This window comes from Candidatus Nitrosopumilus sp. bin_68KS (assembly GCF_054095825.1).
Map to the genome: position 1 here is coordinate 1 of NZ_JBSWSP010000005.1, position 57,671 is coordinate 57,671.

Genomic DNA, 57,671 nt, shown 5'->3' on the forward strand with positions numbered 1-57,671 from the left:
ATCGCTTGCTAGAGAATCAGATGTAGTTATTGGGATGAATTGTGGACCAGAAATAGGAGTTGCAGCAACAAAGAGTTTCACATCACAACTTGTAATAATTTACAAAATAGTAGAGAAACTAAGTAATAATGAAATAAAGATTGATTTTAACAAGATTTCTGAATCAGTTTCAAAAACATTGGATAAACCCATTAGAATTCAGATAGTAGCACAAAAATTAAAAAATATTTCAGACATCTATGTTCTGGGAAGAGGAGTACATTATCCAATTGCCAAAGAAGCAGCCTTGAAATTAAAAGAGCTTACGTACATTCATGCAGAAGGAATTCCTGGAGGGGAATTAAAACATGGACCACTTGCATTGATGGATGAAAGTGTGTTTGTCTTAATCATCAATCCCAATGATTCAACATATTCAGATACTCTAACTAGCGCAAGGGAAATTAAAGCTAGAGGAGCAAAAATTATTGGAATTTCAGATGTAGAAAGTGACGTATATGATTATTGGATAGAGATTTCCAAAGTAGAAGAATCAATGTATCCAATTTCAGAGATAATTCCAATTCAGCTATTATCATATTATGCAGCACTCGAAAAAGATACAGATCCGGATTATCCTAGAAATTTGGCAAAATCAGTTACAGTGAAGTAAATAATCGATGATATTCTTTTTCTGCCAAATCCAAATACTTTGCAGAATCATTTCCGGTTTTAATCATGGATGAGATTATACTCCCACCAGCTCCAACACCTTCTTTTGCAAAGCCTTCTGAAAATGCCTTTAGACCAGAATACCTAGAATTTTCTAAACCAGGATTAACAGAAATTGCAGGAATGTTTGCAATTTTTTCAACTAGACTGGTAAAATTTGCACTTTCATCATTTGTAATGTATGATGTGGTCCCAATTACAGTACTTTCTTCACTGAATCCAATTTTTGATGCAAATGCCAAAACTGCCAACATCTGAGTTCCACCTGCAAGCATAACCTTTGAAACATCAGATGCAGAGCTTAACATTCCAGCAACAAAAGGAATCATTGGATCACCTACTTTTGCCACAATACTATAAGGATGATCAGAATCTATCCTTTCAAGTGCAGAATTGACAATTTGATTTTTCAAATCTACAGGATTATTTGGTATGCTGGAGCTTACTTTAGCATCAAAACCTAATCCTCTTAATACTGCCATTGCAGTTGTAGTTCCACCTGGTATACTCTCACCAATCACAAGACAATCTGAAAGCGATGCCAAACTCCTTCCAACTATTCTCCCATAATCAACAGCATGAGATACTTGAGAATCAGTCATTGCATCATTTATGGAAATATTTTTTCCAAAGGTTAAGCCAGATTCAATAAATGGTAATTGTGGTAAAACCTTACTTCCAGCATTAATTGTCAAATGTGGAATACTAGAAGATTCTAAGGCAGTTTTTGTAAGTAATCCAGGAGTAGGTTTTCCATCAGGAGTCATTGGGATTTTATCTATCGTTTTACAATAACCATAATGAAGATATTCAGCATCAGCTGGTGGAGTGAATTGAATAGAGTTCATATCGGAACCTGCAAAAGTAATTCCTGGAATTTCACAAGTTTCAGTATAAGACATAACAAATGAAAAAAGGAATCTGCCTGATTTCATAGTGTCAATGAAATTATTGGCTTGATCTATATTCCCGTGCAGTTCAAAATTTTCCAAGAAATCACTATCCCATCATTTCGACAAATTGTTGTTCTGTTCTTTTTTGCATCACATGATTTGTAATCTTTTCTTGTCCAAGAGTAGATACTTCAGAAGGACCGTAATTATGACCAGAATATATTACCAAATTATCATCTAATGAATACAAAACATCAAACAGACTATGATATAGATCCTTTGCACTGCCACCCGGTAAATCAATTCTACCACAATTCCCAACAAATAACGTATCACCTGAAAAAATTTTGCCGTCACCAACAAGACAAATACTATCTTTAGAATGGCCAGGTGTGTGAAGTACTTTTAATTTTGAATTTCCAAATTCTACAAAATCGCCATCTTTTACAGTAATGTCATGCTTTAATTCAGAATATTCATGTTGAATTATTGGAGCTTTAGTTGATTCAGATATCGCTTCATTTCCCAAAGTATGATCAAAATGATGATGAGTGTTTACAATGTATTTTATTTTTAGATTATTTTTTTTTATGATCATTTCTAACTCCATTAGTTCCCAAGACGGATCAATGATTATCGCCTCACTTGTATCTTCATCTTCAACAATGTAAGTGAAATTTTGCATATTTCCAACTTGAATTTGATGTACTTTCATAAGATACCCTCTTCAGCTTCTGGAGGAATCCCAATTTTTTCTGCAAACAATTCACCAGTCAAATCTTTTCTCTTTGGAATCCCTTGTTTCATTTTATGAAATGTAACTGTCATGTTACATTTTGTACAAATGTTTGCAGTTTCACCTGTTTGAGGATCTAATCCAGATGGGACATCAACTGCAAATTTGTAACAGTCAGTTTCATTGATATAATTTATTGCAGATGCATATGGTTCTCTAATTTCTCCTGAAATACCAGTCCCCAAAATTCCATCTACTATCACATCTGGTTTGAAATCAAAATTCAAAGAATCACCTGTAATTAATTGCACAGATGGCATTTTTTTTAATATTGACCAATTCCAGTTACTCTCTTGAGTTTTGATTTTCTTAGGAGTACCAAGAAGCATCACAGTTACTTTAGCACCATATCCAGCCAAGTGTCTTGCCATCACCAAACCATCACCACCATTATTTCCCAACCCTACAAAAATCAAAATATTTTTAGATTCCACATTACCAAGCTTGTCAACTAATCTTCGTACCGATGCAGCACCAGCATTTTCCATCATGAATTTTTTTAAAAATCCCATATCATGACCTTTATTTTCAATTTGATACATTTGATCCACAGTAATTTCCATACAATTAATGAAAATCATATCTAAAATAAGAGTTTAGCAAACGGCTTTATCCTAGTTTCAAGATATTTTTATCATGACGTTAAAGAATGTCAAAACATCATTAAATAAAATTTCAAAATCTTTAGGAGTAGTTCAAGATTCAAGAGAATTCTTATTAAAAAATACAAGAGAGATTATTATTCTCTGTAGTAAATCAATTATCGCTGTGCATAAAGGAGAACTTGAGACAGGAAAAAATAATCTAAGACATGCAGATATTCTCTTAAAAAAGTACAAGAAAAAAGCAACGGGTGGACTTGAAAGATATCTAATCACACCAGAGCAAGAATTTGTAGAGGCAGCATGTCTTATTGCGATTGTTGAAAAAAAAGAGATTCCTTCAGATAAGAAATTATCAGTAATGCCAGAATCATATGTCTTAGGATTACTTGACTGTGTTGGAGAACTAAAAAGGATGGTATTTGATAAAATTCGAATTGGGGAAATAGATGATGCTACCAGAATTTTTGATGTAATGGAGAATTTGTACCTGAATTTGTACACTTTTTCATTATATGACAAAGTAGTCAAAGAAGCTAGAAGAAAAATAGACGTTAATAGAATTCTAGTAGATGATGTTAGATCAGCAATTACAGAAGAGAAACGACGTAGCGAATTAATTAAAACTTTACAAAAACTAGAAAAATAATTTTTAAAATTCTAGTGCGGGCGATGGGATTTGAACCCACGAACTCCTGAGAGACTAGCCCCTCAAGCTAGCGCCTTTGGCCAGGCTGGGCGACGCCCGCAAAGGAACTTCCTTGCATGGTTTTTATAATCCTTGATTACTTTTTCGTTCGTATGTTAATACCTGTTAGATGTTTTACTTGTGGAAATTTAGTTGCAGACAAGTTTGAGGATTATCAAAATAAAATTAAAGCTGGAGAAGATCCAGTTAAAACACTGGATTCTTTAGGAATTGAAAGATATTGTTGCAGAAGAATGCTTTTGACAACTGTAGAAACAATTCAGCAAGTAATTCCGTTTTATGAAGCAATTCAGAGAAGAAAACAAGAAGTTCAATCTGAGTTAGAATAACTTGGCCAAAATATCCTCAATTGAAGGACGTATTCTATACAACAGCAGAGGTACAAAAACTATCGAAGTAGATGTAGAATCTGAAGGAAAGTTTCTAGGTAGAGTTTGTGCTCCTTCAGGAGCAAGTGTAGGGAAATATGAAGCAGTTAGTTTTCCTAATGGGAGGCCTGAAGAAAGCCTAAAAATTCTAAAAGAAAATTCTCAAAAATTCATTGGGTTGGAATCCTCAGATCTTAAAGAAATCCACAATACTCTGAAAAGTTTGGATGGTTCTACTAATTATGCAAACATAGGTGGAGCATTAGCTTTTGCAGTAACAATTGCATCAATGGAATCAGCATCAAAATCTTTAGGTCAGGAATTATTTCAAACATTATCATCAGAATCATCATTCAAATTCCCATTTCCGATAGGAAATATTCTAGGTGGCGGAGCACATGCAGGTCCTGGAACTCCAGACATTCAAGAGATCCTTATTTGTGCTACAGGTTCAAAAACAATTGAAGATGCAATTGAAACAAATTTGTTAGTTCACAAAGAATTACGTAGTGTTTTAGAGAAAGAAGATCCTCATTTTACAAATGGTAGGGGAGACGAAGGTGGATGGGCACCAAAGCTAGAAAATATAAAAGCACTAGAAGTTTCTGCAAAAGCCTGTGAAAATTTAGGATTTACATTGGGAAAAGAAGTGTCATTAGGAGTAGATTTTGCATCATCTACTCAATGGAATGAAGAAAAAGAAAAATATGTTTATGACAGGGCAGGATTTGAAAATTCATGTGGAGAACAGATAGATTTTGCAGCAGGCATTATTGAAAAATTCAAATTAATTTATGCAGAAGATGCAGTACATGAAGAAGCATTTGAAGATATGTCAGAATTGACATCAAAATTCCCAGACACGTTAGTCACAGGAGATGATTTAACAGTGACAAATAAAGACATCCTGACAAAAGCAATTGATTTAAAATCATGCAATGCTGCAATCCTCAAAGTCAACCAAGCAGGTAGCCTTTATGATGCATTTGAATTTGCAAGGGTTGCAAATCAAAATAATATCAAACTAATCACATCACATAGATCTGGCGAATCTACAGATTCGCAAATTTCACACATCGGTCTTGCTACAAAGTCAAAAATGCTCAAAGTAGGAGTAGTTGGAGGAGAAAGAGTGGCAAAATTAAATGAATTATTACGCCTCTCAGAGCATGATTTAATACGCGGTATGGTAGAGATTTAAAATCGTCATGAGCCAACAAGCCGAAACAACTGACATTAAAAAGAAGATTCTAGCTACTGGAATCAGAGTAGGAACTCAAGTAAAGACAAAATTCATGAAATCATTCATCACCAAAGCCAGTCCTGAGGGACTGTACATGCTTGATTTAGACATCACATTAGAGAAAATTAAGACAGCAGCTAAATTCATCAATAGACTTGGAGCAGATAATCTCATAGTATGTTCAGGTAGACAATATGCAGAAACTCCAATTGAGAAATTCTGTGAGATGTTAAATTCAAAGAAACTTCTTGGAAGATTTATGCCTGGAACATTAACAAATCCATCATTACCATATTACATTGAACCAAAATTAGTATTAATTTCAGATCCTCAAGTTGATGAACAAGCAATTATTGAAGCAACCAATGCTGGAATTCCAATCATAGGAATTGCAAATACAGATAACATTACATCAAATCTAGATGTAATTATTCCTGCAAATAACAGAGGAAGAAAAGCTCTTGCTACAGTTTACTGGTTACTTGTACGTCAAATACTAATTGAAAGAGGGGAATTAAAAGAAGACGAATCAATGAAATATGAAATTGATGATTTTGAAACAAAGATTACCGAAGAGGAAATCGAATAAGTCAATCAAAATTTAGAATCCACGTGAAATCTAAAGCTTCTGCACCAGGAAAAGTAATTCTTTTTGGAGAACATTTTGTTGTATACGGAGTCAAAGCTATTCTATGTGCAATTGACAAAAGAATTACAGTCACTGCAGAAAAAACTAAAGAGAGAAAAATCAGGATAAGATCAAATATTGGTAAACTAGAACTAGAAAAAAATATTTCAATTTCAGAAGTTAATTCTCCACTAAAACCATTTTATTTTTTAGCAAATAAAATAATAAAAAATCAAGATACAGGAATTGAAATCATAGTTGAATCAGACATTCCACTAGGAGTAGGTTTAGGCTCATCATCTGCTTGCTGTGTTGCAGGAGCTGCTGCAATTTCCAGATTATTTTCAAATACAACCAAAGATGAAATTCTAAAACTTGCAATAGAAGCTGAAAAAACAATTTTTCAAAATACATCAGGAGCTGATTGTACTGTTTGTACATATGGAGGAATAATGGAATATGATAAAGAAAATGGGTTCACTACAATAAAATCACAACCTAATTTCCATTTAGTAATTGCAAATTCAAGCATTGAGCATTCAACAGAATCAGTAGTTGCAAAAGTAAAAGAATTCAAAGAAAAAAATGAGACAGAGTTTGCCGCATTATGTAAAAATGAGTCAAAATTAGTAGATGAGGTTTTGGAAGAAATAAAGGAAAACAACATTGAAGAAATTGGAAATAGAGTGATTCAAAATCAAGAATATCTTGAAAAAATAGGAGTGTCAAACGACAAATTAAGAGACATGATCAAAATTGGCAAAAAAGGATCTTTTGGGGCAAAAATTACTGGTGCAGGTGGAGGAGGATGTATTTTTGCCATAACAGATGAAGCAAATTTAGAGAAAACCATCAATCAATTCAATGAAAAGGATTATGATTGCTTTTCAGTTAAAATTGATTTTAGAGGACTGGATACTTTTTAATTGACTAAATAATTTCGAACATCATGATTCTAATAAAATTAGGAGGTTCCATCATAACAAATAAAGAAAAACCACTATCGCCTAGAAGAAAAACAATCAATAATCTTACAAAGAGTTTAAAGAAAATCAACGAACCAATAATTATTGTTCATGGTGGTGGATCTTATGGGCATTATTGGTCTGTAAAATACGATATGCATACCAAAGAAAGAAAATACGACCCAAAAGGTGTTGCAATTGTTAAAAATTCAATGATTGAATTAAACAAGATAATTTTAGATTCAATGTTAGAAAATAATCTAAATCCATATTGTTTACCACCAACAGATTTCATGTCAGGCAATAAACCAATAATTAAAAAAATCAAAGAGATTGAAAAAATTTCCAAGTCAAAATTAATTCCAGTTACATATGGAGATGCTCTATGGTATGGACAGAATAAAACTTACATTTTATCAGGAGACAAGATTATGACTCACATAGCAAAAATATTAAAACCCAAACTTTGTATTTTTGCATTAAATGAAGATGGATTATACTCAGATCTAAAATCTAAAAAATTAATTTATGAGTTAAAGAGTGAACTTCCTTTAATTTCTGAAAACAAGATGGATGTAACTGGCGGTATGACTAGAAAAGTAGAGGAAGCAACAAAAATTTCAAAAATGGGAGTAAATGTGTTCTTTGTAAACGGAAACAAACCTGAAAGGATTGTAAAAGCGGTTAAAAATAGGAAATTTGAAGGTACATTGTTTAGGAGTAAATGAAATGCCTGAAGAATTAGTAATTTTAGTTGATGAAAATGACAACCCAATTGGTACAGAAGAAAAAATAAAGTGTCATTTGCCAGATGGAAAACTTCACAGAGCATTTACTGCACTATTGTTTGATAAAAATGGAAGGCTTGTTCTTACAAGACGAGCAAAAGAAAAAATGCTTTGGCCAAATGATTGGGATGGAACATTTGCAAGCCATCCAAGAGAATCAGAGACATATGTTTCATCTGGAGAAAGAAGAATGCCTGAAGAATTAGGAATTACTGGAAAGCTAGACTATCTTCATAAATTTGAGTATCATGTTCCATACAAAGATGTAGGCTCTGAAAATGAAATTTGTGGAACATTGGTTGGGGTAATTGACAAATCTACAGAGTTAAAAGAGATTGATGGAGAAATAGATGAGATAAAGTGGATTTCAGCAAAAGAGTTAATCTCAGAACTAAATTCAAATCCCCAAAACTATTGTCCATGGATGCTTATTGCATTAGAATTACTTGAAAAATCAGAACAATCAATGCTTGAAAAATATTCAAATGTTTTATCAACATGGTTGAATAATGAAATCCACGAAGGATTGCAAAAAGCAATCAAGGCTCATTTACCAAAAGAAAAATGGAGATTAGTAAATGAAAAAAACTAAACAAATTGAAAAAAATGCAAACACTGTAAACAAGTATCTTAAATCAAAGCTAAAAGGAAATCCAAAGAAACTCTATGATGCAGCAGGACATCTAATTGTAAACGGAGGGAAAAGACTTAGACCATACATGGTAATTAGAAGTTGTCAAATTTTAGGAGGAAAGAGTTCCAATGCCATGCCAGCTGCAAGTGCAGTAGAAATGGTTCATAATTTTACCTTAGTACATGATGATATCATGGATAATGATGAGATGCGTCATGGGGTTCCTACAGTACACAAAAAATTTGGAATGCCCATAGCAATTTTGGCAGGAGATGTTTTATTTTCAAAAGCATTTCAAGTAATTACAGATTCTAAATTATCACCTGCTGCCATAACGCAGTTAGTTTCCAGACTTGCTAAAGGATGCGTAGATGTTTGTGAGGGCCAATTACTTGATGTTAAAATGGCAGAAGAAGGAAGAATTCCAACACAAGCAGATTATATTACAATGGTCAGCAAAAAAACAGCAGCGTTGTTTGATGTATCATGTGCAATGGGAGCAATATGTGCAACAAACAAAGCTAATGACATATCAAATTTATCATCATTTGGAAGAAATTTAGGAATAGCATTTCAAATAACAGATGATCTAATCGGAGTGATGGGTGATCCAAAGATTACAAAAAAACCTGTTGGGAATGATCTTAGAGAAGGTAAAAAATCACTTCCGATTTTGATGGCAATAAAATCAGCAAAAGGGAATGATAAAGAAATAATTTTAAAGGCATTTGGAAATTCAAAAATTTCAAAAAATGATCTAAACAAAGCTGTACAAGTAATTCGTTCGCTAAATATCGAAGAAAATGTAAGAAAACAGGCTCTAAAATATGCAGATAAAGCTGAAAAATCTCTATCAAAATACTCAGGACCTGCTAAAGTGGAGTTAATATCATTATTGGATTTTGTAGTTAAAAGAAGTGTGTAACTGCAAAAAGGAAAACTGACATGGATGACGAATTAAGAAAAGAAGTTAGAAAACTATCACTTCAAAATGCATATGAACATGGAGGAAAAACTCAAAATAAAATAATTTTGGGAAAAATTCTTGGAACAAAACCAGAATATCGAACCAAAGTAAAAGAAATTACAAAAGATATTTCTGAAATTGTCAATTCGATTAATCAATTATCATCTGAAGAACAAGAAAAAGAAATAAACGAAAATTTTCCAGAACTTTTAGCACCAAAAGAAAAAATTGAAGAAAGAGAAGGATTGCCAGAATTAAAAGATGCGGTTCAAGGCAAAGTCATCACACGATTCCCACCAGAACCAAATGGATACCCGCACATTGGACATGCAAAAGCTGCAATAATTAATTCAGAATATGCAAAGATGTATGGTGGAAAATTTATTCTTAGAATGGACGATACTAATCCTGAAGCAGAGCGAATGGAATATCATGCAGCTATCAAAGTTGGACTTGAATGGTTGGGTATTGAATTTGATTTGGTAAAAAATACATCAGATGATATGGAGATATTTTATGAGAAAGGTTTGGAATTAATAAATTTAGGAAAGGCCTACATCTGTACTTGTAAAAGAGAAGACATCAGTAAGAATAGAAGAGAAAGGAAATCATGCAAATGTAGTATGAGTGATATCGATAAAAATAATAAAAATTGGGAAAAAATGAATTTGAAATTCAAAGCAGGTGAAGCCATAGTTAGATTTCGTGGAGATATGAAAGCAGATAATGCAGTTATGAGAGATCCAGTATTATTTAGAATTATAGATGAAAAGCATTACACACTAGGTGAAAAATTTAGAATTTGGCCTAGCTATGACATGGCAGTAGCAATTGAAGACAGTATAGATGGAGTTACCCATGCATTTCGTTCAAAAGAATTTGAACTAAGAAAAGAATTGATAGACGAGATTTTAGATGCTCTAAAAATGCGTAAACCACAACAAGGCTTTTTCTCAAGATTGGAATTCAAAGGTATGCCTATTTCAAAAAGAATCATCAAGCCACTAATTGAAGAAGGCAAGGTTTCATGGTATGATGATCCAAGATTACCAACTCTTGAGGCACTAAGAAGAAGAGGAATAAAACCAGAAGCCATTAAAAAATTTATCATGTCATTAGGATTAACAAAAGCAAACACTCTTGCACCATTTGATTCCCTCGAAGCATTCAATCGAAAATTCGTAGATGCAGAAAGCATTAGACTATTCATGGTAAGTGATGCAAAGAAATTAGTAGTCAAAAATTTATCAATGTCATCAGTAGAAATTCCAAACCATCCAATTAAAGATAAAGGAAAAAGGAAAATTGAGATTGATGAAAATTTCTATATTTCTGGAGAAGATGCTAAAAATTTCAAAGAAGGAACCAGAGTAAGACTGTTAGGATTAGGCAACATTCTAATCAAAAAAATTGATACTGAATTTGAAGGAGAGTTAGTAAACGATGGAGATGCAAAAGAAATTACAAAAATTCAATGGGTTCCACAAAAAACTGCACACGAAATTAAAATGATCATCCCAAAGGCATTATTCATTGAAGATGAATTTAATGAAGAAAGTTTGGAGGAAAGGGATGTCTTTACAGAACCATATTATCTACAATTAAAAGAAGGTGAAGAAATTCAATTTGTTAGATTTGGATATTGTAGAAAAGATTCACAAAATCAAGCAATTTTCACACACAAGTGATGAATTATGAAAATAGTACGGTTAGCTTATGAGAATAATGAAACATATGGTTTTGTAAACGGTGATAAAGTATCAACAAAAGATGAAATTACATACCTAACAGGTGTTCCAATACCACAAAATGTGAAAGATTTTCTTTTTGATGGTTGGTATGACGAAATTAAAAATAAAATTAAAGATTTACCATATGCAGAAAATATTTCAAAATTTAAAATATTATCTCCAATTCCAAATCCAAATAAAATAATCTGTTTGGCATTCAACTATGTAGATCATGCAAAGGAACAAGGATTAGAAGCACCAGAAGATCCTGCAATTGTAATTAAACCAAGAACTGCATTAAACAGTACAGAATCAGATATCGTATGCCCAGATTTTGTAAAGCAACTAGACTATGAAATAGAATTAGCTTTGATAATTGGAAAAAACTGCAAAAATATCAGCATAAAAGATGCATCAAATGCAATTTTTGGATATATGATTTTCAATGATGTATCTGCAAGAGATATTCAATTCAAAGATAAACAATTCACAAGGGGGAAAAGTTTTGATTCGTTTGCACCATGTGGCCCATGGATTACAACATCTGATGAAATCCCAGATGCGCAAAATCTAAAGTTAACTACAAAAATTAACGGGGAGACAAGACAGAGTTCTTCTACAAGTAAAATGTTTATTAAAATTCCAGAAATTATTTCAAAAATCTCAAATGTAATGACTTTAGAAAAAGGAGATATAATTTCCACAGGAACACCAGCAGGAGTAATGCTAAACAAGCCAAATGCCGTATTTTTAAAAGATGGTGATAAAGTAGAAATGGAGATAGAAGGCCTCGGCACTCTAACCAACACAATAAAATTTATCAAGTCCGATTAATCAAAGATTTTTTCATCAAATTAAATGAAAGTTTATGCTCCAATGAATCAAATTTTGGCAAAATATTTTTTGTTAGAATTTGTATTCGTTCATATTTTTTTTCAATTCCATGATTTTGTAAAAATGAAATAATTTCTAAAACAGAGTTTTCTGAGCCTGGAAATAATGTTACGATCAAAGTTTTATCAAAATGTTCTGAATCAGTAAGGATTGCAGTTGAATCATTATCAAAACCAGTAGATTTGATAATTTTTTTGTTCTCATAAAATTGAGAAAGAGTGAAATCGTCAATTGGAAGCCATCTCCATGATTTAACATAATGATTACAAAAGTTGGGATTGATTGATTTCACATATTCTATTTTATGGTGGGGGTTTATTTTTGGAGATAATAAATAATAATTCCAAGTTTGAAAAATTTCATAGTCTAAAGACAAGGCCATTGTTAAGGACGAAGAATTTTGAGTGTCAATTAACATATACGAAAAAAAAGCATTCTTTTTTCTACCAATTAATTCAGCATTCATCACAAGCTTTGAGGCAATTTTTTGTCTGCGGAAATTAGGATCTATACGAATTCCTTCAATCCAGACTTGATTCTTACAGTAAAAGGAATGACAAATTCCCACAGGGAAATTTTTTTCAAATACAAAAAGATTATCTTCAGATAGCCAAAAATCCCAAACATGTTCAATATAGTCACCCCAAGAAAAAGTATTTTTACAAAATTTTAAAATTGGGATTTTATCTTTATTTTTTGCAATTCTAATCATCATTTTTCACAGTATACGAAAAAATATTAAGAATAGTCAAATAATAACTGCAATGGGGAAAATTATAGCTGGAAAAACATCAGATATTCCTCCTGGAAAAATGATCAAAGTCACCATTGACGGAAGAGATATTCTAGTTGCAAATATCGATGGGAAATTTTGTGCTACAGATGATTCTTGCACTCATTCTGGTTCAAGTTTATCTGAAGGAAAATTAGATGGGTGTGTTATAACTTGTGGCTGGCATGGAGCACAGTTTGATTGTAAAACGGGCAAACTGGAAAAATTCCCAGCAAAAATAAGAGATTTAACATCATACAATGTTGTTGTTGAATCAGACAGTGTATTTGTAGAGATGTAACTATATACCTCTAATTTTTAATAAAATGTAATAATATGGCTGATAACGCTCAAAACAAAGAATCTATGAAGGAAGCAATCGAAACACTGAATCAGATTGCTGCTAGTAATTCAACGCCAAAAACAATCAAAAAATCAATTACCGATTTAATTTCTGACTTGAATAATGAAGAATTTTCATTATCAGTAAGAGCTGCAAATACGATTAGTCTTCTAGATGATGTTACACAAGATCCCAATATGCCATCATATGTTAGAACACAATTATGGCAAGCAGTTTCAAAGTTAGAAAGTATAAGAGAATAAATTCTCGTTTACATTACACTAAATATTGAAAATTGAAGAATATCTAAAAACACTTCCTGAAAACTTACTAAGTGGTGAAGATGTTCAGCTTCCAGAGAAATCATTTAGAGAGATTTTCAAATTTGTAGATTTAGGGGAAAATGATATTTTTTATCATTTAGGTTGTGGAGATGAAAAAGGAATTGAGATTGCAATTAATGAATTCAAAGTTAAAAAAGCAGTTGGGATAGATAACAATTCTGAAAAAATTCAAAAAGCAAAAAACAATATAAAAGCAAGAAATATTCTAGGACAATTCATTTGTAGTAATGTGGAAGATTCAGACATTTCAGAAGCGTCAGTTATTTTATTTTGGTTTACAGAAGAGAGAATCATTAATAACATGATGAAAAAATTTAAGTTTCTTAAACCAAAAACGAAAATAATTACAATTTGGGGACCTCTTCCAGATTGCATTCCAAATGAAGTAAATTTCCCTTACATTATCAATAAAACACCATTTAGAAAAGCTCAAAATCTGCAAGAGCAATTATTATCAATTTTTGGTGTAAAGTGTGTAGATTTTGTTACTGCGTGGGAATTTGCTGAACGATACACAAAATCTATTGGTACGCCTGAAATTCAAAATGATCGATTTTTGACAATAATTCAAACTTTGATGATTTGGATAAACGCAAAAAAGTTGGGAGTTGCATGTGGTGAAGGAATTCCAGAATCTATTCAAACTTACATAAAATTAATGAAAATGAATTTTGATATTGATTTTGAACATCTATTAAATGAATAATTCATGTAATCCTTTTATTTTGTTTTGAAATTAACAAAGTGTTGGAAGGTAAAATAAACATCAACGTTTCTGCAGTTGATTATGATAAAACTAGTAAAGCGCTGACTCATCAATTATCACTATTAGAAGAAATGGTTCATGGTGAGGAGGATTTTGTCATGACAGATTCAGAATTTGCCTTTGGATGGCATTTTTTTGTACTTAGTGTGAATAGATCACTTGTGCAAAAGTTGGCAGAGATGATGGGATCTGATTTTGAACGATTAAAAGGAAAAGGAATGGAAAAAAAGTTCCTTACTTGGTTAACAAAGAATCTAGAGAGTAAATCACCCAGATTCAAAATTGCCATCAAAGAAGAGATGGAATCTAGTAAATTTGGAATATTCTAAAAGTATGATGGGCCCTCGAGGGGAATCGAACTCCTGTCCGAGGATCCACAATCCTCTATACTAACCACTGTACTACGAAGGCCACAAGGAAGAAACTTTGTTTATCCTGTAATAATCTTTTAGCTGGTAATTAGACTGTAGATTTATTATTGACTAGGTAAAATTTGTAATATGAGATTATGGTGGGTAGCAATGGCAATTGCAATTGGATTAACATGGGTTGGAATGAACTATTTACTTCCATTCAAGTAGGCTCAATTTCAAAACATTTCTAATTTTCAAGCATCCAAACTTTTCAACATAATAAAGCCGATCGCTTTAAATTTGTTGTATCAGGGTATTTTTCAACTTGAAAAAAGGATTCATCACCAAAAAATTGCGTACAGGAAAGAGATCCCAAGAAGAAGATGCCAATACAAGTAAAATGGAGAAAATCCAAGGAGGAAAATTTACTTGGCTGGATCTTCAAAACCCAGACAGAGGACTCATGGAGCAAATTGCAAAAGATTACAATCTTAATACACTTAATCTAGAAGACTGTCTAACCAAATTTGAACTTCCAAAACTAGACAGTTATGATAATCATTTCTTTGTAATTTTACATTTTCCACCACTTTCACAAAAAGTAGGAATATCCAAAAATAGTCAATTGTCTATTTTTGTCGGTAAAGATTTTCTAATTACTATACATCAAGGAGATCTAAACCCATTAGTTGAATTGGTGGAATTGTGTATTAATGATTTAGATCTAGAAAGAAAGAAAAGACTATTAGGAAAATCTCCAGGGCATTTACTACATGAAATAATAGATGTGTTAGTTGATGATCTTTTGCATACATCTAGAAAAATTATTGCAAATCTAGATGAGATGGAAGATAGAGTATTTGATGAAAGGAAATCTGTTGCAAGAAGCATTTCATTATTAAGAAGGGAAATTAATCGATTGAGAAGAATTGCAAATCCATTAAAGAAATTTGTATTAGAAATAGCAAAGAATATCGACAGATACTCAGATAAGGGACTCGAAGAACTTACATTGTATTTTGATGATGTAATTGATCACATAGACAAGGTGATTGAAACATTAGAAGAATCAAGAGAAACAATGGAAATTTACAAAGATACAGACTTTGTTTTAAGTACTGAAAAAACAAACAAAGTTTTAGGAGTATTAACAATTATCTTCACATTAGCAATCCCAGCAACTGTTATTGGTACATTTTATGGAATGAATGTTAACCTTCCAGGTGGAATTGGAGAAGATTTGATGTTTCTTGGTCCATTTACATCGTTCATTATAATAATACTAGCATCATCAATTCCAGCAATTCTGATGTTTGCATATTTTAGAAAATTAGGCTGGATAAGTAGCTAAAAAAATTATTAAAGAATTTTACATTTAGAGTTACTTTGTTCTTAGTCTAAAATGGATTAAAAATATCAATCATTTTAAAAATACCATAGATCTAAAAAAAGAAGCTTAGATAAATATGAGATATTTTAAAGTAAATTATGGGGAAAATTAGAATACGAACCGGTAGAGGCACAGGAACCATTGAAGTTGACGATGATCCTACTAAATGGTCAGGAGATCAATATAGAAAAATCCAAGAGGCTAGGAAGAAAGCAGCATCAAACAGAATGGTTCATACCGGAAGAGGAACAGGTTCAAGAAAATTAGGCGATATGCCTGAACCAAAAGCAAGGCCTTCTACTGAAGGAATGACTAGAAGTACAGGTAGAGGAACTAGTTCAAGAAAGAGTACAAACAAAGGTTCAGGATAGAAAATCCTCAATTTTCATTTTTAATATTTTTTGATATAGTTATTTAGATATTCATATCAGGGTTTCCAGCTTTGAGTTTTTCCCAATCTGCAAGAAAATTATCCAAGCCAATTTTTGTTAAAGGGTGTTGCAACATCTTATCAAGTACAGCTGGGGGTAAAGTAACTACATCTGCTCCAATTTTTGCAGCATCTACCACATGCACTGGATGTCGAACACTTGCAACTAAGATTTGAGTTTCAAAGTTATAATTGGAAAAAATTTCTTTAATTTCTTTAATGAGATGCATACCATTCTGACCCACATCATCTAATCTTCCAATAAATGGACTGACATATTTTGCACCAGATTTTGCAGCCAATAAAGCCTGATTGGCAGAAAAAATTAATGTAACATTTACAGGAATTTTTTCAGATGAAAGTGTTTTACAAGCTTTGAGTCCATCAGGAGTCATGGGAACTTTAACTACAACATTGTCTCCATATTCACGAAGTCGTTTACCTTCTTCAATCATTCCAGAATAATCAGTACTAACAACTTCTAGACTTACATCACCTTTGATAATTTTAGTAATTTCTTCCATTGCATCTTTTGGATTTCCGCCTTCCTTTGACATTAAAGAAGGATTAGTTGTGATTCCATCTAGCAAACCCATGTCATTAAATTTCTTAATTGATTCTAGATTAGCAGTGTCAAGAAAAATTTTCATAATTTTTTGCTCCTAATTTCTTTGACTTGTTTTGCTATATTAAAAGATGTTATTCCATGTTTTTCCAAGAGTAATGGGACCTCATTATCGCGGGCAGATTCCCCAAACATGTCTTGGGCACCAATTCTCTTTATTGGGACTGGGTATGATTCAGAAACAGATTCTGCAACTGCAGAACCCATTCCTGCAAAAATATTATGTTCTTCAGTAGTTACAATACAACCTGTTTCACGTGCAGATTTTTCCAAAAGTTCATTATCAATTGGTTTTATTGAAAACATATCTAAAACTCTACAGGAAATACCCTCCTGTTGTAATGAATCCGCTGCTTCTAAAGCCATACGTACTGTAATTCCACAAGCTGCAATAGTACAATCAGAACCATCTCTTAGTGTAATGCCTTTTCCAATTTGGAAATCTTGTGATTCTGAATGAATCAATGGAGTTTTAGATCTTGCCATCCTCATGTAAAATGGACCATATTCTTTTGCCATTAATAAAGTCAATTTAGAAACTGCAATAGTATCAGCTGGGATTAAAACTCTAAAATTTGGAATTACTCTCATAATTGCAATATCTTCTATCTGTTGATGGGAACCCCCATCAGGTCCAACAGATAGACCTCCATGCGATGAAACTAATTTTACATTTAGTCCCTTTTTACCAGGTGGTGATGGATATGCAACATTATTTCGAATTTGATCAACTGCCCTACCGGGTAAAAAAATAGCATATGTACTTGCAAAAGAAATCTTTCCAGAAGCTGCTAGTCCTGCAGAAATTGTAACTAAGTTTGCTTCAGCAATTCCAACATTGAAAAATCTATCAGGAAATTCCTTTCCAAAATCAGATGTTTTGAGAGAATCAGTTGTATCTGCACCTAAAACTACAACATTTGGATTTTCTTTTCCAAGCTGCACAAGTGCTTTTGAATATGCTGAACGCATGTCAGTCATTATAGGATCATTCAAAGATAACCTGTCTCCTGTGCAATTTTTTGGATTTGATCTTGTTTTTCTCCTACAATATGCAAACCAATCCATTTTTTCACTAAATCAACACCACCCAACTCATTTGCCTTATCAAGTAAAATTCGTCTTCTAGATTTTAGAATCTCTGATCTAAAATCCCTTATTGCCATTCGCACATCTTGTTGTCCAATAATTGCACCACCCCCAACAAATACACGAGCACCATCAGCAAAAATTGAACCAATATTTTCTAAATTTACCCCGCCATCAGCCTCAATGTAACCTGAGAAATTGTGTTCTTTGAGGATGGAATTTAATCTAGCCATCTTTGAATGTGTTTCTTCAATGTATTTCTGTCCAGATTTTCCAGGTACAACAGACATTACAATTAGTTGATCAAGTGAGGGTAAGAATTTGTGCGACCATTCAGGTAATTCAGTGTCAGGATTTATTGCAAATCCTACTCCAACTTGGTTTTGTTTTAGCAAATCATGAATTTCCCCAAAACTGGATTCATCAGTTACTTCTGCATGCACTGTTATTATATCACTACCGGCATCAATGTAATCCTGAACATGTTTTACGGGTTCGTTAATCATCAAATGGGAATCAAATGGGATTACAGTAAGAGGTCTTAATTCTTTGATTTTATTATGATCAAAAGTTTTGGTTGGCACAAATTCTCCATCCATTACATCAAGATGAATATAGTCCGCTCTACCTGAAACACATCTTTTAATTTCATTTTCTAAATTTGTCATATCTCCTGCAATAATTGATGGTGCAATCATGAATTGTGAATCCAATTCAGAATTAATTATAGGAACAACATCAGAGTCAGGAGCTTTACCATGCCATTGGGGATTATCCTCCATATGTTCAACAGATTTGCCCTTTATTGTTCTAGAAATAATCATTGTAGGTACACCTTTTGTTGCATTTGCTTTTTGTATTGCAGCACTAATTTGTTCAACTCTATGACCATCAATTTCAATCACATTCCAACCAAAAGATCTCCATTTATCACCAGTCTTCCAACGTGATGCATCTTTCCACATTTCAGAAAAATCATCTCCCTCTAATTTTTCATCAAGTGGCATTATTTTTTCAGTGTAAGAATCTTGTTGAATGAAATTTCTATCAAGAAAAGCAGTAAGATTATCAACTTTATATTTTGCAGCAGTCATTGCAGCTTCCCAAACTTGACCCTCATCAGATTCCCCATCACCAATAATCGTGTATACATGATGATTTTTAGAATCAATTTTTGCTGCAAGAGCAATTCCAATAGAGTAAGATAATCCAGTTCCTAATGAACCACCACAGAATTCTACACCAGGGCATTTTAGATCAGGGTGGCCCTGTAATTTACTGCCAAATTTTCTCAATGTTTCAAGTTCAGATTCAGGAAAATAGCCTGCAACTGCCATGTTTGAAAATAATCCAGGGGATGCATGACCTTTTGAAAGAACTAGACGATCTCGGTCTTCCCATTGAGGATTTTGAGGATCAAATTTCAAATATTTGTTAAATAAACATCCCATAATTTCTGCCATTGAAAAAGAACCTCCAGGATGTCCAGAACCAGCAGCATTAGTTCCTTTAATCACCAATTTTCTGGCTCTCAGAACATTTTTCTTTATTTGATAATAATTGAGTCCCATCTCGAACGTTATCTTTGCAAATTGAATAAAAATCTACTTCTGCAATATTTTAATTTGATCGGAATTATCTAATTACATGGAAATTAAAGAATATGTTCCAATAGTAGTTTTTGATAATCAATGTTACTTGTGTATGAAATTTGCAAAAGTAGTTAAATTTTTTGCTAGAGACAAAATTACAATCATAGGGCATTATTCAGATTTTGGAAAAAAGATTAGAGATGAGATTTTAGATGAGTCTGCTTTGGATATGTTTTGGTTTATTGATAAAAAAAGTGCATATGGTGGAAGAGCAGCATTGTTTCCATTATTAAAATCATTTTTTTCTAAAAAAACAAAAAAAATGATTTCAATTAAAATCGATGATATTTGTGAGCAAGACTGTAAAACAGTCAAAGCAGTTTTCATTAGATCAAGTAGTTTACTAACCAATAGCAAAAAAATTGATTTTTAGTAAATCTAAATAATGCTTCAAAAACTACCAAGTACAGTGAAAATAAAAACTGAAAGTTCTATAAAAAAGAAAACAGAACTTCTTTGTGGATTTGTCTTAGAAAATTCAAACAAAGTCCTAGGATTAACAAAAATTGATGTAAAAACAGCATCGTCAATCAATCAATCTCTAAAAGACATGGATGGAAAATTGGGAAAGTTAAGCATGATTCCAACGCCAAGTGACAATTATGCAAACAGAATTCTTCTTGCAGGATTAGGAAAAAAAGAAGATTTGACAAATGATACCATCAGACATGTTTCAGGTAAAATTGCACAAAAAGCACGAGAGTTAAAGTTGAAAGAATTTTCAATAATTTCTCCCCCTAGTTTTGTATGTGAACCAATTTCATCTATTTCGCAGATTGTTGAAGGCTCTAAAATGGCACTATACAAATTTGATAAATTCAAAGCAGAAAAAACAGAGAAAACACCAGATCTTACAATCATTGTTTCAAAATCTAACAACGTTTCAAAGGCTATCAGTATTTCTGAAATTGTTGCAGATGGTGCAATTTTTACTAAAAGTATAGCAAATTTACCTCCTAACGAATGTAATCCAACAACTTTAGCAAATTTTGCAAAAATCATTTCCAAAAAAAATAAAATGAAATGCAATATTATTTCTAAACTTGAATTAAAAAAGAAAGGATTTGGTGGGATTTCTGCAGTAGGACAAGGAAGTAAAAATGAACCTAAACTAATTGTTTTAGAACACAATAAGGGACGAAAAAATGAAAAACCCATTGTTATTGTTGGAAAAGCTGTGACATTTGATACAGGTGGAATTTCATTAAAACCAGGAGATAAAATGGATGAAATGAAATTTGACAAATGTGGTGGATGTACAGTATTAGGAATTATGAAGGCAGTTTCAGAATTAAAACTACCAATTAATGTTGTAGGAATTATTCCTTCAGTTGAAAATATGCCAGGTGGGGAATCCTATAGACCTGGAGACATCATAAAATTGTATGGTGGTAAAACGGCCGAAATTCTAAATACAGATGCAGAGGGCAGATTAATTTTATCTGATGCATTATCATTTGGAGAAAAACAATATGCACCAAAAGCAATAATTGATTTTGCAACTCTTACTGGTGCATGTATTGTCGCATTAGGAACTAATGTGGCAGCTATAATATCAAACAATGAAAAGTTAACAAATAAGATCAATGAGGCTTCAAAAAATACAAGTGAAGAAGTTTGGGAACTTCCACTTAATCAAAATTATATGGATATGATAAAATCAGATGTGGCAGATATGAAAAATGTAGGTATAGGTAGAGCTGCAGGAACTATTACAGCCGCAGCATTTTTGCGAAATGCGATTAATGATACACCATGGATACACTTTGATATTGCAGGGGTAGCATGGACTCAAACAGCTACTAAAGAAAAATCATACAATCCAAAAGGAGCAACAGGCTTTGGTGTAAGATTAATTTTAGATTATTTACAAAAATTATAAAATTAGTATCCTCTACTATTTCTATCAGGAGTTCCAACGTTTGGATTTCTCCAACCATGTTTGTCCATCATATGATTTAGTAATCTAATGTCATTATCACATAATTCTCCACAAACACTACAATTAGGCATTGAATTCATTTCAACCCAAGTGATTGGATATTAAAAGATTGAGCGTAAAGTAGAAAATGCCAGCACTGTTGCTTCCCAAAGGCTCTCGCATTTTAGTAGCACAACAGCGACGTCAGGTTTGACTTCCAAGTTCGGAATGGGATTGGGTCGCACCCTAACGCTATGGCCGGCTTGAAAATTAATGATGAATTCTCATCTATTAACCTAACGCCAGATTTCAAATACGCTCAAAATAGGTATAAAGCAAAGAAAATACGGGATTACAGCATGACTCACAGGGTAGCCGTTTTAGATCAAGACCTATGTCAACCACAAAAATGCGGTTTAGAGTGCATAAAATACTGCCCAGTAAACAAATCAGGGGCAGAATGTATTGTCATCAATGAAGAATCAAAGAAGGCCAAGATAGATGAAGACATCTGTAATGGGTGCGGAATTTGTGTCAAAGTATGTCCTTTTGATGCAATAACTATTGTAAATCTAGCAAGTGAGTTAGCTACAGATAAAATTCATCAGTATGGAGCAAATTCATTTAGATTATTCAAATTACCCACTCCAAAAAAAGGCGAAGTGGTAGGACTGCTAGGACGAAACGGTATGGGGAAAAGTACGGTAGTCAATATTCTATCAGGAAATTTAAAACCTAACCTTGGTAGATATGAAAATCCCCCAGAGTGGGATGAAATTTTAAAACATTATAGTGGAACTGAATTAAAACAGCATTTTGAAAAAATTGAGCAAAAACAAATTCGTGCATCAATAAAACCACAACAGGTTCATCACATCGCACAGGCATTTAATGGAACAGGAAAAGAATTGCTTGATAAATATGATGAAAGAGGAGTTTCAAGAGAATTAATCAAAGAATTAGGATTGCAAAATTCTATGGAACAGAATTTAAAGGAATTAAGTGGTGGAGAATTACAAAGAATTGCAGTAGCTGCTGCTGCATCAAAAGATGCAGAATTTTATTTCTTTGATGAACCATCATCATACAATGATGTTTTTCAAAGAACGGGAGTAGCTCGAGTAATTCAGAATTTGGCAAAGATTGGAAAGAGTGTAATGGTTGTAGAACATGATCTTACATTGCTTGATTTTCTTAGTGACTATATCGAAGTTCTATACGGCGAACCTGGAGCATATGGAATTGTTTCAACCATACTCTCTACAAAAATTGGAATCAATGTATTTCTTGATGGTTATTTACCAAATGAGAATGTAAGATTTAGAGACAAGAAATTTTCTTTTGATGTATCATCATCTACTACAGATATTTTTGAAGAAGGGAGTACAATAGTCACATATCCAAAATTAGTAAAAAAATATCCAACATTTTCAGTAACAATTGAAGCAGGAGAAGTTAGAAAAGGTGAAGTTTTAGGCATAATGGGAGCCAATGCTCTTGGAAAAACAACTATGATGAAGATGATTGCAGGAGTTGAAAATCCAGACTCTGGAAGTATTAATAAAAAAATCAAGATTGCATACAAGCCACAATATCTTCAAAACGATATTGATGTGGAAGTAATATCAGTATTAGATAAAGCAAATGGCAACCCAGTAGAAGGAAGTATGGAGGAAGAGCAAATACTTGAACCATTAAAAATTAAAAAACTTTACAATAAATCTATCAAGAATCTTTCTGGAGGAGAATTACAAAAAGTTGCAGTCGCATCATGTTTATTACAAAAAGTAGATTTGTATGCATTAGATGAACCATCTGCATTTTTAGATGTTGAAGATAGAATTGCTGTTGCAAAATTTATTCAAAAATTTGTACGATCTTTTGGAAAATCAGCAATAATAATTGATCATGATTTACAGTTGATGGATTTGATTTCAGATTCTATAGTAATTTTTGAGGGGGAGTCAGGAGTTGCAGGAACAGCTACTACTCCAATGCGAAAGGCTGAAGCAATGAATAGATTTCTAAAATCGCTTGATATGTCATTTAGAAGAGATGAAAGAAGCCTCAGACCTCGTGTGAACAAATTAGAGAGTAGATTAGACAAGGATCAAAAATCATCTGGTAATTTCTATTACAAGCATTGACTCGAATGCTGAAAAAATCACTTGCTAGTGTTCTTTCTGAAAAAGAAAGTGAAGATTTAATCTCCGCATTTGATCAAATTGGAGATATAATTATTGTAAGAATTCCAGATACTCTATTATCTAAGAAGAAAATCATCGGAGAAACTTTGCTAAATGAAGTAAAAATTGTCCGAAGTGTGTATTATCAAGCATCAGATGTTGAGGGAGATTTTCGTACTAGAAATCTAGAGATAATAGCAGGAGAAGACAATACCGAAACGGAATACAAAGAATTTGGATGTAAATTTATTGTTGATGTAGAAAAAGCGTTTTTTTCTCCCAGACTTTCAACAGAAAGAGAGAGAATTGCAAATTTGATTCAGGAAGGGGAAATTGTGACTAACATGTTTGCTGGAGTTGGGATGTTTTCTATAATGGCTGCAAAAAAGAAAAAATGCACAGTATATAGTTTAGATATAAATCCAGTTGCCTCAAAACTCTGTGAAAAAAATATAGAGTTAAACAAACTAGCAGGAAAAATAATATCAATTAATGGAGATGCAACAAATATCATAAAAGATCAACTAGAGAATAAATCAGATAGAACCCTGATGTTGTTACCAGAAAGATCTGATGAATTTTTAGAATCTGCAATTAGTACAACTAAAAGTGAAGGAGTAATACATTACTACTCACATATTCACGCAGATAAAAAATCCGATGCTGGAATATTATCAGAAGAACATTATCTTCAAGTTACACCAGTTAAATCTGAAATTCTAAATTCAAAAATTGTTAGAGCAGTAGGTCCTAGATATTATCAAACAGTAGTTGACGTTAAAATTTTCAAATAATTAATCTTCAGAAGTAATTGATGCAGGTGATGGTTTGGTTGTTGCCATTACATATCCAATCCATGCAATGACTCCAAGAATTCCTCCAGCTATCATTAAAACAGATAATTGTAATACAATTGGACTCCATTCAGAGAGCATTAACAAATATGCATAAAGAAAAAATCCACCAATACAAAGTACAAAAATTGTAATACCCATACCTTTACGCTTATCCATGGCGAAGAATTTTTTGAGAGTTATTTATTGGTTTGAACTAATCTAATTCAATTGCCATAAGATATGCATCTTCACCATCTCGATAATACGCGTTCAATTGTTGTCTAATTACAAATCCTAGTTTTTCATAGAGTCTAACAGCTTCATTATTACTACATCTAACTTCTAAATAAAATTCATCACACTTTCGTAATTTTACACCATTGACGGATTCTTCTACAAGTGCATTTCCAATTCCTCTTTTTCGATATTCATTAAGAACGGCAATGGAAACCACATGACCTTTTTTAACAAAACCTAATTTTTTAAAATTGGAAAAACCATATTCAGTTTTACACATAATATATCCCACATGTTTTCCTCCAATTTCTGCAACAATGAATGCCTCTGGAAGTTCAGCAAGTAGGCTTTCATAGAAATAATCAGAATAATGTTCAGGAAGTGTTTTCAAATTTATTTCCATCACAGAAATAAGATCGCTGGGTTCAGCTCGTCTAATATTACAATCACCTAATTGTCTAAGAATTACTTGCATACTTTAGATTGAAAGTATCAATATTTATTTTTAAACCAAAAGACCATTTAATGGAAAGGTTTCGCATTTAATATATGGAAGACGCCTCACAAGAAGAGATCATTTCATTAGTCAAATCCATATTCGAGGTTAGTGATTTTGCAAAAACTGAATTTTCTTTAGAATTTAGAATAGAAGACAATGATTTCAAATTAAAGTTTGAGGATTTAGCTAGAAAATTGGAAAATATGAGTTATGTAGGAAAATTGGAAGAGATGAATGATGGCAAATATGTAATCGTTCAGAAATTTTCACCAAAAAAACAACGAAAATGGATGAGTTCTTCATGGACTCCCAGAATATTATTTGCAATAGTAATTTCATTTGTAATGATTGATGGTTACTATAGAACATCAGGTACTAATTCCATTATAGAAATTGGTGACCCGCTAGAAATGGCAGGAGTATACACATTATCGTTAGTAGGAATTTTAGGAATTCATGAACTTGGACATATTATTGCTGCAAAAATACACGGACTAAAAACAACTTGGCCATACTTTATTCCAGGATTACCAGTAATTGGAATTCCAACTTTTGGTGCGTTTATTCAATCAAAAGGATTAACAATTAACCGTGAAATTTTGTTTGATGTTGCTATTGCAGGCCCCATTGCAGGATTAGTAATTGCAGTGATAGTTTCAATTTATGGAGCATATACTGCACCAATATTAGAACAAGATATCGCAGCAGGATTATTTGCCGAATCCAAATTAATAGAATGGAATCAGGGTGAGCCATTACTTATGACTGCTAGTTTGGCACTGTTTGGAAAAGGCGGAGCAGGACATGAGGTAATCATGACACCAGTTATGTTTGCAGCATGGATAGGATTTTTGATTACATTTTTGAATTTACTTCCAGCATGGCAATTAGATGGAGGACACATGGCAAGAACATTACTTGGTCCAAAACTACACAGATATGCTACTTATGGAAGTATGGCAATTCTTGTTTTACTAAATTATTGGTTAATGGCTTTGCTGATTCTCTTTATGAGTTCAAGAAACCCAGGAGCAACTCCACTTGATGATATTTCTCCACTTTCTAGAAATAGAAAACTTGCATATATTGGAATTATAGGATTAGCGATTTTGTGTGCACCATTACCATCAGATTTCCTACCATATCTTTTACCTTAGTAAAAGTCTAGCACCATCCAAAACGACTGAAACCTTTTGTCTTACTCCTTGTGTTTTTAAAATATAATCCATAGAATATTTTATTCCAGGTAGTGATATGATGTTTAGTTTCTTGGCATAAAATTCAGGCAAAATTGAAACCAGTCCAATCTGAAAATTCTTTTGTATTTCAGAGAGAAATAACAGATCTTCCATACCACCAATGTATTTGGTAGGATTTCTTAGTTGCTCCAAAGTCAATCGGTCTTCAACATATTGTTGAATTGCATCAGATCCCAATCCACCTTTGCATTCAGCTACTAAAATTGCTAGACCGTCTTTTTTTATTGCATTAGAGCAATTCCAAAGAGACGACAGTGATTTTCCTAAATCAAAATTACTTGCATCCTTACCTGTACTAATCACCATGGTTTTATGCTCACCAGTTTCTTTGATAGAGTTAGATTCCAAAGTTTTTGTAGTAGAGATTGTTTCAGATGGATGACCTATTGAAAAATCAAGAATGCCTTGAGAATTTGCAACTATTTCAATGCCCTGAATTTCAAAATTATCAGTGAATTTTTTTGCTTCAACTAAACTTTCAGGATGTTGTCCTGGTACAGGTAAATTTCCTTGTCTTTTTGCATATGCAGAAAGCATTGAATCTAAACCAAATTTTTTGATTAAACGTGTTGAAATAGTCTCATAACCAAACAATCCATCAAATTCCATCTCACCCATAAATACAAGATTTGAATTAGAAATATCAATATCATCAAATTCATTAATTGAACTTCCTTCAGGAAGTCCTGCTTTGACTAAATTCAGTATTTTTTTCTCAGCAAAAATTTTGGGAAAAGGTTTTGATTTTTGCTCACACAAAGTAAACAGAGAAGAGATAATTTTTTGGATAGATTTTGAATTATGTAAAATTACTAGTTCCATGGGTTTTGACAAATCAAGAGAATTGAGTTTTTCATTGATCGCTGAATCATCCAAAATTTTTCCATCAGAATCAATTTTTTGCTCTAAATTTTCTGCTCTTATATCTAAAACTACGTCTGTAACACCATAATTTAACCAGATTTCAGGCATAATTCATTGATAATACAAACCAAAATAAATCCAGTGTAGTTAACTTTGGTATGGAATTTGTAAAAGAGTTTGCAACCTTTTTGCATGAAAAAGGCATAATAAAATTTGGAGAATTTACTCTTGCAAGTGGGAAAAAGAGTTCATACTATGTAGATTTAAGACTAGTTCCAAGCTATCCACATGAATTTAGAAAAATGGTGAAATATCTTGAAAATGAGATAGCTCATAATATTGGATTAACTAATTTTGATTCTATTGTTTCTGTTCCAACTGGTGGCTTGGTGATTGCCTCAGCATTAGCAATAGAAACTGTAAAACCTCTAATCTATGTGAGAAACAAACCAAAAGATTATGGCACTTCTAAATCTGTGGAAGGAAAAATTCATGATGGAATGACAGTAGTTATGATTGATGATGTTGCAACTACTGGAGGTTCAGTAGTAAATGCAATAAAATCATTAAAAGAAGTTAACATTTCAGTTAAAGACGCATATGTAATTGTCAATAGAATGGAAGGTGCAGATGAAGCATTATCTGCATTAGGTGTCAATATGCATTCAATTCTAGATATTTTGCAAATTACAGAAGCACTATATGAACAAAATTTAGTAGATGAAAATGTACTAGAAAAAGTGAAAAAGCAAATTAGCAAATGAATATTGGCAGCTCAGACAAATGCCTTCCAATCACCATTCAGATATAACTCTGATTCTTCATTGCGGCCAATGAATTTTGGATTGGCTCATTTTAAAACTAATTGAAAAGATATGGGCCCGAAGGGCTTCGATCCCTTGGCTCACCGGTTATGAGCCGGTTACTCTACCAAGCTGAGTTACGGGCCCTAAGCAGATGAATCTAGTCTTAGGTTTAAAATGTTATGAGATTAACAGTATTCTTCATAGCAACTATCAAGTAACAAGTTTTGTGCAGAAATTGATTTGTCTGCAATTTCAATCAAGTTATTTGTGTCAGATGAAGATTTTTCCAAGATATTTCTCCATGATGCAGTATGGCGAATATCAGCTTCTGTATGGAGTCTAAAGTATTCTGTAGCCTCATGACTTGTCAATCCATAAAATTCAGACAATCCATCAAGTTTTGTTTGACTAATTTTTGGAATTTCTTTTTCAAAAGCATACATTGCACATGCACCACCTTCAAAGGTATCCATTAATGTATTAAGATCAGACACTGCTTTCTTAGTTTTAGATGTTCCAGAATACGGAATTAATTCATCTTGAGAAATACCGAGTTCTCCTGCAAAGTCAATCCAGGGCTGGATATGATCAGATTCTTCCTGTTGATTTTCAATTAACTCATCAACAACTGCTTCTGGTGCTTTTTCAATAATTGGAGTCATAAAATTTGGGACAGCTTTTACAAGTTGGAAATATTCTTTTGAATAACCTGCCAAAGATTCTTGGGTTAACTTCCCATCAGACCACATTTGGTAAAATGGGTGTTTTAGTAAACTTCTTTCTTCAATCATTTCATCAATTTTTTTAATTATACTCATGATTCAACTCCTAAATTGCCAATAAAAAAATCTTTGTTGTTTACAAAAGATTTTATGGTCAAAACACAGAATTTTCATGGGTTCCAGTGGTGTAGACCGGTCAAGCATACTGCCCTTTCAAGGCAGTGATCCCGGGTTCAAAATCAATCGATGAAAATCCCGGCTGGAGCACCAAGATTTATTTACTAATGACAAAGTTTTTTGATCAGGCAATTTTGGACAGGAAAAATATTGAAATCAATCCATTACTTGAAACCTATGGAAAGTATATTGAAAAAATTGATGAAGCATTAAAAAACGAACTGTCTCTTTATTCAGAATCTGAATTCATTGAGCCATTAAAATATTCATTAGATGGTGGAAAACGAATTAGGCCAATAATTTTGACATTAGCAGCTGAAAGTGTAGGAAAGGTTGATGAAAATACATTATCAGCTGCGTGTGCTGTTGAATTTTTACATATGGAATCAATCATTCATGACGATATTATTGATAATGAAACAATGAGAAGGCAAAAAGATCCATTTCATATCAAATATGGTTATAACACTAGTGTTCTTACAGGAGACTTTGTTTTAGGGTTAATTCTTGCCATATCTTCAAGATTAGATAATGCTAGAATTACAAAAGATTTAGCCACAACTGCAATGTTGATGAGTGAAGGAGAAATGATTGAAAATAGGTTAGAAACAAGTGAGGATGTTACTTTTGATGATTATCTCAAAGTAATCGAATACAAAACTGCAACTGCATTTGAGGTTGCAGCAAGAATTGGTGCAATTATTGCAAATGGTTCTGAAGAAGAAATTGAAGCATTAACAGAATATGGAAAAAATATAGGTATTGCATATCAAATTAGAGATGATTTGTTGGATTGGAAAAATGAAGACAAATTATTTAATCTATTAATTAAGAAAAGTTCTGATCCAAGAGATGTTTTTAATAAAATGGAAGAGTTGTTAAAAGAATATTCTGAAAAAGCAAGAGTTGGTTTAAGAAAAATTCCAGATAATGACGCAAAAATAAATTTAGATAATTTAATAAAATTTACTTCATTTAAGGCATAAGACCTAAACTAATTACAGGTGTTGCAAACTCTACAAATTTAATTAATGGATCTGGGTATACACCAAATCCTACCAAGAAGATTGTAGAGAAGATCATAACTGCCATTATAGATTTTGGTTCTGCAACTCTTTTTTCTGTTTCACCTTCAAAGTACATTTTTCGTGTAATCCACCCATAGTAAGCAAGTGATAATGCACTGTTTAGAACTCCTGCAATTGCAAGCCATGGTGCCCACCATAAAGTAGAACTTGCATCTAATGCACTGCCAAACAACATGAGTTTACTCCAGAATCCTGAAAGTGGAGGAATTCCAGCTAATGCAAACAATGCAATTACCAACCCTAGAGCAGTAATTGGCATCCTTCTTCCAAGTCCTTTGAGTTTATCAATATTAGTTACAGCAAGAGTTGTTACAATTCCCGCAATTGCAATAAAAGCTGCTCCTTTCATTACAGCATGATTCATAATTTGATACAATGAGCCTTGTAATCCAAGTGAGCTATGTGGTGCAACTGCAAGTCCAATCAAAATGTATCCTGCATGTGCAATACTAGAATATGCTAACATTCTTGAGAGATTCTTTTGCATTATTGCAGCAACGTTTCCAACAGTCATTGTCATCACAGCAATAATACCAAGAGCTAATGTCCAATCAAGATTTAGAACTACCATTCCCAGAATTACAATTCTAATTGTTGCTGCAAATCCAGCTTTCTTTGTTGCTGCCGCAAGAAGTGCTGTGATTGGAGATGGTGCACCCTCATAAGTATCAGGAAGCCATTGATGAAAAGGTACAAGTCCCATCTTGAACCCAAATCCGGCAATAAACATACCAACAGAAAGTAATGCAAGAGGCAACATGGAAGGATCAAGTGTAGAGTAACCTTGAATCACTTCTCCAATATTTGTTGAACCAGTTAATCCATAAGAAAGTGAAATTCCGTAAACAATGATTGCCGATGATAATGCACCAAACAAGAAATATTTCAGAGCAGCCTCATTTGAGCTTGGATTCTTTTTCATAAATCCAACTAAAACATAGGTTGGAATACTCATAAGTTCCCATGCAACAAATAGCATTACCAAATCTGTAGAATATGCTACTAACACCATACCAATAGTTGCAAGTAAAATTAGAGAATAGTATACTGCAGGAGAATTATGTTTTCTCATGTAATTGAAAGAGCCAACTGTCGTGAACAATGCAACAATCAACATTGCAATTGCAAAGAATCCACCAAATGCATCATCAACTATAACATCTTCTGAGAAAAGAGCAGATGCAGAAACGTTTTCGTTAATAAATTGGTATCCAACATATCCCATGGATACAATTAATGCTGCAAATGCAATTACTGCATAAAATGAATTAGAGCCTCTTTCTTTTCTAGCAATGCTAATTATCGGAAGAAGTATGCCGACAGTACCCAATATTGCAATTAATACCAATGGGGTTGAAGTAATTTCTAACAAATCATCAATCTCCTATATCAACAATATCAAGACTACGAATAGTAATCCTGCTCCAAATACGAATAGATATGATTGTGAGACACCAGTTTGAGTTCCCTGTACAACTTTTGCACTCCAGCCAACTGCTTTCTGAACACCATCATTCATACCATAATCGATAGTCGTCTTTTCAAAGTATCTGAATACACCTCTTGCCAACCACAATGGTGCTACAACAAAACACCAATAGATAATTGCATTTAGATACCATCTGTTTAAGAGAACTTTGTGAATTGCGTAAAAGAAGATGTTGGAATTTACAAATCTTACAGGATCAACCCATCTTCCAATATAGAAGATGTAACCAAGACCAATTCCTGTAGCAAATGCTACTAATGATGAACCTAAGGCTACAGGATTAAGTCCTTGCAAGAACTCTGGAAGTATTGAAGCTTCAGTTGCTATATGTTCAGAATGAATACCAAATGAATGTTCAAGATAATCAGTAAATACATGATGGAGGCCTTCTTCTGCAGATAATCCAATTAGACCAATTCCAATTGTAAGTACTGCAAGAATTCCATATGGAACCCACATGGATAATGGGGCTTCATGAATGTGATGTCCTTCCTCTTCCATCTTTTCAATGTGTTTGCTCTTCTTTCCAAAGAAGACCAATCCAATCATTCGAGTAGTATAGAATGCTGTGATTACTGCAGTTAATACTGCAATTGCATAAAGTGGAATTGCCCATTCATTTCCTGATTCATAGACTGCTGCAAATATTGCATCCTTACTCCAGAAACCCGTTGTGATAAATGGTGCACCCATTAAACCAAGTCCAGCTGCCCACATGAATGCATATGTTTTCTTCATCTGTTTTCTTAAGCCACCCATATCACTCATGAATCTTGAACCAACAATATGTAACAAAGAACCCGCTGCCATGAATAGTGAAGCTTTGAACATTGCATGAGAAATAAGATGGAAGAATCCTGCAGTGTAACCATCAACATATTGATGAGATAGTCCTGCAACACCTAGTGCCATCATCATATATCCAATTTGAGAACCAGTTGAATAAGCAAGAACTTTCTTAATTTCATTATTTACCATACCTTGTGTTGCAAGTAGTAACGCAGTAATTGCACCAACCCAAGCTACTATCTCAAAGAATTGGTCGGCCATAATACCAGCAGCACCTAATGCAAATACAAGTGGACCAATTCTTGCTACCAAGAATACACCTGCTTTGACCATTGTTGCTGCATGAATTAACGCAGAAACCGCAGTAGGACCAGTCATTGCTTCTAGTAGCCATTCATTTAGTGGGAACTGAGCTGATTTACCAACTGCTCCTCCAAATAGCAAAACAAATGCCGGAACTAAAAGTCCCTGAGCAGCCATGTTAGTTGCCCATTGGGTATCACCCATTAGTTCTTTAAATCCAAATGTACCTGCAAACAAGAATATCAAAAGCATACCTGCAATCATCATCACATCACCAACTTTGGTCATGATGAATGCCTTCATACCTGCATGTGTTGGTGCATAGTAATCTAACATGCCAAGAACAGTTCTACCTTCAACACCAACATGATCCTTCTTCTTGTCGCGATACCAAAAGCTGATCAATGCATATGACGCAAGTCCTACACCTTCCCATCCAAAGAATACTTGGAGTAAGTTATCAGATAAAACAATCAATTGCATTGAACCAATAAAGAACATCATCCAGAACCAGAATCTTGTAATATCTTTATCGCCTTTCATGTATCCTGTACTGTAAATCATAATGAGGAATGAAATCCAACCAACCACGTTTGCCATAATTATTGAAAGAGGATCTGCTAAGACACCTGCTTTGAGACCAATTGATTCAATCCACATAATTTGATGATGCATTTCGTGTGCTTCTAATGCAACAGGAATCATTGTTGCTGCAGATAAAGCACTCATCAAAGCAAATGCCACTGCAACATATCCAGTTGCGTGTTTTGATAATTTTCCAACACCAGGAATAATCATTGCTGCAGCAAATGGTAGAATCCAAACTAACCAAGCACTAAGAGTTCCAACTTCAAATGGTAATCCAAAAGCTTCAGTAGCCATAGTCTAGACTCCTAACACTCCGTTCATGTATGGAATTATTGTTTTCAAGAAAATATCCGGATAAATACCAACTACAATTGAAAATCCTGCAAGCACCATCATTGGTGCAGTCATGTACCAACTTCCTTCCTTCACATGTTCAAGATGTTCAGGAGTTTTTCCAAAGAATACACGTTTTAGCATCCATAGCATGTATGACATTGTAAGTGCAGTTGCTACAAGACCTAGACCAAACGTTATTGCTCTAAGTGTTGAGCCTTCTTCAATTGCAGTTTCTAATGCACCGAAAAAGAGAATCCATTCTCCCATGAAACCACTTGTTGGCGGAACACCCATAATTGTTAATGCACCAATTACTGCACATACTGCTGTTATTGGCATCTTTCCTGCTAATCCTCCAAGTTTAGAAATACTTCTAGTTCCGACTTTGACAATGATAATTCCGGCCATCATGAAGAGAATGCCTTTACCAATAGCGTGTGTCACATACATCATCTCAGCACCTGCAAGACCAAGTACAGAAATCGAACCAATACCAAATAGGATGTATCCCATCTGACTAATACTAGAATATGCAAGCATACGTTTCAAATCATCTTGCATCAGTGCCATTGCACCACCATAAATCATTGTAACAAGACCCCAAACATGGAACCATATTGCAAGATCTGCAAATGTTGAAGGTAAAAATTCAACAATTAATCTGAAAATACCATAAGCACCAATTCCGATCATGGCAGGAGACAATAATGCACTGATTGGTGTTGGTGCAGAACCGTGAACATAAGGTAGCCAAATATGGAACATAAAAACTGCCAGCTTTACTCCCAGTCCAATTGCAATTGCAACTGCTGAGATCATCACAAGATCTTGAGGAATATCAGATTCACGAATATCTACAAAATCAAAACTTCCCAATGAAAGACCAATCATCAAAAAGCCCAATAGTAAAACAACTGCGCCAGCATGGGTCCAGAATAGGAACATTAAGCCAATTTTTCTTCTAGGACCATCACCCCAAAGTGCAACTAAAAAGAAACCAGGGATTAACATAACCTCAAAGAAAATATAAAATTCGATGAGATTTGTTGAAAGAACAGTTCCAAGCATTCCCATTGCAAAAACAAGATACAATGCAAAGTAAATACCAGATTTAGCATTAACATAATTTGAAAGTGATGATGATTCAACTACTGAAGTTTGAGCACCTGAAGATGAATTCATTTTATGTTCTTCTTCAAATTGTTCGTGGAATTTGTGAATCATGTATGGTTTTGAATAAAGTGCCAAGATTGTAGATAACACATAGATCATAATTGCAAATGGAGATGCCAAACCATCTAGTAAGAAACCAAATTCTCCAAACTGCTCAGTCCAAGGATAATGTTCCTCTACAGTTCCAGATAATGCAGCATTAATTACTAAGATTGTTGTGTAAAGCAAAATTGCAAAGGTAAACCACATTGCAGGTGTTGGACCCATTTTTCTTCCAATAATGTAAGCAATTGGTGATAAGAGTAACGGCAAGAATACTGCCTGTAATAATGCATATTCCATTATCCCTTCAAACTCCTAAAGTCTGCAATATCGACATTTTGATACATCCTATAAGCTACAATAATTAAAGATAATCCAACTGCTACTTCTGCTGCCGCAATTGCAATTGAGAATAATGCCAAAGTCTGACCTCCACTATGAGGTAAAAATCTACCAAATGCTACAAGATTGAGATTTGCAGCATTAATAATAATTTCAACTGCAAATAACATTCGAATAAAATTTCGCTTTACTGCAAGACCGTAAATTCCTATGCCCAATAAAGCAACAGATACAAGTGTAAAATCAACTAGCTCGCTGGTCATTCTCCACATCCTCTCGTTTGGCTAAAACTAATGCACCAGTTACAGAACCGGCTAAAATCAATCCCATCAAAATCAATGCAGGCCAATAATATGTTACAAAGTCTGTACCGATATCTCTGAAATTAACTGGAGGTTCATCAGTAGTTATTGTTTTAATTCCTGAATCAAGGAATACAGCCCCTAACGCTACCATAACTACCAACATTAATCCAATACCTGCAAATTTTCTTCTCTTATCTTCAATTTTTTTGAAAATTAATTCTCTTTTTACTAACATGACGGTAAACAAAATTAAAACAGCAATAGAACCAACATACACAGCTAATTGGAATAATGCAACAAAGGGAGAATCAAGTAAGAAGAAGAATCCAGCAATCCCACCTAACGTTCCCATCAAAGCAATTGAGCCATAAATCAATGATCTTAATTCAAGTGCTGCAATTGAAGAACCAATTGTTATTACAGTTAATGCAAGAAACGCTGCATCAGCCATGTGATGCACCTCTATCAGTAATTTGGATTTCACTATCTTGTGCAACATATGGTTTTACAGCAAGTTGGGCAGGAGTATAGATCAATCCTTCTTTTGAAAATGAAGAAAGTTCGTAATCATTAGTCATGTATAGAGCATAAAATGGACATGCATCAACACAGAGTCCACAAAAAACACATTTTCCATAATCAATTTGTGGCATGATAGATTTTTTATTTTGTTTTTGTTCTTCTGGAACTTTGACCATTGCAATTGCTTCTGCAACTCCTTCACATGCAATAGAGCATAATTGACAACCAGTGCAATGATCATGGAATAACATATGACGTCCCTTTAATCCAGCAATTCCAACACCAGTGGAAGGATCAAATTGGTAACCATCGCCTACAAATTTTAGTTTCTCTTCAGGATAACGAAGTGTAAATCGCTTTGTTGCAATATGTTTAATTCCAGAGTTTAATGCGCGAATAATACCTGTAGCAGTTCCCATTATTGTAAACCTCCTGGCCCTAACACTCCAGCGTAAAGCAAACCTAGAGCAATAAAGATGTTAACGAATGCAAGTCCAATAAGTTTGGTCCAACCAAGATCCAACAACATATCAATTCTAATTCTTGGGAATACACCTCTTGGCAATAGTATGAAGAAGATAACCCCAACTGTTTTTAGAACAAACCAAAGTGTTCCATTAAGCATTTCTTGTGTAAATACAGGTAACCCTGCAATATTGGCAGTGATAGGTCCAAGTTCAATTCCATCAGTAATAATTTCTGCAGGGAATGGTGGTATAACCATTGGACCATTCCATCCACCAAGGAATAACACTGTAAACAATGCTGCAAATGCATAAAGTTTCAGATAGGTTCCTAATTGTACAAGTCCATACATCATTCCAGATAATTCAGTTAGCCATCCAGCTACAATCTCACTTTCTGCCTCAGGTAGATCAAATGGAATTCTTTCTAATTCTGCCAACATTGTAATGAAAAAGACAATAGCACCAACCGGTAAAAATACAATCCAAGGAAAACTAGATTGACTTGCTGCAATTTCAGATAAGTTCAGGGTTCCAGTTAGAATAACAACTCCTAACAAAGATAGAATTAGTGGAATTTCAAATGAAACCATTTGGAATAAAGCTCTAATACCTCCAATGAATGGGAATTTACTATTTGCAGACCATGCAGAAAGAATTGTAATGATTGGGAAAAATCCTATGACTGCAAATACTCCTAACAATCCTAAGTCCACATCTGCCACTACCCAACCAGGAGCAACAGGAATTAATGCTACAAATGATGCTGCTGCTGCAACAAACATTACTGGTGCAGCCCAGAAAATCGGCTTGTCAGCTTTTGCTGGAATAATAATCTCTTTTGAAATTAATTTTAGTCCATCACCCATTAATTGTAATATACCTTCAAATTTTCCACAGTAAAATGGACCAACTCTTAATTGTAATTTTGCAAGCATTTTTCTTTCAACAAATATCGTACCTGCTGCAAGTAGTGCAGCAAAACCAAACCCAGGAAATGCCATTACTCTGAACATATCAGTGGTCATAAAGGCCTTGATGATTGGAAGAGTACGAGATGGATCTGCTATCCAGGTTAATGCCAGAAATGGTGTAAGTAATTCACCATTAATCACAGGCATTTCTATTGCAAATAAAACCATGAAAACTAATGGAATTCCAATTAGATTTAAAATCAAAATTATCCAAATGACATTATCAAGTAGTGATTTGATAAATTCACTAAGTTTGAATTTTGGTGCAATTACGGACATTTATCGGTCTGCCTCCACTGGCCAATAGTTAAGACTCCAATAAACAGAAGGCATGTTACCAAGTTTTTCGCCTTTAAGAAGATAGGGTAATGCAATTAAGTTTCTAAAAGAACCAACACTCAACTTGAGTCTATAGGGTTCAGTTTTCCCATCAGATACAATGTAACATCCTAAAGAACCTCTTCCAGATTCAACTCGTTTGTAAACTGAATCAAGTCCTTTTCCTTTTGGATTTGGTTTAAGTTTAGTTCTAACTGAACCAGACTTGGGCATTTTTTGTAATGCTTGTCTAATAATATTACAGCTTTCAAGCATATCAAGCCAAGGAACTTTAGATCTTGCATAAGAATCACCTTCTTTCATTACGTTAGTGTGAACATCTAATTCATCATAGACATCATATGGTTCCTTTATTCTTAGATCAAAATCTACACCACTTGCACGAAGTACAGAACCAGTTGTACCAAGTCTAATTGCATCTTCACGTGAAAGAACTCCTGTATCACGAGTTCTAGAAATTAGAATTGGGTTATCATAAAATACTGCAGCATATTCTTTGATTCTTTTTTCAAAGTAATTTACTTGACGTAAACAAACATCCTCAAAGTTTGGAGGTAAATCATTTCTTACTCCACCTGGAACAAAATGGGCATGTGTTACCCTTGCACCAGTCATTTTTTCCATTAGATCAATTAAGAGTTCACGATCACCAGCTGGCCACATAAACATCGTAGAATGTCCTAAGAAAATCCCATAAATTGCAAGCCAATACATTGTGTAAATACATCGGTTTAGTTCAGATGCGATAACTCTAACATATTTTGCACGTTCGGGAACTTCAATACCAACAATTTCTTCAACACCCAAAACATATGGATAAAGAACATTGCATGAGTCATGAATTACTGGTCTTTCTAAGTGAGGAATGTTCAAGATATAGTTTCTGTATTCTGCCATTTTTTCTTCTCCACGGTGAACATATCCAGGATCAGGATCACATGCAACAATGTAATCACCATCAATTTGAACAATTATTCTCATGTGACCAGAACCAGGATGTTGTGGTCCTACATTGAGAGTCATTATTCTCTCATCAACTTTTTGGAGTGCTAATCCTGGGGGTAATTCAGTAGTCATTCTATCTTCCCTTTATTGCAAAGTCCTTTCTAAGCGGTGGTAAATCTGCCCAATCTTCTGGTAAAAGTAATCGTCTATTATCAGGATGTCCTTCAAAGTAAACTCCAAACATTTCAAAAACTTCTCTTTCATGAAATTCAACACTGTAAAATATATCTCTAAGAGTTGGAAGTTTAGTAGCATCATTACCAGGAATTGGATTTTCTTCTCTTTGTGCCCTTGTAGATAAAACAAGAATTTGACTTGCTAGTGATGAATCAGTATAAGATCCTATATGATAAACAACTTCAATTTCTTTATCTTGAGGATAATCAACACCTGAAACAGATTCTACATGATCAAAATTTAATCCATCACGAATGAATTCAGCAACTTCATGAACATTTTCTTTTCCAACTTTAATTCCAACTCTATCTTGTTTCACAAATGTTGATTCTACTTTATCACCAAATTTTTCAATAATTTTATCAGAAATTCCTTTTTCAAAGGCAGGTAAATCTACAGATTTTTCTTCAGGTTTTTTTGCAGGAGGTGGAGGTGTTTTTTTCTCTTCAGGTTTAACATCTGCAGAAGGTTTTTCAGAATCAGTACTCATTATACAAACTTCCTAGCCTTCATTCTCTTGATTTTCTCTTGCAATAACATACATCCTTGGATGAGAGTTTCAGGTCTAGGTGGGCAACCTGGAACATAGACATCAACTGGAATAACTCCATCAATTCCTGGAAGTACATTGTATGAATCAAAATACAACCCTCCAGTAATTGCACAAGCTCCCATAGCAATTACATATTTTGGTTCTGGCATTTGATCATAAACTAATCTTAGACGTGGTGCCATTTTTCGTGTAATGGTTCCTTGAACAACAACGAGATCACATTGTCTAAGTGAACCAAACGCTTCAATGATACCGAATCTTTCAACATCATATCTAGGACTTGATGCTGCGCCAAATTCAACACTGCAACAAGCTGTTTCAATATGGACAGGCCAGAGTGACCAAATTCTACCCCAATTGATGGCATAGCCCAATGGTTTATCAATTGCTTTTTCTAAAATGTCTCCTAGCTTTCCGATAAAGACATTTGCGTTTTCTGGTGTTACTAAATCTTTAAGCAATCTTATCCCCTATCCTCGTAAATGCAATTTATATAAAAAACTACCATATTCTCCTTCTCCCTGATTGATATAATGCAAATGCCATTGCACCAAACATAATTGCTAAAAATCCCATCATAGGAAGTGTAGCACTCTTAGGAAGTTCCAAAAGAGCACTGCCCCATGCATACAAGAATATAGCCATTACATCAAAAACAACAAACATCAAAATGTAAGGATAATACTGCATCATGAAATGAGTTCTTCCTTCACCAGTTGGAACTTGACCACATTCCATTGGTAGAAACTTAACAGGATTACTTCTTTTTCTTGGAGAAATCATTCTTGAAATTATTAGTGCTGGAGCCATTGCTACCACAGCAAAGCCAAACATCAATACAACGGTACTATAATTGCCCGCTAATTCCCCGACCAATTTATCTTCTGACTCTGATTTTTGTATAAAAAGGTATTCTTCCTTTTTTCGATCAAGTTTTCAAAAAAATTATTTTCTAAAGTACTTTATAGACCATTGACTTACTGCGATCATGACTTTGAACATTGGAGATACAGCTCCTAACTTTGAACTTCCAGATACAGAATTGAAATTGCGGACTTTGGATGATTTTAAGGGTAAAAAAATTGTTTTATCATTCATAGTTGCTGCCAGTTCACCAGTTTGTGAAGCCGAATTGTGTACTTTACGAGATTCTTGGCAAGAAATTGCAGATCAAGGTGCTCAAGTAATTGCAATCAGCAATGATGGTCCATTTGCTAATAAAGCATTTGCAGAAAAAAATAACTTCAAATTTCCTTTATTAGGAGATTATTCAAGTAAAACAATTCGTGACTATGACATATTGATGCCAGATTTACTTCACATTAAAGGATACAACGCAGCTAAACGTTCTGTTTTCATAATTATGGAAGATGGGAAAATTGGTTACAAATGGGTTTCAGAAGATCCATTGAAAGAACCAAACTATGAAGAAATTAAAAATTTCCTGAAATAGGAAAATTTTTTTTTATTCTATATCAGCTATAGGATCGCCTTTAGCGACAGATGCAGTTTCTTTAATTTTAATTGATTTTATAATTCCATCTTTGTGGGCTTTTACAGAAACTTGCATCTTCATCGATTCAAGTGTACATACTACATCACCTTTCTTTACTGAATCACCTTCTGCAACTGCAATAGATACAACCTTACCGGGAATTTGACTTTTCAGTGACAGCTGTGCATTACCAGAACCAGCACCACCTGAGTGTTTGTAAACAACTTCATCAAAGTGAGAATTACGATTAATAACAATTGGAACATTATCAATTACAATATTCATTTCATTAGTTGATTGTTCAAGATATTTTGCCTTGTGATATGTTTGATCAAAAATAAATTCAATGCCACGAGAATTCATACTTATAATTTTCAAGTTATGTTCATTGTCGTTTATTTTTATTATGTAATCATTATTTCCAAGATTCTGAATAATCTTTCCATCAAATGATTTTTCAATGTCAGGTATTTTATAATCCATTTTTCATCAATCCAATTTATATTTCCAATTTGAACTTGAGTTAGAATCATTTTGTATACGGCTCTTAAAATACTCAGAATAAATTATAGCAGCTGCAATTGCTTCTTCACTCTTTTCAATTTTCTCTTTCTTTAGATCTTCAGCTAATTTATCAATTATTCCGTATCGTTTTAAGAAATCAGTTGATAAGTCACCTTTTTTGTATTCTTCAGTATTAAGAATTGTTTTGTAAAGTGGAATTGATGTCTCCACTCCTTGTATGTAAAAGTCATTAAGTGCAGTAAGCATTCTAGTTCTAGATTCTTCAAAAGTTTGACCCCATGTACATAATTTAGCCATTAAAGAATCATAAAATGGTGAAACAGTACATCCAGGATACAAGTAAGTATCACATCTAACACTAGGTCCAGATGGAATTGTTACATCAGGAACAGGTCCTGTTGAAGGAGCAAAGTCTAAGAATGTATCTTCTGCATTAATTCTACATTCAATTGCATAACCGTTCATTTTAAGATCTTTTTGTTTGAATGGTAATGGCTCACCATTTGCAATATCAATTTGAAGTTTAACGAAGTCTAATCCTGAGACCATCTCAGAGATTGGATGCTCTACTTGCAGTCTAGCATTAATTTCAATAAAATAAAACTCACCGTTATCTGCTCTTAAAAATTCAGCAGTACCCAAGTTGGTGTAATCGACTGCTTCAGATGCCTTTACAACTAATTCACCCACTCGATCTCGTGTTTCCTGATCAACTACAGGAGAAGGGGTTTGCTCAATAAGTTTTTGATTTCTTCTCTGAATAGAACACTCTCTTTCAAAAATATGAACTGCATTTCCGTGTTTGTCTCTACACATTTGGTATTCAATGTGTCTTGTTTTTTCAAGGAATTTTTCAACAATAATTGCAGACTTGCCTACTGCAGAAATAGATTCACCCGTAACTGTTTCAAAGCCTTCACGTAATTCTTTATCATTTGTAACAATTCTAATTCCACGACCTCCACCACCATAAACTGATTTTAACATTACAGGGTAATCAATTTCATTTGCAATGTTTAATGCTTCTTCAACATCTTTTACTAGTCCGGGACTTCCAGGAACTGTTGGAACTTTAGCTTTAAGCATTGCAGCCTTGCATTGCATTTTATCTCCACATAGATCCATGGATTTGCCTGTTGGTCCGATAAAGTTTATGTTATTTTTTTCACATGTAGTTGCAAAATCAGAATTCTCTGAAAGAAATCCATATCCTGGATGTATTGCATCTGCACCAGAAGACAATATGGTTTCAAGAATTTTTTCTTGATTTAGATATGATTTTGCAGGAGCTGCTTCTCCAATATAGTATGCTTCAGATGCTTGTTTAACATGCATTGAATCATAATCTTCATCAGAATAAACAGCAACGGTTTTAATTCCAAGTCTTTTACATGTTCTAATTACACGTAAAGCAATTTCTCCTCTATTTGCAATCAGTACTTTTTCAATCATATTTAATCACAGGTTGATATTTCCATGTTTTCTTGGAAGTTGTTTTTCCCTCTTATTTGCAAGCATATGTAATGCTTTGATAAGCATAGGTCTTGTTTCAGCTGGATCAATTACATTATCTACAGTACCATGTGATGCTGCCACGTATGGATTTTCAAATTTTTCTGCAAATTCTTCGATTAATTGTTTTTTTAGTGCTTCAGGATCATCTGCGCTTGCAAGTTCTTTCCTATACATGATTTTCACTGCAGCCTCGCCTCCCAAAACGGCACATCTTGCAGTTGGCCATGCATAATTAATATCAGTTCTTAGATTTTTACTTCCCATTGCAATGTATGCACCACCATATGCTTTTCCAATAACTAAAGTAATTCTTGGTACAGTCGCTTCACAATATGCATATAACAATTTACTTCCATGTCTAATGATTCCATTATGTTCTTGATTTGAACCTGGCATATATCCTGGAGTATCAACTAGAGTAATAATTGGAATATTAAATGAATCACAAAATCGAATAAATCTTGCTGCTTTATTTGATGAATCAATATCAAGTGCACCTGCAAGATGTATTGGTTGATTAGCTATAATTCCAACAACTTGACCATCCATTCTTCCAAATCCCACTACAACATTTGGTGCAAATAGTTCATGCACTTCAAAAAATTCATGATTATCTACAATTGAATTAATTATTTCTTTCATGTCATAAGGTTGTAGAGGATTTTCTGGAATAATGTTAATTAAATTATGATCCATTCGATTTGGATCGTCATCAGTTTTTATTTTTGGTGGTGCCTCAGTATTATTTTGAGGAAGATAAGAAATTAATTTTTTGATATAATCCATACATTCGTATTCATTTTGTGCAACAAAATGTGCAACTCCACTTTTTGAACCATGTGTCATGGCTCCACCAAGTTCATCAAATGAGATTTCTTCACCTAAAACTGTTTTAACAACATCAGGTCCAGTGACAAACATTGTTCCAACTTTTTCCACCATGATAACAAAGTCAGTCATGGCAGGAGAATACACAGAACCGCCGGCAGAAGGACCTATACTTGCAGTAATTTGAGGGATAACTCCCGAGGCTAATTGATTATGATAAAATATGTCAGCAAAGCCATCAAGACTCATAATTCCTTCTTGAATTCGTGCACCACCAGAATCCATTATTCCAATAATTGGACAGCCGTTTTTTAGTGCATGATCCATTAGTTTAGTAATTTTTTTAGCTCCCATTTGACTAAGAGTTCCACCAAGAACAGTGAAATCATAAGCAAAGACGAAGATTTGTCTACCATTTACATTTCCATAACCACCAACCACACCATCTGTGAAAAATTTCTTTTTTTGCATATCATATTCATGATAATGATGTGTTGTTAATGGATCAATCTCGGTGAAAGTACCTTCATCAAGTAAAAGACCTATTCTTTCACGAGCAGTTAATTTACCTTTTTCATGTTGGGCCTTAATTCTGTCTTGTCCACCCCCTTGAAATGCAGTATTGTTATTTTTAGAATATCGCTCAATCTTTTCAGAATGCATAACAGTGATCTAAGTCTGATATGGTTTCATATATTAATTTAGTTTGAAAATTAAAATTCATGAATATTTTAAAAAAAATCACAGATCATTGTTTTTTTTTAGAATTTCAAGAGTTAAGAATTGCAAATTTCTTGTTTGTTGATTTTTGATATGACTTAAAAGCATCTTTTTCTTCACTGCATTTTTTACAAATACATAATTGAGAAACATTGGGAATGTCACAAGTTTCCTGAAATTCGCATTGAAGGCAACCAGCTGGCCCCCCACAAACACTGCATTGTAATTCATTGATTTGAGCACATTTTTCGTGTTTTACACCTAATCCTTTTGCCCATAAACCAATCTCATTAATTTCGATTTTTTCATTACAAACTATACAAGTACCAGGAAATTTCATGGGGATTTTTCTCCAACTCATTGAATTATCTCAATCTCCTTTTCAATAATATCCCCAAAAGTTTCTTCTAGATCTAATTGAATAGTTTTATTTTTAATACAAAGTAAGACAAAAGGCAAACATAAAGTTACAAAAGCACTTGAAGACATATGTAATTTTCTTGCCATGATAGACGACATTGATTTAATTTTTGCACCATCCCAACGGATTCTATTTAGTAATGGCCACGATAGATTGTATTGTGCATATCTTATTCTATCATCGTTTTGATATAATTTAATCAAAATATCATTCAGATAACGTAAAAGTCTCCAATTCTGAGTTTTCATAATCTTTCCAAAAAGCATATCAGCATTTGAAATGGTTTCTAGATATTTTGCAAGACTTGAATTATCTAAATTACTTGTAATAATACTTGAATAGAATGCATTAATTTTTTCTCGAGGATCAATCTGCATAGAATATAATACTATTCTAGATTCTTCAATTGAATTTGCTTTGAAGAAAGCATTAACACCATCTTCAACATTAATATTTTCAAAAGTTGTTTCTGTTTGTGGATTAAATCCAGTAACTAAAGATTGGGTTAAATTTATCATTGAACGGATGTCCCCTTTGGATTTATCAATGACTTTGATTAAAGAACCAGGACTTAGTTTTGCATTTTCTTTCTTTAAAATATTTTCAAGATAGACTCTAAGTAATCGTGGAGGAATTCTTTTGAAAGATATTGTTTTAACAACTTTTTTGATACTTTTCATTTTATCTGATGTGTCATTATTTGCTGCAAGAATTATTGGTACTGTAGGTTCTTTGAGAATATCAACAAGTGCCGAAGCACCACCATAATCACCTCGTCCATGAATTCCATCAACCTCATCAACAAAAATCATCGGAGTTCCTAAGACACTCACATTGCCTAAAACAGGCATAAGAATTTCATTGATTCTAGATTTACTCCTAACATCACTTGCATTAAGTCCAATCATATCATATCCAAATTGTTTGGCTACAAGATATGCAATAGTGGTTTTCCCAATACCTGGAGGGCCAACCAAAAGGAGTGGTTTTGTACCTTTTTTCCATTTGGCAAACCATTCCATTATAGCTGTTCTTTGCTCTTCATTTCCCACCATATCAGAAATAATCTGAGGCCGGTATTTTTCAGACCACATCAATTTTATCACTGGGGGAGTTTGGATTGAAATTCAGACCACTTGTTAGCCTTTTGTAATTTATTATACCAGTATTGATTGTAATGTTCTACAGTTAAAAATAAAAATTCTAAAAATTCTTTATGAGAGAATTCCTCAGGCAATAATTCCAAAGTTAGCCTAGCATCTTGTAAATACAAATTACTCTTTTCTAATGTAACATCAAATCCTTTTTTCACATCATTTGCCAACAAAGAATAGTATAGTGGCCAAGAGGGAATTTTGACAAAACCGTTTTTTATTGAATCTTCAATTTCATTACCACAACCAACACCTTCAGCAGCTCGTGCCATACCTAAATAGAAGATTTCTCCTAATGGCCGTTCTGCCAAAGCCATGTTTCTACCAGCTGTTCCCATTACAGCACGATATTTTTTGTAAGACAAAGTCATTTCTTCTTCAGTGATTGTTGTAGGTTTTGATTTTAATTTCTCATCTAAATATTGTCCAATTCTAGCATCCTTAAATCCATCTTCAAATTCTTTTAGAACTTGTTCTCCTCCTTTCGATATTTTATTTCTAGCTAATTTCAGAATATATGGATTCATAAGTTTGTAATCATCAAGGAATTCCAAGTCTTCATCTTTATCTACAATTCTATCCATCGGTTCACTCAAATCAATTGCTAGAATATGTCCTTCAACCATATCCTGTTTTAATTGTGGATCGTTTCTTCCGGAAAAATCTGCTGCAGCATCAAACAATCCATTGAAAACAGGAAATGTCATTTTTACAAAGTTGGAATTTAAAATTCTGTTTACTCTATCTTGTAGTACTTCAAGACTCTCTAATTTTGATTTTATAGGCTCGATTTCGGAGGCATTTAGGATAATTTCAGTTGAACCTACTTCATCTCCAAATGCTTGTTGGGTAGAATTAGGATTTGTATCAGATTTAATTTCATTTAGTAAACCTTGTGCAAATCTTTCTGCAAAGTTTGGAAATTCATTTTCTGTTTCTTCCTTGTATTTGTTAAATAATTTATAACCTTTAGATTTGAATAATGCTTGTTTCATTATTTGTTTTCCAGGTTTTGTACTCATCAATGCTTCTTTACTTACAACAGATTGATCTTTTCCACTCACAAACGTTAAGCTTCTTTATTGTTATTTATGCTTTCAATACAAAAATTTTCTTCACTTAAATTACGAAGTTGTAAATATTGAATGTGGAAATTATAGAAATTCTTCAAGAAGCATCAAATAGAATTTATGAAAATGTAAAGGATCTTGCAGGAACTGAACATGCTGCTGGAGACTTTGGTAGAGGGGCAGGAGGAGATATTTCAAGAAACATAGACATTGTTGCAGAAAAAACAGTATTAGATTTCCTTAAGGAAATTAATTTTGAGTGTATTGTTTTGGGTGAAGAATGTGGACGTGTTGAATTATCAAATAATCCTAAAGGATATGTGATTATGGATGCAATTGACGGTTCTGCAAATGCTGTAAGAGGAGTTCCTTTTTTCTGTAGTTCTTTAGCATTTGCAACAGAAAATAAACTTAGTTCAATCACAGATGGAGTAATCACAAATCTAGCAAACGGTGAAATGTATTGGGCCTCAAAAAATAAAGGTTCATTTTTTAACGGAGAACGAATAGTGGTAAACAAAAATGTTCCAATCTATAAAATAATAGGAATCAATATTTCAGGTGCATCAAAGGATTTAGTAAATCTATTTCTTCCAATTTTTGAAAAACATGAACATCTAAGGCATTTTGGAGCAAATGCTCTAGAAATGGCATTTTTTTCAAGAGGATTGATGGATATTTTTATTGATTTTAGAGATAAAATCAGAATTCAAGATATTGCAGCAGGATATTTGATTGTCAAAGAAGCTGGAGGATTATTATTAGATGCAAATTTGAATCCACTTGATTCAGATCTTAGTTATGAGACAAGAATTTCTTTCATTGCTGCTGCAAATAAGAAAATTCTTGATGAGATAATATCATTAATCGATCAATAATTGATTTTATCATTTTTTGAATCATATTGATTAATTTCGCAAGAATTTTGACAAATTAGAACAATTATGTTATTTTTGAATCAAATTATAACAGAAATATATTTATCCAAAGTCACAAAAAAACATCTAGCATGGTAACTGAAATGAAAGCGAAAGTAGTCTATAGAGAGTTACTAAAAGAAGATCTTGTAATTATTAGATTGGTGCCAGAAAATGGAATGCCTCAATACAAAACAGGGCAATTTTTAACAATAGGACTCCCAATTCCATCAGAAAAAAAAATTGTTAGAAGGGCATATTCTATTGCATCACATGCAGAAAATAGAGATTATTTTGAATTTGTAATTAGATGGGTTAGAAAACCACTTCCAGGTAGAGTAACTACTGAATTATTTTATCTAAGTGTTGGTGATGAAGTAGCACTCGGTGATCCTACAGGAGCAGCATTACAGATTAGTGACAAGTTGCCAAATGGTCAAAAAGATAATAGAAGAGTAATTTGTGTAGGAGGGGGCACAGGATTAGCACCATTTATTGCATTTGCGAAACATTTTCACGATACAAATGATAAAAGAGAAGTAGTGATATTACATGGTGCAAGCTATGTTGATGAATTAAGTTACAAGCGTCTTTTAACGGATTTAGAATTAGAAAGCGAAAGAAGAGGAAGGGACAAATGGAATTTTAGATATAGAGCAGCTATCAGTAGACCAAAAGAATATTTCAATAGATCATGGAATGGTCATGTGGGAAGAGTTGAATCATTTTTCAAACCAGATAAAAAAACAGGATTATCTCCAGTAGAAGAAATGGTGGGTGAAGAAATAACTCCAGATAATACAATAATCTACATCTGTGGTTATCAAGGAACAATAGATGGAGTAATTGAATTCTTAGGACAAAAAGGATTTGTAACTGAACATGAAAAAAAGCCAGATGGAAGTTTTGGCATTAAATACGAATCTTACGGATAAAATTTGATAGAAGAATTATCAATTACAATTTAGTCTTCAAGATCATCAAATTATTGTATATGAATTAGTTGCATACCTGTGGATTTTTATATTGATAATCTTTCAGCAAAGTATGGCACAACTAAAATGCAGAGACTATGGTTTTGAGTGTGATTTTGTGGCAGACGGAGAAATGGAACAAGTAATTGAAAATTTTCGAACTCATACAGATGAGGAACATGGAATAGATTATTCCAAAGAAGCAATAATGCAATTTCTCTTAAGAAAGCAAGGTTTGTAGAAAATTAAGCATCTAATCTTTTCATTCTAGCAGATAAAACAGGTAATTCTTTTTCAATAATTTTCTCAACTGCAGGAATTATACCTGTTCGAGTCCTTACACTTTCTTCATAAATTTCTGCTATTTGATCTCGGAATAATAATTTGATTCCAGGAAGAGCTGTAATTCCTTCATCAACAGTCCTAGGTTCTGATAAATCTAAAACAAGAGTACCTTTTTTCTTTTCTTCCATTACTAATCTGATTCTATCATATGTGATTAAGAAGTAATCACATGTAGTTGCAACAAAAATAATATCATATTTATCAAATCCTGTTAAAACATCATTGAAATCAACAGGAGTTCCACCTAGAATTGTTGTAAAACCTGTAGCACGTTCAAGTGTTCTACTAGTAACATCAAATGAGACACCTTTTCTATCCAACGCTTTTACAAGTGTTGCAGCAGATTCGCCAGTTCCGATGACCAAAACTTTTTTCTTAGAATCAAGACCAGCTTTTTCATCCACAAGTTTTACCGCAACATCTCCAAGTGATACTACATCTTTTGCAATTCCGGTTGTATCTCTCATTCTAGCAGATAATCGAATTACACTTTCAAATAATTTATTTAGAATTGGGCCAGTTGTTCCCGCATTTTTTGCATTTTCTAAGGATTTAACAACATCATCAAAAACATTTTGCCATCCAACAACTAGTGCATCTAATCCAGATGCCAATCTTAAAAGATTAAGATAAACATCATCACCTTTGTAAACTTCTAAAGTTTGATCAAAATGATCAATGTCAATTTGCTCTAATGATGATAAAGATACCCAGGTATCTTTAATTTGATTTAAAACAAGTGCTTTTCCCTCTGGTCTTCTCGCATCTGGAGAATCAGTAGTTTCAACATTACTAACTGTGAATATTTCTACTCTAGTTGCAGATTGAATAATTACACATTCTTCCACTCCAGAAATTTTTTTAAATTCTTGGCATGCTGCTGAAACATCTTTGAAAGAAAATTTTGCCAGTGTATGTATAGGAACATTTTTGAAAGTTACTCTCGCATTTATTACATCAAAAGATACTTGGCCCACATCATTCACCTATTATGCCTTTACTTTATCCCGTCCGCCTTTAGCTGTTCTAAAAACATTCATTCCAATATAGAAATTTTCATGCAAAGATTCTAAATAAATAATTTCATTTTCAGCATCCCGAATTTCTTTTTGAGACGATTCTGGATTATTTTTTAATTTTTCAAGTTTTAATTTTACTTCTTCTAAAAATGAATCTACACCACGTTCATAATTCGAAACTCCACCAAATTCTGGACTCAATACATGTTCAGGGATATATGCAGGAGTTTGATCTTGTGGAATCTCTGCTTTTCTGGTTAAAGATTCTTGTTCATCTTGAGAAAGAATTGGTCTAGGGAATCTATCTTTTTTATCTAAGAAAAACTCAGGTTCACCCATTTCTCTTCTGAAGATTTCTTCACCTTGTCGCTTGTATGTAAAATCATCTTTCTTAGCAGCGTCAGCTTTAACTTCTGCAGTAATTGCCTTGTATTCTTCTTCGGCTGCAGCTTCGGCTTCTGCCTTGGCAGCTTCGGCTTTAGCAAGAGCATCTTTTACAGCAGCTTCGGCTTCTTCTGCAGCTTTTGCTGCGGCCTCAGCCTTTGCAATTGCTTCTTCAGCTACTTTTGCTTCTTCAACTTCTTTTGCTGAAGCTTCGGCAGCTTTTGTTGATGCCTCAACTTTTTCAATTGTTTTTTCAGCTGCATTTGAGTCAACTTTAGGCTCTTCGATAGATGTTTTTTCAGAGGATGAATCTTCTGTAGACTTTACATCTACTTCAGATTCTTTTTTCTCTTCAGACATCAAATTTTACTAAAATTGCCTGAATTTTAATATTCTTGTAGGCAAATTGGTTATCATAAATTTTCCAGTGAAAAACACAAAAATTCAGATTGATCGCCAATTTGTTTTGAGATTATAGAAATAATGGCGCCCTCGGCGGGATTGGTTAAATCAAATTGACACCCCTACTGATTTAAGGCATGATTTTTGCCTAATAATGAAAATTTCCTAAATGAGTGATTATTGAATTAAAGTGTTGTACTTTCCGAGCTTATTTTTTCTGCAATCTAGATCAAAACATCATGCCCGAAGGGCTCCAGAATATTTTGCTTGTGGGATTAGGTTCAGTTTAGGCGTCATAATTTTTCTCTTTTAGGATATTATCTATACAAACAACTAGAAATTAAGTTTTTCATATATTCAAAATATCTACATTATGGTGAAGCTGTAATGCCAACAGATTCAGATAATTCAACAGTATAAGATTTTTCAATTAAGTTCTGCTCAAAAAATTTCAGAGTCTTGTTCCATGCATCCATTGCTGCATCTGGAGCATATCTGTCACCAGAAGGATTTGCAAAGGCATGATTCACACCAGGATATATTGTAATGTTATTTTCAACACCGATTTCATTCAAAGATGATTCAAACTCTTTGACAGTTTCAGGGGTAATTCCAGTGTCAAGACCCGCAAATATTCCAAGTATAGGCCAATTAATTTTTGATAGTTCTTCAGTGTCTGTTACCAATTGACCATAATAGATCACAGTTGCATCCATGTCAGGATTATGCAGTGCAAGGTTTAATGATTGTCCACCTCCAAAGCACCATCCAACAGAACCCATGCTAGATGGGGAATAGTTGTCTTCCAAATATTTCACTGCAGTATTCATGTTGTCAGTCCATTGAGATTGTTCAAATGAACTTCTTAATTGACGTGCTTCATCTGCTGTTTTACCAACCTTGCCATCATACAGATCCACTGCAAATACAACATATCCATGTGATGCAAGTTTTTCAGCCATCTGTTTTATGTTGTCATTTAACCCCCAGAACTCATGAATCATAACAACACCAGGATAGTTTCCATCCAAAACAGGTCTTGCCACATATCCTTGAGAATTTTTAAAATAATTCACATCCTCTGTTACGACATCAAAGTTTCCCATTGTAAATATCTCAGAGTTGTTGTTTTCACTTTTTTTATAATCGGGTAATACATGAATTGCCCATCCACGTTCTGTGAGTTTTTCAACAGATGAAGGTTTTATGCAAGAAGGATTACCGTTTGAGAATTTTAACATCAATTCCAATCCTTCAGTACATGTCACATTAGTTGGATCTACACCATTCTGAATCTGTTTTAGTGGGGGAGGAAAATATGCAATGCCATGAGGTGTTGGCATGCTAGCAAGAATTACACCAATCTTGTTGTTGTTGTAGTTTGGATACCAAATGTTTCCTTTACTATCAGTATGAATGAATTTGATATGGGTTTGAGGAGAAGGAAGTTCATATTCATATAATGTTTCAGTAAATTGATCAAACTTGCCAACCTTGTAAATTCCAGTCATGCTAAACCACACATTATCAAATGGATCAACCCATATTGCGTAAGGGTCAGAGGATTCAGAACTTGTATCAAATTCAGTCAGGGTTTCTGTGTTAGGATCAAACTTTGAGATTTTTCCAACATTATACTGAGTAAACCAAAGCATTCCATTACTATCAATTGCAATTCTTCTCGGACCACTTTGCTCAGTTAATGGTGAATATTCTGTAACTTGTCCAGTTTGCGCATCAACTTTTCCAATGTGATGGCCTTGCAGCTCTGCAAACCATGCATTACCTTGTTCATCTGTAATTATTCCATAAGGATTTGCAGAAGGGGTGATTGTTGCAAATTCTTCTATCGTTTCTGAAACAGTGTCAAGCTTTCCAATCTGTGATGCACGCTGTTCTGTAAACCACAAGGTAGTGGCATCAGCAAAGATAGGTGTGTGAGGGCCAGAGTTAGGAGTAGGAGTTGCAAACTCTTCAAAGGTTTCAGTAACTGGATCAAATTTTCCAATATTCCCTGCACCAACTTCAGTAAACCAAACATTTCCTTGATTATCTACTGTCAATCCATGAGGTCTTGATGAATCAGTTGGAATGACATACTCTGAAAACTGTTCTGTATTAGGATCAAACTTGCCTATCTTGTTTGTTGCAATCTCAGTAAACCATACCATTCCATCAGGTCCAACTACCACATCATGAGGAGCAGAGTCAGAAGTAGGGATTTCCCATTCTTTTATGGTTAGTTCTTCAGAGTAAGATTCTGATATGGATAATGAAAATGCAATAATCGTAGATAAAACAATAATTTTCCAATTCATAATAATTTGTTGTTGTTGCATGTTATAATGTTTAATTTTTTTTGTTTAATTTTCATTAATTTAGATTCCATTTATTCCCGTCTTAATGCAACAAGTGGAGACAAGGTGGAAGCTTTCCATGCTGGAAGTATTCCTGCAGAAATGCTGAGTGCTACAGATAGCAACCATACGTATAATGTATCAACAAAATGAAAAATAGGAACTATGTTTGACGTATTTCCAAAGCCTGGAGGAGACAAAACAGAGCTTAAAGCATAGCCAGACATCATACCTACCAATATTCCAGCAGTTCCACCCAACAGACCAATTAGCAATGCCTCCATTAAAAATAGCCAAAGTATTGTACTGTTTTGAGCACCTATTGCCTTCATTGTACCAATCTCTTTGATTCGTTCAGTAACTGATGTGTACAAGGTAGTGATAATCCCCACAGCACCTACAACCAAAGCAATAACACCGATGCTTTGAATAAACGCATTATTTCCTTCGGTGAATTGTTGTCTGAATTGTAATCTAGATTGAAGACTAGAAATGCCTATTGAAGTGCCAAAGAGTTCTTTCAAATCATCCTCTGCTTGTGAAATTAATTCAGCAGAGTGTAAAGAAACTAAGAGACTGTCAAACTTGCCTGATTTTTTTAAAAAGGTATTTCCTACATTTTCATTAATTATTACAGAACGATCCAATGTACGATCACCTGATTCTTTTAAAATTCCTGACACAACAAACGTTCTAGAGTCCTCTTGTTGCTCACCATCAGTATCAACATATCGAAAAGTAAGTTTCAGAGATTGGCCTAGAGCAACAATTGGAAAAGAAGCCCCATCGGGATATGCTACACTTTGACCAACAAGTATTGCGGAGGGATCATTTCGTTTTATCACCGAACCTGCTTCCATTTCAAGACCAGGTACACTAACATAAACATCATCAGGATTCATTGCAAGTACTGAAGTACGCAATACTCTTGCTTGAGAATTAAGATCAACAGTACCTGAATATCTTGGCACTACATCAACTACAGAGGACAATGAGTTTATCTTATTTACAACTGCAGAATTAAAAACAATCGACGGAGTTGTGTCTACACTTCGAAATGAGCGTTGTCCAGGAGTCACTGTCAATACATTATCTGCAAGTTGATTCAGTTGATTCTCAATAAACTGAGTTTGTCCTGCACTAAGTCCATTTAGAACAATCATCAAGCTGCAACCTACCACAACCATCAATACTGTAAGTAATGTTCTTACCTTTCGTTCATTTAATGCAGAAAAAGACAGTAATAGAATTTCTTTTGGATTCAATTCTTTGAACTCTTTGAATCATCTAAGAGAAAATCTAGATCGTCACTGCCAGAATCAGTCTGACTTTTCTTTTTTCTAGTTTTAACTACTATTGCTATGGTAATTATTATCGCTGCTGCAATTCCCAGTAAAACTTCCATTGATATTGATGTAGAATTTGAACCTCCACGTTCGTTTGGTGATTGTTGTTTAATTTGAGATACATTGACTATGTCATTAAAGTCAATTTCATGAAAATTTCGAAGATCATCAGCATATGTCACTTTAACTGAGAATGGATGTTTGCCTTGAGAAAGTGATGATACAGGTAGTGGAATACTAAATGGAATTGATGAATCATCTGTCAAATCCCCCATATATTGAGGAGAAACATCTGAAATATCAGGAATGTCTGCAAGGGACAATAGTTCAATATTTGCAAATTTACCAGTGGTACTTCCCTGATTAAGCACGTTTCCAACAAGATGCAACTTGCCACCAATACTGCTAACCTGCACATCATACAATGTCAATTCAATGCTTCCAGCAACAAATACGCCCACATTTGCAGTATCCAAACTTGATTCGCCATCAGAGATGTAATCTAAATTCATATCAAATGAACTAGGATTGTTGATGAGGCTAGTTGATGCAAAGACATCAGTAGTAAACTCAAAAGTTTCACCAACAGGGAGAGAGTTTATCATCCACTTTGACTTTCCCATTATTTTCATCTCAGTAGTTTCGCCTGCCAATGTAAGCAAAAGATCAGTAATTTCATCATCGCCATTATTTGTGACTTGGAACATGATATTTTCAACAATTCCTGCAGTTATTACAGGTTCATCATGTTTTGTATCAACTGAAACAATAATTGGGGATTCAGATGGTTTTGGTGAAACTACAAGTCCTGTAGTTAATAATTCAGTCTGTTTGTATCCATATGCGTTGCCATAAGTAATTTGTATACTAATATTTTGTACTGATGAACCAGATGTAGCTTCAGGGAAAATTGTTGTTGAAATTCGTGTGGAACCATTTGCAGGAATAGTTCCAACGCTAAATGTATTAGCTCCTAGATTAACCAGTTCAGTTTCAGATGATTCCAAAGTTACAGTGGAGCTTGAACTGTCCCTTGATGAACGACTGTTATCATCGCCGATACTTAGTATTGTCAAAATTACGCCAGTTGCAGGAGAACTTCCCATGTTAGAAATTATAAAGTCAATAGGATTTGGCACCTTTGGGGTCAGTGGTTTGTTATCAGTACCCAAATCCAAAACAACTTTTCCAGGTAAAATAAAGGGCACATTAAGTAATGCAGATTTACAACTTCTTACATGATCTGGAGTAGAATAATCCAAAATTACAGAACTATGATACGATCCAACTTCGGCATCATCTGTAATGTCTACATCAAAATATAGTGTAAACACTTCTCCCTCAACTAGTTTAGCAAAATAACTGGCTTGTGTTATGCCCGCAACACTTTTTCCAAAATTACTAGAAAAATATGATTTTGACTGAGGTTCCGCACTGGTTCCCCCTGGCTCAAATCCATCTGGCAGTCGTAAATATCCTGTAACAGCATACAATTCAAGAGGAGAGCGATTTACAAGCACGACAGCTAGCGTTGATGGACCCTCCCCAGGACCTACTTCTAATTCAGAAGGATTTAAGGAATCTGTACTTGATTCACTTCTGTCAGTCCAATATGCATCAAGAAAAACTGGACCATTGTAATCTGCATCAACCCTTGTGGTGGTAGAGGAAGAACAATCACTTCTAAAAGTTTGAGCATTTGCAAAGTTTGGAAAAGCTGAAATGACCAATATTGTAAATAGGGAAATAGATAATATCTTTAAAAAAATATTTTTTGTTTTAGTTGTATACATCTTTTTCAATTTCTCCATCTTTCATGTATATTGACCGATCTGTTCTTTTTGCCAAATCAACATTATGTGTAATCATCACTACGGTTCTGGAATATTTTTTTGTCAATTCAGTTAAAAGTTGAAAAATATCTTCTCCTGTAACAGTATCCAAGTTTCCAGTAGGTTCATCTGCAAGAATAATTGCAGGATTATTTATCAAGGCTCTACCTATTGCAACTCTTTGTTGTTCACCACCACTGAGATTATTGGGTTTGTGTTTTGCTTTTTGTAGAATACCAAGTTTTTTTAAAATACTTTGAGAACGTTTAGTTCTAGTTACATTATCCATCCCAGAAATAATTCCTGGCATTTCAATATTTTTTTGAACAGTTGATCTATTAATCAGATTAAATGATTGAAATACAAATCCAATCTTGTTGTTTCTAATCGTTGCTAGTTTGTTAGCATGTAACTTGAAAATGTCCATCCCATTCATTAACACAGTACCACGAGTTGGCTTATCTAAAGCTCCAATCATATTCAACAAAGTTGATTTTCCACTTCCTGATGGACCAACAATAGATACAAACTGGCTTTTTGGAATGGAAAAACTGACATTTTTTAGAGCTATTACTTTTCCTGCAGTAGTTTGGTAGACTTTAGAAATATTTTGAACGTCAAGAATGTTATGAACTTGTTCAATAGTAGGAGATTGTAAACTCATATCATCCATCCAGAT

Annotated in this window: 64 protein-coding genes, 4 tRNA genes and 1 rRNA gene (1 of these 69 running past the window's edge); 29 read left to right on the top strand and 40 right to left on the bottom strand. The window is 33.7% G+C overall.

Translation table 11 applies throughout. The features are described from left to right. The coding region (locus tag ACW9W3_RS01265; RefSeq protein WP_457764364.1) for an SIS domain-containing protein at positions 1-652 on the top strand (652 nt) is incomplete at its 5' end. Here ACW9W3_RS01265 and cobT read toward each other — a convergent pair. The 3 genes from cobT to ACW9W3_RS01280 are packed head-to-tail and all read right to left on the bottom strand — an operon-like array spanning position 639 to position 2,963. After that, entirely contained in the window at positions 639-1,703 is a 1,065-nt protein-coding gene (gene cobT / locus ACW9W3_RS01270) for a nicotinate mononucleotide-dependent phosphoribosyltransferase CobT (RefSeq protein ID WP_457764365.1), read from the bottom strand. The two genes, ACW9W3_RS01265 and cobT, sit on opposite strands and share 14 nt — an antisense overlap. 7 nt (positions 1,704-1,710) lie before the next feature. Further along, the gene (locus tag ACW9W3_RS01275; protein WP_457764366.1) at positions 1,711-2,319 is read right to left on the bottom strand and encodes a hydroxyacylglutathione hydrolase family protein; all 609 of its coding nucleotides are present in this window, start codon (positions 2,317-2,319) and stop codon (positions 1,711-1,713) included. Further along, entirely contained in the window at positions 2,316-2,963 is a 648-nt protein-coding gene (locus ACW9W3_RS01280) for an NAD(P)H-hydrate epimerase (RefSeq protein WP_457764367.1), read from the bottom strand. Before ACW9W3_RS01280 ends, ACW9W3_RS01275 begins: the two co-directional genes overlap by 4 nt. Before the next feature lie 73 nt (positions 2,964-3,036). On the opposite strand from ACW9W3_RS01280, the gene ACW9W3_RS01285 reads away from it, so the two are divergent. Further along, entirely contained in the window at positions 3,037-3,651 is a 615-nt protein-coding gene (locus ACW9W3_RS01285; protein WP_457764368.1) for an RNA-binding protein, read from the top strand. A gap of 15 nt (positions 3,652-3,666) precedes the next feature. Here the strand turns inward: ACW9W3_RS01285 and ACW9W3_RS01290 are convergent. Further along, positions 3,667-3,751: transfer RNA gene (locus tag ACW9W3_RS01290), tRNA-Leu, on the bottom strand. A gap of 52 nt (positions 3,752-3,803) precedes the next feature. Here ACW9W3_RS01290 and ACW9W3_RS01295 point away from each other — a divergent pair. From ACW9W3_RS01295 to ACW9W3_RS01335, 9 genes are read left to right on the top strand one after another with little or no spacing between them, the layout of a single operon-like run. Beyond that, entirely contained in the window at positions 3,804-4,040 is a 237-nt protein-coding gene (locus ACW9W3_RS01295) for a DNA-directed RNA polymerase subunit N (protein WP_179372099.1), read from the top strand. Between the two features lies 1 nt (position 4,041). Further along, positions 4,042-5,280 (top strand): phosphopyruvate hydratase, encoded by a 1,239-nt coding sequence (gene eno, locus ACW9W3_RS01300; protein ID WP_457764369.1) that lies wholly within the window; start codon positions 4,042-4,044, stop codon positions 5,278-5,280. Between the two features lie 7 nt (positions 5,281-5,287). Next, positions 5,288-5,911, top strand: a complete 624-nt coding sequence (rpsB, locus tag ACW9W3_RS01305) for a 30S ribosomal protein S2 (RefSeq protein ID WP_457764370.1) — start codon at positions 5,288-5,290, stop codon at positions 5,909-5,911. Positions 5,912-5,934: 23 nt separating this feature from the next. After that, a complete protein-coding gene (mvk, locus tag ACW9W3_RS01310; protein WP_457764371.1) occupies positions 5,935-6,876 on the top strand; it encodes a mevalonate kinase in 942 nt (313 codons plus the stop codon). Positions 6,877-6,899: 23 nt separating this feature from the next. Further along, positions 6,900-7,643 carry an isopentenyl phosphate kinase gene (locus ACW9W3_RS01315; RefSeq protein WP_457764372.1) on the top strand — a complete coding sequence of 248 codons (744 nt, stop codon included), beginning with the start codon at positions 6,900-6,902 and terminating at the stop codon, positions 7,641-7,643. A gap of 1 nt (position 7,644) precedes the next feature. After that, positions 7,645-8,295: an isopentenyl-diphosphate Delta-isomerase gene (gene idi / locus ACW9W3_RS01320; RefSeq protein ID WP_457764373.1), complete on the top strand. Its 651-nt coding sequence runs from the start codon at positions 7,645-7,647 to the stop codon at positions 8,293-8,295. Then, complete coding sequence (locus ACW9W3_RS01325) at positions 8,282-9,262, top strand: polyprenyl synthetase family protein (RefSeq protein WP_457764374.1); 981 nt, start codon at positions 8,282-8,284, stop codon at positions 9,260-9,262. The genes idi and ACW9W3_RS01325 overlap by 14 nt, the downstream gene beginning before the upstream one ends. Before the next feature lie 20 nt (positions 9,263-9,282). Next, entirely contained in the window at positions 9,283-10,992 is a 1,710-nt protein-coding gene (gene gltX / locus ACW9W3_RS01330; protein WP_457764375.1) for a glutamate--tRNA ligase, read from the top strand. Positions 10,993-10,998: 6 nt separating this feature from the next. Beyond that, positions 10,999-11,868 carry a fumarylacetoacetate hydrolase family protein gene (locus ACW9W3_RS01335; RefSeq protein ID WP_457764376.1) on the top strand — a complete coding sequence of 290 codons (870 nt, stop codon included), beginning with the start codon at positions 10,999-11,001 and terminating at the stop codon, positions 11,866-11,868. Here ACW9W3_RS01335 and ACW9W3_RS01340 read toward each other — a convergent pair. After that, on the bottom strand, positions 11,855-12,640 hold the full coding sequence (locus ACW9W3_RS01340; protein ID WP_457764423.1) for a GNAT family N-acetyltransferase: 786 nt from the start codon (positions 12,638-12,640) through the stop codon (positions 11,855-11,857). The two genes, ACW9W3_RS01335 and ACW9W3_RS01340, sit on opposite strands and share 14 nt — an antisense overlap. Positions 12,641-12,692: 52 nt before the next feature. On the opposite strand from ACW9W3_RS01340, the gene ACW9W3_RS01345 reads away from it, so the two are divergent. From ACW9W3_RS01345 to ACW9W3_RS01360, 4 genes are read left to right on the top strand one after another with little or no spacing between them, the layout of a single operon-like run. Beyond that, a complete protein-coding gene (locus tag ACW9W3_RS01345) occupies positions 12,693-13,001 on the top strand; it encodes a Rieske (2Fe-2S) protein (protein ID WP_457764377.1) in 309 nt (102 codons plus the stop codon). 35 nt (positions 13,002-13,036) lie between these two features. After that, positions 13,037-13,306, top strand: coding sequence for a UPF0147 family protein (locus tag ACW9W3_RS01350; RefSeq protein ID WP_457764378.1), 270 nt, complete (start codon positions 13,037-13,039; stop codon positions 13,304-13,306). A 25-nt stretch (positions 13,307-13,331) separates the two neighbouring features. Beyond that, positions 13,332-14,093 (top strand): SAM-dependent methyltransferase, encoded by a 762-nt coding sequence (locus tag ACW9W3_RS01355; protein WP_457764379.1) that lies wholly within the window; start codon positions 13,332-13,334, stop codon positions 14,091-14,093. A 41-nt stretch (positions 14,094-14,134) separates the two neighbouring features. After that, positions 14,135-14,482: a hypothetical protein gene (locus ACW9W3_RS01360; protein WP_457764380.1), complete on the top strand. Its 348-nt coding sequence runs from the start codon at positions 14,135-14,137 to the stop codon at positions 14,480-14,482. A gap of 10 nt (positions 14,483-14,492) precedes the next feature. On the opposite strand, the gene ACW9W3_RS01365 is transcribed toward ACW9W3_RS01360, so the two are convergent. Continuing rightward, positions 14,493-14,564: transfer RNA gene (locus tag ACW9W3_RS01365), tRNA-His, on the bottom strand. A 267-nt stretch (positions 14,565-14,831) separates the two neighbouring features. On the opposite strand from ACW9W3_RS01365, the gene ACW9W3_RS01370 reads away from it, so the two are divergent. After that, positions 14,832-15,857, top strand: coding sequence for a magnesium transporter CorA family protein (locus tag ACW9W3_RS01370; RefSeq protein WP_457764381.1), 1,026 nt, complete (start codon positions 14,832-14,834; stop codon positions 15,855-15,857). A 137-nt stretch (positions 15,858-15,994) separates the two neighbouring features. Further along, positions 15,995-16,267, top strand: a complete 273-nt coding sequence (locus ACW9W3_RS01375) for a hypothetical protein (RefSeq protein ID WP_457764382.1) — start codon at positions 15,995-15,997, stop codon at positions 16,265-16,267. Between the two features lie 43 nt (positions 16,268-16,310). On the opposite strand, the gene fsa is transcribed toward ACW9W3_RS01375, so the two are convergent. Genes fsa through ACW9W3_RS01390 form a run of 3 tightly spaced genes read right to left on the bottom strand, consistent with a single transcriptional unit; the run spans position 16,311 to position 19,611 of the window. Further along, positions 16,311-16,976, bottom strand: coding sequence for a fructose-6-phosphate aldolase (gene fsa / locus ACW9W3_RS01380; protein ID WP_457764383.1), 666 nt, complete (start codon positions 16,974-16,976; stop codon positions 16,311-16,313). Further along, entirely contained in the window at positions 16,973-17,947 is a 975-nt protein-coding gene (locus tag ACW9W3_RS01385) for a transketolase family protein (RefSeq protein ID WP_457764384.1), read from the bottom strand. Before ACW9W3_RS01385 ends, fsa begins: the two co-directional genes overlap by 4 nt. Next, on the bottom strand, positions 17,944-19,611 hold the full coding sequence (locus tag ACW9W3_RS01390; RefSeq protein ID WP_457764385.1) for a ribulose-phosphate 3-epimerase: 1,668 nt from the start codon (positions 19,609-19,611) through the stop codon (positions 17,944-17,946). Before ACW9W3_RS01390 ends, ACW9W3_RS01385 begins: the two co-directional genes overlap by 4 nt. A gap of 76 nt (positions 19,612-19,687) precedes the next feature. Here ACW9W3_RS01390 and ACW9W3_RS01395 point away from each other — a divergent pair, with 76 nt between their 5' ends. Together ACW9W3_RS01395 and ACW9W3_RS01400 are read left to right on the top strand one after the other, a co-directional pair. Then, a complete protein-coding gene (locus tag ACW9W3_RS01395; RefSeq protein WP_457764386.1) occupies positions 19,688-20,065 on the top strand; it encodes a hypothetical protein in 378 nt (125 codons plus the stop codon). A 12-nt stretch (positions 20,066-20,077) separates the two neighbouring features. Continuing rightward, positions 20,078-21,574, top strand: coding sequence for a leucyl aminopeptidase (locus ACW9W3_RS01400; protein WP_457764387.1), 1,497 nt, complete (start codon positions 20,078-20,080; stop codon positions 21,572-21,574). Positions 21,575-21,576: 2 nt separating this feature from the next. On the opposite strand, the gene ACW9W3_RS01405 is transcribed toward ACW9W3_RS01400, so the two are convergent. Next, positions 21,577-21,705 carry a hypothetical protein gene (locus ACW9W3_RS01405; RefSeq protein WP_457764388.1) on the bottom strand — a complete coding sequence of 43 codons (129 nt, stop codon included), beginning with the start codon at positions 21,703-21,705 and terminating at the stop codon, positions 21,577-21,579. Positions 21,706-21,759: 54 nt separating this feature from the next. Continuing rightward, a 5S ribosomal RNA gene (gene rrf / locus ACW9W3_RS01410) occupies positions 21,760-21,879 on the bottom strand. Between the two features lie 93 nt (positions 21,880-21,972). Between rrf and ACW9W3_RS01415 the strand changes: the two genes are divergently transcribed. Continuing rightward, positions 21,973-23,760: a ribosome biogenesis/translation initiation ATPase RLI gene (locus tag ACW9W3_RS01415; RefSeq protein WP_457764389.1), complete on the top strand. Its 1,788-nt coding sequence runs from the start codon at positions 21,973-21,975 to the stop codon at positions 23,758-23,760. Between the two features lie 5 nt (positions 23,761-23,765). Further along, positions 23,766-24,593 carry a class I SAM-dependent methyltransferase gene (locus ACW9W3_RS01420; protein WP_457764424.1) on the top strand — a complete coding sequence of 276 codons (828 nt, stop codon included), beginning with the start codon at positions 23,766-23,768 and terminating at the stop codon, positions 24,591-24,593. Here the strand turns inward: ACW9W3_RS01420 and ACW9W3_RS01425 are convergent, their stop codons facing one another. Beyond that, a complete protein-coding gene (locus ACW9W3_RS01425) occupies positions 24,594-24,812 on the bottom strand; it encodes a transcriptional regulator (RefSeq protein WP_457764390.1) in 219 nt (72 codons plus the stop codon). A 37-nt stretch (positions 24,813-24,849) separates the two neighbouring features. Beyond that, entirely contained in the window at positions 24,850-25,347 is a 498-nt protein-coding gene (gene rimI, locus ACW9W3_RS01430; protein ID WP_457764391.1) for a ribosomal protein S18-alanine N-acetyltransferase, read from the bottom strand. Positions 25,348-25,421: 74 nt separating this feature from the next. On the opposite strand from rimI, the gene ACW9W3_RS01435 reads away from it, so the two are divergent. Beyond that, a complete protein-coding gene (locus ACW9W3_RS01435) occupies positions 25,422-26,528 on the top strand; it encodes a site-2 protease family protein (RefSeq protein ID WP_457764392.1) in 1,107 nt (368 codons plus the stop codon). Here ACW9W3_RS01435 and ACW9W3_RS01440 read toward each other — a convergent pair. Further along, positions 26,520-27,602, bottom strand: a complete 1,083-nt coding sequence (locus ACW9W3_RS01440) for a transcriptional regulator (protein ID WP_457764393.1) — start codon at positions 27,600-27,602, stop codon at positions 26,520-26,522. The genes ACW9W3_RS01435 and ACW9W3_RS01440 overlap by 9 nt on opposite strands. 50 nt (positions 27,603-27,652) lie before the next feature. On the opposite strand from ACW9W3_RS01440, the gene pyrE reads away from it, so the two are divergent. Further along, a complete protein-coding gene (gene pyrE / locus ACW9W3_RS01445) occupies positions 27,653-28,258 on the top strand; it encodes an orotate phosphoribosyltransferase (protein ID WP_457764394.1) in 606 nt (201 codons plus the stop codon). A gap of 112 nt (positions 28,259-28,370) precedes the next feature. Here the strand turns inward: pyrE and ACW9W3_RS01450 are convergent. Further along, positions 28,371-28,444 (bottom strand) — tRNA-Ile (locus ACW9W3_RS01450). A gap of 41 nt (positions 28,445-28,485) precedes the next feature. After that, the gene (locus ACW9W3_RS01455) at positions 28,486-29,118 is read right to left on the bottom strand and encodes a TenA family transcriptional regulator (protein ID WP_457764395.1); all 633 of its coding nucleotides are present in this window, start codon (positions 29,116-29,118) and stop codon (positions 28,486-28,488) included. A gap of 80 nt (positions 29,119-29,198) precedes the next feature. Between ACW9W3_RS01455 and ACW9W3_RS01460 the strand changes: the two genes are divergently transcribed. Both ACW9W3_RS01460 and ACW9W3_RS01465 read left to right on the top strand, forming a co-directional pair. Then, positions 29,199-29,292, top strand: a tRNA-Glu gene (locus tag ACW9W3_RS01460). Between the two features lie 14 nt (positions 29,293-29,306). Next, complete coding sequence (locus tag ACW9W3_RS01465) at positions 29,307-30,185, top strand: polyprenyl synthetase family protein (RefSeq protein WP_457764396.1); 879 nt, start codon at positions 29,307-29,309, stop codon at positions 30,183-30,185. On the opposite strand, the gene ACW9W3_RS01470 is transcribed toward ACW9W3_RS01465, so the two are convergent. From ACW9W3_RS01470 to ACW9W3_RS01520, 11 genes are read right to left on the bottom strand one after another with little or no spacing between them, the layout of a single operon-like run. Continuing rightward, complete coding sequence (locus ACW9W3_RS01470) at positions 30,175-31,659, bottom strand: NADH-quinone oxidoreductase subunit N (protein ID WP_457764397.1); 1,485 nt, start codon at positions 31,657-31,659, stop codon at positions 30,175-30,177. The genes ACW9W3_RS01465 and ACW9W3_RS01470 overlap by 11 nt on opposite strands. 12 nt (positions 31,660-31,671) lie before the next feature. Further along, the gene (locus tag ACW9W3_RS01475) at positions 31,672-33,750 is read right to left on the bottom strand and encodes an NADH-quinone oxidoreductase subunit 5 family protein (RefSeq protein WP_457764398.1); all 2,079 of its coding nucleotides are present in this window, start codon (positions 33,748-33,750) and stop codon (positions 31,672-31,674) included. A gap of 3 nt (positions 33,751-33,753) precedes the next feature. Further along, positions 33,754-35,307 carry a complex I subunit 4 family protein gene (locus ACW9W3_RS01480; protein ID WP_457764399.1) on the bottom strand — a complete coding sequence of 518 codons (1,554 nt, stop codon included), beginning with the start codon at positions 35,305-35,307 and terminating at the stop codon, positions 33,754-33,756. Then, on the bottom strand, positions 35,307-35,612 hold the full coding sequence (gene nuoK / locus ACW9W3_RS01485) for an NADH-quinone oxidoreductase subunit NuoK (RefSeq protein ID WP_109876478.1): 306 nt from the start codon (positions 35,610-35,612) through the stop codon (positions 35,307-35,309). Before nuoK ends, ACW9W3_RS01480 begins: the two co-directional genes overlap by 1 nt. Further along, complete coding sequence (locus tag ACW9W3_RS01490) at positions 35,593-36,105, bottom strand: NADH-quinone oxidoreductase subunit J family protein (protein WP_457764400.1); 513 nt, start codon at positions 36,103-36,105, stop codon at positions 35,593-35,595. The genes nuoK and ACW9W3_RS01490 overlap by 20 nt, the downstream gene beginning before the upstream one ends. Then, positions 36,098-36,595 (bottom strand): NADH-quinone oxidoreductase subunit I, encoded by a 498-nt coding sequence (locus ACW9W3_RS01495; RefSeq protein WP_048117914.1) that lies wholly within the window; start codon positions 36,593-36,595, stop codon positions 36,098-36,100. The genes ACW9W3_RS01490 and ACW9W3_RS01495 overlap by 8 nt, the downstream gene beginning before the upstream one ends. Further along, the gene (gene nuoH / locus ACW9W3_RS01500) at positions 36,595-37,893 is read right to left on the bottom strand and encodes an NADH-quinone oxidoreductase subunit NuoH (protein WP_457764401.1); all 1,299 of its coding nucleotides are present in this window, start codon (positions 37,891-37,893) and stop codon (positions 36,595-36,597) included. Before nuoH ends, ACW9W3_RS01495 begins: the two co-directional genes overlap by 1 nt. Further along, positions 37,894-39,030, bottom strand: a complete 1,137-nt coding sequence (locus ACW9W3_RS01505; protein ID WP_457764402.1) for an NADH-quinone oxidoreductase subunit D — start codon at positions 39,028-39,030, stop codon at positions 37,894-37,896. It lies immediately after the preceding gene. A gap of 1 nt (position 39,031) precedes the next feature. Further along, on the bottom strand, positions 39,032-39,625 hold the full coding sequence (locus ACW9W3_RS01510; RefSeq protein ID WP_457764403.1) for an NADH-quinone oxidoreductase subunit C: 594 nt from the start codon (positions 39,623-39,625) through the stop codon (positions 39,032-39,034). Then, positions 39,625-40,149, bottom strand: a complete 525-nt coding sequence (locus ACW9W3_RS01515) for an NADH-quinone oxidoreductase subunit B (RefSeq protein WP_179363006.1) — start codon at positions 40,147-40,149, stop codon at positions 39,625-39,627. Before ACW9W3_RS01515 ends, ACW9W3_RS01510 begins: the two co-directional genes overlap by 1 nt. A gap of 40 nt (positions 40,150-40,189) precedes the next feature. Continuing rightward, positions 40,190-40,522 carry an NADH-quinone oxidoreductase subunit A gene (locus tag ACW9W3_RS01520; protein ID WP_048119539.1) on the bottom strand — a complete coding sequence of 111 codons (333 nt, stop codon included), beginning with the start codon at positions 40,520-40,522 and terminating at the stop codon, positions 40,190-40,192. A gap of 154 nt (positions 40,523-40,676) precedes the next feature. Here ACW9W3_RS01520 and ACW9W3_RS01525 point away from each other — a divergent pair, with 154 nt between their 5' ends. Beyond that, the gene (locus tag ACW9W3_RS01525; RefSeq protein ID WP_457764404.1) at positions 40,677-41,141 is read left to right on the top strand and encodes a redoxin domain-containing protein; all 465 of its coding nucleotides are present in this window, start codon (positions 40,677-40,679) and stop codon (positions 41,139-41,141) included. A 12-nt stretch (positions 41,142-41,153) separates the two neighbouring features. Here ACW9W3_RS01525 and ACW9W3_RS01530 read toward each other — a convergent pair whose 3' ends face one another. The 6 genes from ACW9W3_RS01530 to ACW9W3_RS01555 all read right to left on the bottom strand — a co-directional run bounded on the left by ACW9W3_RS01530 (position 41,154) and on the right by ACW9W3_RS01555 (position 47,410). Further along, positions 41,154-41,666 (bottom strand): acetyl-CoA carboxylase biotin carboxyl carrier protein subunit, encoded by a 513-nt coding sequence (locus ACW9W3_RS01530; RefSeq protein ID WP_457764405.1) that lies wholly within the window; start codon positions 41,664-41,666, stop codon positions 41,154-41,156. A 6-nt stretch (positions 41,667-41,672) separates the two neighbouring features. Continuing rightward, the gene (locus tag ACW9W3_RS01535) at positions 41,673-43,160 is read right to left on the bottom strand and encodes an acetyl-CoA carboxylase biotin carboxylase subunit (protein ID WP_457764406.1); all 1,488 of its coding nucleotides are present in this window, start codon (positions 43,158-43,160) and stop codon (positions 41,673-41,675) included. A gap of 6 nt (positions 43,161-43,166) precedes the next feature. Next, positions 43,167-44,714, bottom strand: a complete 1,548-nt coding sequence (locus ACW9W3_RS01540; RefSeq protein WP_457764407.1) for an acyl-CoA carboxylase subunit beta — start codon at positions 44,712-44,714, stop codon at positions 43,167-43,169. Between the two features lie 106 nt (positions 44,715-44,820). Then, complete coding sequence (locus ACW9W3_RS01545; protein WP_457764408.1) at positions 44,821-45,111, bottom strand: hypothetical protein; 291 nt, start codon at positions 45,109-45,111, stop codon at positions 44,821-44,823. Positions 45,112-45,128: 17 nt separating this feature from the next. Continuing rightward, entirely contained in the window at positions 45,129-46,286 is a 1,158-nt protein-coding gene (locus tag ACW9W3_RS01550) for an AAA family ATPase (protein WP_457764409.1), read from the bottom strand. Between the two features lie 8 nt (positions 46,287-46,294). After that, on the bottom strand, positions 46,295-47,410 hold the full coding sequence (locus ACW9W3_RS01555; RefSeq protein WP_457764410.1) for a hypothetical protein: 1,116 nt from the start codon (positions 47,408-47,410) through the stop codon (positions 46,295-46,297). An 83-nt stretch (positions 47,411-47,493) separates the two neighbouring features. On the opposite strand from ACW9W3_RS01555, the gene ACW9W3_RS01560 reads away from it, so the two are divergent. From ACW9W3_RS01560 to ACW9W3_RS01570, 3 genes are all read left to right on the top strand, one after another. Then, positions 47,494-48,294, top strand: coding sequence for an inositol monophosphatase family protein (locus tag ACW9W3_RS01560; RefSeq protein ID WP_457764411.1), 801 nt, complete (start codon positions 47,494-47,496; stop codon positions 48,292-48,294). 131 nt (positions 48,295-48,425) lie between these two features. After that, complete coding sequence (locus tag ACW9W3_RS01565) at positions 48,426-49,268, top strand: FAD-binding oxidoreductase (RefSeq protein WP_457764412.1); 843 nt, start codon at positions 48,426-48,428, stop codon at positions 49,266-49,268. A gap of 112 nt (positions 49,269-49,380) precedes the next feature. Next, positions 49,381-49,548, top strand: coding sequence for a DUF1059 domain-containing protein (locus ACW9W3_RS01570; protein WP_457764413.1), 168 nt, complete (start codon positions 49,381-49,383; stop codon positions 49,546-49,548). A 4-nt stretch (positions 49,549-49,552) separates the two neighbouring features. Here the strand turns inward: ACW9W3_RS01570 and ACW9W3_RS01575 are convergent, their stop codons facing one another. From ACW9W3_RS01575 to ACW9W3_RS01605, 7 genes are all read right to left on the bottom strand, one after another. Continuing rightward, positions 49,553-50,629: a glutamyl-tRNA reductase gene (locus tag ACW9W3_RS01575; protein ID WP_457764414.1), complete on the bottom strand. Its 1,077-nt coding sequence runs from the start codon at positions 50,627-50,629 to the stop codon at positions 49,553-49,555. A gap of 12 nt (positions 50,630-50,641) precedes the next feature. Then, positions 50,642-51,415 carry a hypothetical protein gene (locus tag ACW9W3_RS01580; RefSeq protein ID WP_457764415.1) on the bottom strand — a complete coding sequence of 258 codons (774 nt, stop codon included), beginning with the start codon at positions 51,413-51,415 and terminating at the stop codon, positions 50,642-50,644. A gap of 413 nt (positions 51,416-51,828) precedes the next feature. Next, on the bottom strand, positions 51,829-53,796 hold the full coding sequence (locus ACW9W3_RS01585) for a virginiamycin B lyase family protein (RefSeq protein ID WP_457764416.1): 1,968 nt from the start codon (positions 53,794-53,796) through the stop codon (positions 51,829-51,831). A gap of 50 nt (positions 53,797-53,846) precedes the next feature. Next, the gene (locus ACW9W3_RS01590; protein WP_457764417.1) at positions 53,847-55,079 is read right to left on the bottom strand and encodes an ABC transporter permease; all 1,233 of its coding nucleotides are present in this window, start codon (positions 55,077-55,079) and stop codon (positions 53,847-53,849) included. Continuing rightward, positions 55,076-56,890: a COG1361 S-layer family protein gene (locus tag ACW9W3_RS01595; RefSeq protein ID WP_457764418.1), complete on the bottom strand. Its 1,815-nt coding sequence runs from the start codon at positions 56,888-56,890 to the stop codon at positions 55,076-55,078. Before ACW9W3_RS01595 ends, ACW9W3_RS01590 begins: the two co-directional genes overlap by 4 nt. A 49-nt stretch (positions 56,891-56,939) precedes the next feature. Then, positions 56,940-57,656 carry an ABC transporter ATP-binding protein gene (locus tag ACW9W3_RS01600; protein ID WP_457764419.1) on the bottom strand — a complete coding sequence of 239 codons (717 nt, stop codon included), beginning with the start codon at positions 57,654-57,656 and terminating at the stop codon, positions 56,940-56,942. A gap of 1 nt (position 57,657) precedes the next feature. Continuing rightward, positions 57,658-57,671, bottom strand: the final stretch of a protein-coding gene (locus tag ACW9W3_RS01605; protein ID WP_457764420.1) for a hypothetical protein. It continues 379 nt past the right edge of the window; the window shows 14 of its 393 coding nt (coding positions 380-393); its start codon lies beyond the right edge, outside the window; its stop codon occupies positions 57,658-57,660.

Bases quoted from the DNA above. Each gene is read 5' to 3' on its own strand.
- idi (WP_457764373.1), top strand. From the start codon at position 7,645: ATGCCTGAAGAATTAGTAATTTTAGTTGATGAAAATGACAACCCAATT.
- ACW9W3_RS01440 (WP_457764393.1), bottom strand. From the start codon at position 27,602: ATGCCTGAAATCTGGTTAAATTATGGTGTTACAGACGTAGTTTTAGAT.
- ACW9W3_RS01345 (WP_457764377.1), top strand. From the start codon at position 12,693: ATGGGGAAAATTATAGCTGGAAAAACATCAGATATTCCTCCTGGAAAA.
- ACW9W3_RS01335 (WP_457764376.1), top strand. From the start codon at position 10,999: ATGAAAATAGTACGGTTAGCTTATGAGAATAATGAAACATATGGTTTT.
- ACW9W3_RS01340 (WP_457764423.1), bottom strand. From the start codon at position 12,640: ATGATTAGAATTGCAAAAAATAAAGATAAAATCCCAATTTTAAAATTT.
- ACW9W3_RS01275 (WP_457764366.1), bottom strand. From the start codon at position 2,319: ATGAAAGTACATCAAATTCAAGTTGGAAATATGCAAAATTTCACTTAC.
- ACW9W3_RS01580 (WP_457764415.1), bottom strand. From the start codon at position 51,415: ATGTCTGAAGAGAAAAAAGAATCTGAAGTAGATGTAAAGTCTACAGAA.
- ACW9W3_RS01405 (WP_457764388.1), bottom strand. From the start codon at position 21,705: ATGCCTAATTGTAGTGTTTGTGGAGAATTATGTGATAATGACATTAGA.
- ACW9W3_RS01465 (WP_457764396.1), top strand. From the start codon at position 29,307: ATGACAAAGTTTTTTGATCAGGCAATTTTGGACAGGAAAAATATTGAA.
- ACW9W3_RS01520 (WP_048119539.1), bottom strand. From the start codon at position 40,522: ATGTTTGGCTTTGCTGTGGTAGCAATGGCTCCAGCACTAATAATTTCA.
- ACW9W3_RS01420 (WP_457764424.1), top strand. From the start codon at position 23,766: ATGCTGAAAAAATCACTTGCTAGTGTTCTTTCTGAAAAAGAAAGTGAA.
- ACW9W3_RS01585 (WP_457764416.1), bottom strand. From the start codon at position 53,796: ATGCAACAACAACAAATTATTATGAATTGGAAAATTATTGTTTTATCT.
- ACW9W3_RS01510 (WP_457764403.1), bottom strand. From the start codon at position 39,625: ATGAGTACTGATTCTGAAAAACCTTCTGCAGATGTTAAACCTGAAGAG.
- ACW9W3_RS01495 (WP_048117914.1), bottom strand. From the start codon at position 36,595: ATGGGAACTGCTACAGGTATTATTCGCGCATTAAACTCTGGAATTAAA.
- rimI (WP_457764391.1), bottom strand. From the start codon at position 25,347: ATGCAAGTAATTCTTAGACAATTAGGTGATTGTAATATTAGACGAGCT.
- ACW9W3_RS01480 (WP_457764399.1), bottom strand. From the start codon at position 35,307: ATGGAATATGCATTATTACAGGCAGTATTCTTGCCGTTACTCTTATCA.
- pyrE (WP_457764394.1), top strand. From the start codon at position 27,653: ATGGAATTTGTAAAAGAGTTTGCAACCTTTTTGCATGAAAAAGGCATA.
- ACW9W3_RS01455 (WP_457764395.1), bottom strand. From the start codon at position 29,118: ATGAGTATAATTAAAAAAATTGATGAAATGATTGAAGAAAGAAGTTTA.
- ACW9W3_RS01505 (WP_457764402.1), bottom strand. From the start codon at position 39,030: ATGACTACTGAATTACCCCCAGGATTAGCACTCCAAAAAGTTGATGAG.
- ACW9W3_RS01490 (WP_457764400.1), bottom strand. From the start codon at position 36,105: ATGGCTGATGCAGCGTTTCTTGCATTAACTGTAATAACAATTGGTTCT.
- ACW9W3_RS01425 (WP_457764390.1), bottom strand. From the start codon at position 24,812: ATGGATAAGCGTAAAGGTATGGGTATTACAATTTTTGTACTTTGTATT.
- ACW9W3_RS01550 (WP_457764409.1), bottom strand. From the start codon at position 46,286: ATGTGGTCTGAAAAATACCGGCCTCAGATTATTTCTGATATGGTGGGA.
- ACW9W3_RS01475 (WP_457764398.1), bottom strand. From the start codon at position 33,750: ATGGCTACTGAAGCTTTTGGATTACCATTTGAAGTTGGAACTCTTAGT.
- ACW9W3_RS01315 (WP_457764372.1), top strand. From the start codon at position 6,900: ATGATTCTAATAAAATTAGGAGGTTCCATCATAACAAATAAAGAAAAA.
- ACW9W3_RS01570 (WP_457764413.1), top strand. From the start codon at position 49,381: ATGGCACAACTAAAATGCAGAGACTATGGTTTTGAGTGTGATTTTGTG.
- ACW9W3_RS01390 (WP_457764385.1), bottom strand. From the start codon at position 19,611: ATGGGACTCAATTATTATCAAATAAAGAAAAATGTTCTGAGAGCCAGA.
- nuoH (WP_457764401.1), bottom strand. From the start codon at position 37,893: ATGTCCGTAATTGCACCAAAATTCAAACTTAGTGAATTTATCAAATCA.
- ACW9W3_RS01325 (WP_457764374.1), top strand. From the start codon at position 8,282: ATGAAAAAAACTAAACAAATTGAAAAAAATGCAAACACTGTAAACAAG.
- ACW9W3_RS01565 (WP_457764412.1), top strand. From the start codon at position 48,426: ATGGTAACTGAAATGAAAGCGAAAGTAGTCTATAGAGAGTTACTAAAA.
- nuoK (WP_109876478.1), bottom strand. From the start codon at position 35,612: ATGACCAGCGAGCTAGTTGATTTTACACTTGTATCTGTTGCTTTATTG.
- ACW9W3_RS01535 (WP_457764406.1), bottom strand. From the start codon at position 43,160: ATGATTGAAAAAGTACTGATTGCAAATAGAGGAGAAATTGCTTTACGT.
- ACW9W3_RS01545 (WP_457764408.1), bottom strand. From the start codon at position 45,111: ATGAAATTTCCTGGTACTTGTATAGTTTGTAATGAAAAAATCGAAATT.
- gltX (WP_457764375.1), top strand. From the start codon at position 9,283: ATGGATGACGAATTAAGAAAAGAAGTTAGAAAACTATCACTTCAAAAT.
- ACW9W3_RS01525 (WP_457764404.1), top strand. From the start codon at position 40,677: ATGACTTTGAACATTGGAGATACAGCTCCTAACTTTGAACTTCCAGAT.
- ACW9W3_RS01600 (WP_457764419.1), bottom strand. From the start codon at position 57,656: ATGAGTTTACAATCTCCTACTATTGAACAAGTTCATAACATTCTTGAC.
- ACW9W3_RS01285 (WP_457764368.1), top strand. From the start codon at position 3,037: ATGACGTTAAAGAATGTCAAAACATCATTAAATAAAATTTCAAAATCT.
- ACW9W3_RS01435 (WP_457764392.1), top strand. From the start codon at position 25,422: ATGGAAGACGCCTCACAAGAAGAGATCATTTCATTAGTCAAATCCATA.
- ACW9W3_RS01400 (WP_457764387.1), top strand. From the start codon at position 20,078: ATGCTTCAAAAACTACCAAGTACAGTGAAAATAAAAACTGAAAGTTCT.
- ACW9W3_RS01280 (WP_457764367.1), bottom strand. From the start codon at position 2,963: ATGGAAATTACTGTGGATCAAATGTATCAAATTGAAAATAAAGGTCAT.
- ACW9W3_RS01350 (WP_457764378.1), top strand. From the start codon at position 13,037: ATGGCTGATAACGCTCAAAACAAAGAATCTATGAAGGAAGCAATCGAA.
- ACW9W3_RS01375 (WP_457764382.1), top strand. From the start codon at position 15,995: ATGGGGAAAATTAGAATACGAACCGGTAGAGGCACAGGAACCATTGAA.
- ACW9W3_RS01295 (WP_179372099.1), top strand. From the start codon at position 3,804: ATGTTAATACCTGTTAGATGTTTTACTTGTGGAAATTTAGTTGCAGAC.
- ACW9W3_RS01395 (WP_457764386.1), top strand. From the start codon at position 19,688: ATGGAAATTAAAGAATATGTTCCAATAGTAGTTTTTGATAATCAATGT.
- ACW9W3_RS01540 (WP_457764407.1), bottom strand. From the start codon at position 44,714: ATGCATTCTGAAAAGATTGAGCGATATTCTAAAAATAACAATACTGCA.
- ACW9W3_RS01415 (WP_457764389.1), top strand. From the start codon at position 21,973: ATGACTCACAGGGTAGCCGTTTTAGATCAAGACCTATGTCAACCACAA.
- rpsB (WP_457764370.1), top strand. From the start codon at position 5,288: ATGAGCCAACAAGCCGAAACAACTGACATTAAAAAGAAGATTCTAGCT.
- ACW9W3_RS01530 (WP_457764405.1), bottom strand. From the start codon at position 41,666: ATGGATTATAAAATACCTGACATTGAAAAATCATTTGATGGAAAGATT.
- fsa (WP_457764383.1), bottom strand. From the start codon at position 16,976: ATGAAAATTTTTCTTGACACTGCTAATCTAGAATCAATTAAGAAATTT.